Source organism: Paenibacillus sp. BR2-3 (genome assembly GCF_046529485.1).
GTDB lineage: Bacteria > Bacillota > Bacilli > Paenibacillales > Paenibacillaceae > Paenibacillus_AQ.
On the sequence record NZ_CP126311.1, the window covers coordinates 4267691 to 4325361 of the forward strand.

Below are 57671 nucleotides of genomic sequence, written 5' to 3' on the forward strand. Positions count from 1 at the left end.
GTACCTTCTTTTCCGCAGGGTTAGAAGCAACCATAGCTGCCCGGTACAACCCCGCACCCATCTGGGCACGCCAAGATATTAGGCAGAGAACAAGGGATGAACAACAGACCGCAGCGGCGGCGATAGTCTTTGTACGGGTATGGATTGACATACGATCCGAACTTTTTAAGGTGGAATTTGCCGGAATGGCTTGTGTGAAAAGCGTACCCCGGGCATCAGCAAAAGCAAGCGCAGGCAACCAGAATACCAGCAGCCATACCAGCCCATAGCTAAAGTCAAAATCGACTGCACTATGCAGGACGATTACTAAAAAGGGAGGAAGCAGCCGCGCAGAGTGAACAGCCAGCAGCCAGCACATTGCAGCCAGCATGAGTGCGACGGCTGCCAGACCTGCTATTCCGAGATTCAGCAGAATATCGAGATAACCGCTATGCACCTGGCTGCCCACATAAGGGCGGGACTGGGCGGCGAGGTACAGGCTCCGCCAGGTCTCTCCTCCCCTGCCCAGCCAGGGTGCCTCTGCCGCCAGCCTCCAGGCGTCGCGGTAGAGGAGGACACGCGCGGCGACAGTCGATGACGGTCCGGTGATCCGCGCGTGCACGTGCAGCAGGACGGCGGCGGCCCCCGCCGTCCACCCCAGCGCCGCCAGCACCAGCACGGCGGCGCGGCCCCCGCCCGCCAAGCTGCGCTGGCGGCGGCACAGCCACAGGCCGGCGAGCACCGCGCCGGCCCAGAGCCCGGCCAGCGCCAGCAGGCCGGGCAAGGGCTCTACCGCCAACCGCGCAGCGGCCAGTTGGCGGTAGAGCAGCGCCGCGGCGGCCACGGGCGCGGCGCCGGCGGCAAGAAGCGGCGCGAGCAGGCGCCGCTTCCAGGGCAGTGCGGCGGCGCAGGCGCAAGCCGCCGCCAGCCACGCGCCGCGCGACTCGCTGAGCAGCAGCGCGGCGGCGTACGGGAACAGCGGCAGCATGCGCAGCAGCGCCGCGACTCTCCGCGGCTCTCCCGCTCTTCCGGCATAATAATCGGAGACGGCAAACAAGCGTTCCAGCAGAAACACCGCCATTATTGCTCCGAAGGTGTTGGGATATTGGAGTAATCCACCCAGCCTGGCTCCTGTAACGCTGACACCCGGGGCGGAGCTGTAAGCTATGGAATAGGGTATCGGCAGACCTCCGCAGACAGCAAGCAGACTGCTTATACTTAGAGTCATCCCCACTGCGTGCCAGCCAGCTACGAGAAGACGCGTTGCCCCTTTATTTCCAGTACTTATATAGGCCAGAACGGCAAAGGTGCCATATAGACTCCAGCGCAGCAGTTCATTCATTGTTCCTTGGGCGGATAGGGGTCCCCGCAGCCAACTGAACGCATAGAGAACACCTATAAGGAAGGGACAGCTCAGCATAATAACAACAGCTATGCTTCCCTTCATTTCTGCTTTTCCCGGGAAATTATGGAATTCATCCTTTGTGTGTACGGCAATAATCCAATACCCAATAACCAGTGTCCACAGTGCAAACCACCCGGCTGCGAATGGATATACATCTTCGGCAAAGAAAAAACCGCGCTGCAAGATAGAGATCAAACCCGCTGTTAATAGGCCTGCGGCACATAAATAAGGTACTTTCGGGCTTAAAACACCTCTCTCTTTATCGCTTAACATTTCAATTACTCCTGTTGTTTTTATTTACCCTCCATTATTGCCAGATTAGTCCATACCCAACAGAACTACTCAGACCGTTAATTGCATTTCATACAATTATTCAAGCAATAATCGTTCAATTGCCGCTGATAGCTGTACTTGATACACTTATATATCGCCAAAAGGCTCGTTCACCTCTCTTTCCCCGGAAATAGCTGCACGGAGTACAATTAACAAGCAATTAGGTGTGTAGGCCTGATTTATAGTTGCATAATATGCAGTTATGAGGGTTCCTCCTTTCCCCGGCTCGTAAAAAAACAGGACAGCAAGCTTCCACCAAGGAAGACTGCTGTCCTGTTCTTATATTTGTATTTAATTATTTTTTCCTGGAAGCAGGTCTGCACACACCTTCTCCAAATACGGCTTTGCACCCAGAAAATCACGGAATGCGCTGTATTCACGCCACTTTGCGGCTTGGTCTCCGCTTGCGCTTTTGACCGCACGGATCAGAATGTTCTTCGGAGTATGCTCCATATCGATAAATTCTAGCAGCTGGCTGCGATAGCCCATCAGATCCAGCAGCTTCGCCCGGATGGCATCCGTAGCGAGCGCCGAGAAGCGCTCCTTCAAGATACCGTGAGACAATAACGGCCCCATGACCTCACTCTCAATTTGCGAGAAAAGCTCATGCTGGCAGCAAGGTACGGAGAGGATCACCGAGGCGCCCCAGCGCACAGCCTTTTCCAAAGCAGCGTCGGTCGCCGTATCACAGGCATGCAGAGTTACGACCATATCCACCCTCTCCAGCTCATCGTACTCCGCAATGTCACCCACCAGAAAGCGTAGATTGTTATACTGAAGCTTGCTCGCGAGCATGCTGCAATGTTCAATCACATCTGCTTTGAGATCCAGTCCGACGATGCTCAGTTCCCGTTTCTCACGTACGGCCAAATAATGATAAAGCGCAAACGTCAAATACGATTTGCCGCAGCCAAAATCCACAATCGTAAGCGGGCGGCCTGTCGGCAAATCATCCAGGACATCTTCGACCATCTCCAGAAAACGGTTGATCTGCCGGAACTTATCGTATTTTTTGGCAAGCACCTTACCCTCGTTATTCATAATTCCCAGTTCTACCAGAAAAGGAACCGGCTCTCCCTCATTCAGTACATAACGCTTTTGGCGGTTGTGGGCCAGATCGGGCAGCGCTTTTTTGGTCGGGGATTTGGTGAGGATGGATACCTTTTGTTTTTTGCTCAGCAGCACCTGATAATCGGCTTCCTCAGTACAGAGCAACCCCTGGCGGAACGTCTCGCTGAGCAAAAGAAACAGTTCCCCGGCAGCTGACTCGGCAGGCACGTTGCGGTGCTCCACTTTGGCTCCAATATAGTAAGCAAACTGATAATGCAGCTTGCCTTTTAATTCAACGGGTTTAATCTGCACTTTAGTATAGGCGGCACTTTCTTTTTTGCGTAACTGGCTTAAACTCGCAGTAATCAAGGTACGGTCGCTAATCACTTTTTCAATAAGAGCTTTCAAGGATTCCACAGGGCACATCTCACTTTCCAGTATAAAAATAGAGACCATCGGTCTCTTGCAAACTTTACAAGCCTACCACGGACAAAACTCCCAGACCCTCACGGGGCAGGATGGAACTGGCCGCTTACTACAGTAACCGCTGGACCGGATATCGTTACCAGGCCTTCATTTATCTCCAGCTGCAAAGTACCGCCACGTTTGGAGGCCTGGTAGGCGGTTAACCGTGAACGGTTTAATCTCCCGGCCCAGTATGGGGCCAGAGCGGTGTGAGCTGAGCCCGTAACCGGGTCTTCATTCACGCCAATGTTCTCTTCCCCGATTCCCAATGCGGCAGCCAGTCCAGGTATAGAAGAAGTTGGAACAAGCTCGTAAGGAGGGAAATACAGCGAGATCATATCCTCTGAACGTCTCGCCGTCAGCAGGCCGCTTCGGGTATAAAATCTGGCCTCCTCCTCCATTCCCAGCCGCCCCGATTCCCATAATACATGCGCACTAGCCAGCGTAGCATGTCCGCACAGGTTTACCTCTACAGCGGGCGTGAACCAGCGCAGTCTATAACCCTCTTGTTCCGGCCAGAGGAATGCAGTCTCCGAAAGGTTCATCTCCCCAGCCACCTTCGACATGAAGCTCTCTTCGACTGGCCCTTCCAGCAGGCACACTGCGGCAGGATTACCTTTGAAGCTGCTATCGGCAAAAGCATCTACGATAAAAATAGGAATACTCATTAGACCGTCCACTCCTTGACTCTGGCAGTTGCACGAAGCCATTCTTCCCGTCCCTGCTGAACCTCTGCAAGCGGCAGATTTCCACGTTCCAAATCGTCGGGATCGATAAGCAGCAACCGCTGATACAACTCGCAGCCCTTATGAGCAACATCCTCCCCCTGATCCAACAACCGATACAGGCAATCCTCCGCTTTACCATAATGTCCGGTTGACTCCAGGTACGGCAGCAGCAGATGCTCAGTCTTAAGCGGGAGCCGATAGGCTGCAACTTCTGCCATCACCTTGTCGATTTCCTGTTTGATTTGCAGCAGCTTCCTGTCTGCACCATGAAGATCTGCGTAAAGATACAAGTGCAGGGCTTTCATCCGCCCCGATACCGCAGCATACTCTTCCTTTTTTTCTCTATAAATAACCGCCTCTTCTTGCAGCATACGGGCTACACCTTGCAGCTTGTCTGCCTCCAGCCCTCCGCCCATACGGAACATATCTATAATATCCTCAACCGACAACGAGTTCAGAAGACGTGAATTCAACCGGAAATGCCGATTCAACAGCTCATCGATTTCCCATAAAGCTTCCGTGGTTTTCCGCTCTTGCCTCAGCGTGAGCACCTTGGCGATCATCTGTGTCATATCCTCCACCATCCGAAGGATGTAATCTCTGCGGAACATTCAGCACGCTCCCTTCCGTTACAGCAGTTCTGATTATTTTAAACCATTCCCTTCCTCATTGCCACCGGGGGCTTCCGCTGACTGGCGTTGACAAAAAAGCCAGGTATGGGATACACTCTAACAAAACCAATCTGGATTACAGATCAATCTACTAAACAGACCGAATATCAATGGGTTTCAGGAGGTATTTATGCCCAAAAAGAAACAGGAGCACACAGAGCTCACTAGCACGCGGCAGCATTCAGATGCACCTCTCCCCATTTCGGAGGAGCAGGGGAAGCTGCTGGAAAGCGCCCTGCGTATCAAAATCATGCACGCGTTTGCCCATGAGCCGCTCACGTCCAAACAGGTTGCCGAAAAACTGCAAAAGACGCCGGGTAATATCCATTACCATATCATGAAGCTGTTTGAGGGCGGGCTGCTGGAGCTTGTCCGGACCGAAGCCGCAGGCGGGATTCTCCAGAAATTTTACCGTTCCAAGGCAACCTGGTTCAAAATGCCGAATTTTAACGGCTTTAAGTTTCGCCCGGAGGATAAAGTTGAACACTTCTTAACAAGGCTTACATTAGCTGAGGATGAACTCGAGAGGTTTCGCTATGAATTAAAGCAATTCATTTCAAAATGGGAATCCGACGTGACCCACGGTGAAGAATACGGGATTGATTTTGTCATTGGGCGGCTGCAGCCGATTAACGACACCAATCCTGAGAATGGAGGTGTTCCTAAATGATGCCGGCAAGAACAACTGAACAAGCCAACAGCAATCCGCTGCGCAGTTTTGCAGCACCTTTTGCCAAGTCGCAAACGTTCCTCTTTCTATGGCTGGGTCACCTCATCTCTTTTCTTGGAAGCTCTGTAACGATGGTCATTCTGCCCGTACTCGTCTATTCCTTAACCGGTTCAACGACCACAATGGGTTTCGTGATGGCCGTTTACATGCTTCCTAATGTGCTCATGCTCCCCGTTGCCGGACATATCGTTGACCGGTACGACCGGATCAGGATTATGATGATCGCCGATATCGCCCGGTTTTTCATTATGGGTGCAACAGCGGCTCTTGCTCTGTCAGGTCTGCTGAGCATTCCGCTGCTGTTTCTGCTGGTCGGATTCTATGGTCTGTTGGATGGCCTATTCCAACCGGCTTACGCAGCGGTCCGTGCTACCGTATTCACCCCGGATATTCGTGTTGCCGCCAACTCCCTGACACAAATAACTACACAAGCCGTACGGCTGATCGGCCCGGCGCTTGGTGGTCTGCTGGTCACGCATTGGTCTGCGGGTTTCGGGTTCGGGATTGACGCTTTTACATATTTGCTATCGTTAATCTGTCTGATCTATCTGCGTAAAAGAATAACTGATCGGCTGCGAGTTAAGTCTCCCGCTAAAATTCAAGATAAATCCTTAACCGGGCAGAGAGTTGCCATAGAGTCTTTAAAAGCAGCACCATCTCAGCAGCATTGGAAGGAAGATTTCAAGGAGGGTATCGCCGTTCTGCGGGGGCATCCCTGGCTGTGGATCACCATATTGGCATTTTCATTCATTAACATTTGTTACGCGGGGATTATCAGTGTCCTTATTCCATGGTTATTCAAGGTTTATCACGGCTGGGACCCTTATGTGTACGGTCTGGCTGTAACCTTCTCGGGAGGTGGAGCGATTATCGGAGGGCTTTTGTTTGGTATGAGGCCCCATTGGAAGCATCGAGGAATTATGGCTTACGGAGGGGCGTTTATCAGCGGTATCGCACTGATGGCACTGGCATTTGTTCCCACAGCAGCAGGGGCGATCGCCCTGTTCGCCATTGAGGGGTTCGGCCTCATGATCTTCGGACTGATCTGGGAGATCAGCCTGCAGGAGCTTGTCCCGGAGGAAGCCTTCGGCCGTGTAGCCAGTCTGGATATGCTAGGTTCATTTGCGCTGCTGCCCATCGGGTATATCATTGTGGGTTGGCTGGCCGACCATATAGGCGGGGTGGCAACGATCGCCATCTGTGCCGGGGTCGGTATGGCTACCATCGCTTTCGTGCTGAGTATTCCGGCAATCCGCAAGTTTCAATGATGCCATTTCCACTTTTCAGCAGGATCACGGTAGACTATGTGCAGACGCTCCGCGAACGGAACGTTGCTCCCATCGTTGTTGTCTCCGGATTTATTGAATATACCTAAACGGTATAAATCCGGAGACAAAGACGACCGCTGCCGCTTGTCCGCAATCGTTCCGTCCTCTCCGCTGCTTCGGCGCTAGCCGTGAATCAAAAGCACAAAGCGGAAATTATCTAATAAGTTATAAAACCCAGCAAGTCTCTAAGTACTGGAGACTTGCTGGGTTTTGTTAACTCAATAGAATGTGATAAGGGAAAGTCGCCACATTTAGGGTTACTTCTTTAGAGCTTAAAATAGAAGGCACCTCGGGTTCCTTGATTTTGAATAATTAAAAAATGGGTCACGCCGAAGTCAGCGGAGAGAACGGACCGATTGTGGAAAAGCGTAAGCGTTCGCCTTTGTATCCGGATTTACACCGCTAAGGGTAATTCAATAAATTCGGATACAACAGCGATTGGAACAACGGACCGTTCGCGGAGCGTTCAACAGAACTCCCGCTTATACACTCTCCATGAAGTCCCTGATAATCTCAAACAGGCGCTCCGGAGCTTCGAACAGGCTCATATGGCCTGCGCCAGTGATCGTTGCCTGGGTTACCTTTGGTTTGTCAGAGGTGAACGTTCTCTCTGCGGGAATAAGCCCGTCCTCGGCTCCGGCCACAAGCAGCACCGGCAGCTCACTGGCGGAGATAACATCACGGCGATCGGGACGATCGCGCATCGCCAGTGCCGCCCCGACAGCACCTTGAGGCGGGGTTTTGTACCCGATCTCTTTGGCTCTTTCGAGCAGCTGCTGAGATTGTTCTCCATTGACCTTTGAGAATAGACCAGGCACAAGCTCGTCCACAAAGGCTGTAATCCCTTGATTCTGGATGGTGCCGACACTTTTCAGACGCTTCTCCTTCGCTTCTTCACTATCCGGATAGCCGGTGGAATGAATAAGCCCAAAGCCCTTCAGACGCGATCCATGCCGCTGAGCGAAAGAAAGCGTGATATAACCGCCCAGTGAATGACCCAGCAGTGTTACCTCGGAAAGTTCAAGAGCATCCAGCAGGGAGAGAACATCATCCGCCATTTGCTCAATCGTATAAGCGCCCTTTGGAGCATCGGAAGCACCGTGGCCGCGTAAATCAGGTGCAATGACACGGTAGCTGCCGCTTAATAACGGGATCACCTTCTCCCAATATTCAGCGCTTCCGCAGAAACCGTGGAGCAGCACAATCACTTCGCCTTTTCCCTGATCACTGTAGCAAATGCTGCTTCCTTCACAACGAATTGTTTCCATGACTGCTTCCTTCTTCCTATGTAGAAATAGTTTTTAACTATTATTAAGCAAAACGGCTTTTGTTGAAACGTTTTTAGAGCCCGCGCCCAAATCCTGCGGCTGCAGCTGCGGCAATTTCCCCGGCCATGACCATTACACGGTGCAACGGCGTGGTCTGCAGTGTCCGGTACGGTTTGGGACCGTTGACATCCACCACAGCCGCCAGGCTGTAATGACCCACGGCCGGAAGGCACAGACCGATAGACCGTGCCGGCTGCAGCGGCTCACCGGAGGCAAAGAAATAACCCAGTGCCGCAGGCGGCCCCAAGCAGGCATCAATAGCGATTATGATGTGCTCTGTCGGGATTTCAGTCATCCGCGCGGTGAGATTATCGGCATCGCATGGAGAAGGCAATGTACCGATTACATGCGGGAAACCAAGTTCCAGCAGCCTGCTGCCCGTGAGCGGACCGAGTGCGTCACCCGTTGAGCGGTCTGTACCTATACACAGAAACATTACACCTTCCGCAGGATGAAGATCCGCTATCGTCCGAAAAAAAGGAATCAGCCCTGCCGCGTCCATTTTGGTTCGTTTCACGCTTCCGTGCTCTCTGATTGCCATATGCCTCCCCTTTCTGTAATGATATTCCCTTTAATTTTACATAAATTATACTACACGGACAAAAAAATGGTGAACCAGTACTTAAACATGGTAAAATACATGAATCAATAAAACAGAGAGGATGTTACCCAATAATGGATTTAACGCAGCCTAGTCAGGAAAATGTTGAATATATGATCGAAGGCATCAAGAACAAGCTAAAGATGGCCAGTGCCGCAGCCATGCAAGCATCCGCTTTCTCGGTGGATAAATATGAGGATATTCTGGATATCTATGAAGTGACGATGGGCGGCGGCAATCTCAGTATCTCACAGGTGGAGGCTATCGTCTCTGAACTGGGACGTTTACGCCAAAAATAAAGCATGAGAACACAAGAAGAAACGGCTTCGCCGTCCTTATAGGGACGGCACCCGTTTCTCGTAGAAATATAAGGATAAAGTATAGAGTGAAACTTATACTTTCTTATATTTTAAAAAAGAGCCTCCTGCCTGTTCACGTCCATCCTTGTAGAGGGTGCCGTGAGGCAGCGGGCTCTTTTTAATACCTACCAATAAGATCCTGAATTCTAATTCAACTTCTGCTTCCGTTAAGGAAGATCAATCAGTACCAGCTCGGCTTCACCTTCGCTGCTAGTTCCCTTAATCTTCAGATCACAGCTTTTCCGGATACGCGCTGCATCACCGGGCTGCAGATCAAAAGCGCCATCCGCACAGGATATTTCCACATTGCCGAAAAGCAGGAACAAATGGGTGCGCCTATCCTCCTTCTGCGGGTACATGAGCTCCCGGCCAGTCTCCAGTACGGATAGATATACGGTAGCATTCTCATTGACGGCCATGGCACCTTCATCTCCTTTTCCTGAAGCTACAGGTAGAAGATGATTGGTTCTGAACTCACGGGGGTAGAACTTCGCATCCCATTTCGGAGGAAGCCCCGGTTCATTCGGGAGCAGCCATATTTGCAGAAAACGCACATGTTCGTTCTCGGATGGATTCGTCTCGGAATGATTGATTCCGGTTCCTGCACTCATCATCTGCACGGTTCCGGCTTGAAGATCCGCCTTGTTGCCCAGATCATCTTCATGCCTGAGCACTCCGGAGACTACATACGTAACAATCTCCAAATCATGATGTGGATGCTCATGCATGCCTTGCTTAGGCTCCAGTCTATTATCGTTATGCGCCAAAAGAGAACCAAAATGCGCATTGCTGGGGTCATCGTAATCGGCAAAAGAAAAACTGAATTCACTGTGTATCCATTCTCTATTGGAAGTATGACGCTCTGCTGACGTTACTACTTTTATCATAGCCTCTGCACCTCCAGGATGTTGGGGCCTCCTCCATTCTTGAACAGAGGAAGAATACTACTTGCCTTTAATAGTAAATAGGCGCTTTAATTAGTATTTCTTACCCGTATCCCTTCATCATCAATCATGATCAGCTTCTATATTATTTCCAGTTGGAACTCAGCTGCAGCAAGCCCCACCTTTGTTCCGCCGTCATTATAAATATTCCCCGAAAAAGCTGCGCTCAGCTTCTCCAGTGTATTTCCATTGCTGTATCCAATCTGCTTCAAAATACGATGAACAATGAGTCCCCATTCTTCTTCCGAACCATCCAGTATCTTGAAGGCTATGCCAAGCCGTTCACGGCGCAACCCGAAGCAATAGACGCCTTTGAAGCCGCCCTTGGCAATAATATTCTCATCCTCCAGCAGAATGGAATCCAGCCGTCCATAACCGGAGACCATTTCAGGATGGGCAGTCATAGCCGCTGTAATCGTTGTTACAGCTTTCCGTGTCGCGTGATCCCCGATTAGACCTGGACAGGCCAGCTTCAGATAGGCACCGGCAAGTGCAGTTAACGGCAGTGCAAATACCGGCAGTCCACATCCATCTGTTCCAAGCCGGATACTTTCCGGGATAACGTCAGCCATATAGGCAATGGTATCTATGATTTCACGTTGAACTGGATGTTCCGGACCGGCATACTCTTCCAGAGGTAAACCTTTCAACTTACTATAAGACAGCATTCCCAGATGCTTGCCGGAGCAGTTATGATAGAGCTTCCTTTTGCCCAAGCCGCGTATCGCATGCACCCGGCTGTTTCTATCAAGCGGGTAGCTTGTGGCGCATATCATCGTTCCTTCTCCGATTCCAATCTTTGACGAAATACTCTCCAGCGCAGAAATATGATAGCTCTCCCCGCAGTGGGAAGCTGTCATCAGCGCAATCTCAGCCTGTGAAAGCTGGTAGTGCTCGGCAATTCCTCCCCGGATGCCGGGAATCGCCTGCAGCGGTTTGGCCGCTGAACGGGTAAAGGATACAAATCCGGGATCACCGGCATAACCTTTTAACTGACCTCCTTCCCCCACAATGGCAATATGCCCGCTATGGACACATTCGATGACTTCCGCCCGATATTCCCGCACCAGCACAGTTTCCATGATGTCACTCCTCTTTTCTCTATATCTCCACACATGATTGTATAATGATTAGAAATTATATCATCTTTCTTTCACGGAAGGCACTTAATAATGCAGCAAAACAGCTTGTTTACATCGGTAAAAGCCTTGATCCTTCGTATATGCTGCCGCTCGCTCCGGTAATCTTCCCCATCCTTCTCCAACTGTTTCAGCCTAAACGCCAACGTTTAAATACGAAGTAAGATAACTTCAGAATACAATATTCTAATAAGGAGTGATTGGTTATGAGTAACGTAGAACATCATCAAATGGAAACCGAAAGCAATTTTCTAAAGGGGATTTTCATCGGCAGCTTGATTGGTGCAGTTGCAGCCCTGCTGTTTGCCCCGAAGCCCGGCCGTGAAATGCGCAGCGACCTGTCCGACAAGCTCACGCTTGCAACAGATAAAACGAAAGAAGTTGCAGGAGTCGTAACCGACAAAACCAAGTCCCTTGCTTCAACCGTGGGCGAAAAGGCAACGGATCTGGCGAGCACAGTCTCTGCCAAAGCTTCTGATATTTTCACTACCGTTAACGACAGCAAGCAGCAAATTGCCGCAACTTTGCAGGAGACTGGCAAAAAGATTGGAGATACCGTGGGTGAGGCTTCCGCTGACGTAGCTTCAGATGTGGCGGATGCCTCCAAGGAAGTTGCTGATGAAGCCAAGGATACCAAAGAAGAAGTTACTTCTTCCTATAAATCTTCCTACTAATTTTCGTAATTTGCGGTAAATCCAGCTATGAATCCCTTAATAATAGCCAGCTGACCGCAGCTGGCTATTATCATGTAATACTGTAATTTTAATAAAGCCCCTTGAGGCTAAGAAAGCAGGGATAGCCAGTGGGAGAGTACTCCAATAAATCAAAATCCTATGAAGTGGAAGAGCATCCCTTCGAGCTTAGGCATGAAGTGAAGCGGTTAAACGCCAGGCTGGACAAAATAGCCGATTCACTGGAAAAATCCGAGTTCAAGGATATCCTGGAGAATTACACCGATCCGAAAAAAAGAATTATTACGAACCTCATGGCCGGAATCTCCCGGGGGCTCGGTTTATCGCTCGGCACCTTTGTAATTCTGGGTCTGCTCGGATACATCCTCAGCCTTTTTCTCAATGTTCCTGTAATAGGTGAATACTTGGGTGAGATCAAAAAATATATTGATGCCAACAGTTAACCCTTTTTTATCTACCTGCATATCAAATAAAGGACATGTCTTTCTCCATTGCGGAGGAAAGGCATGTCCTTATTTTTTGAAGTAATGTCCTTATAATGATAACAATTTCCAGGGGTTGTCCCATCAGAAGGTGGTATTAGACATAATCTGCTTCAGCTTTTCTGTAGCGCGTTTTTGAATCCGGGATACGCTCATTTGCGAGACACCCAGCTTCTGGGCAATGGCCCGTTGTGACTGGCCGTCCTGGAAAGCCAGCAGCAGTACCTGCTGTTCTTGTTCTTTAAGCTGACCTAGTGCTTGCTGTAAATCCATACGTTTCTCAACCGTCTCGTAATCATTGGCCTCCGAACTGATCAATTCCCCTAGCGTAGCGCCTGTTTCCTCTTGTGACAACGGAGAATCCAGGGATACGTAATGGTAGCATTCCCGTCCGGCAAGCACTTCAATAGTTTCTTCTACGGACAAATCAAGATATTTGGCAATTTCCTTGACGTCGGGTGAGCGTTCCAGCCTAATCGTTAGTTCATCGATGGCATGCTGGACTAAGGCGCCCTTCTCCTTAATACGTCTGGGAACCTGTATGTACCATGATTTATCCCGCAGGAAGTTCTTCATATGGCCGATCATACTCTTCATAGCGTAAGGCTCGAAAGGAATCCCCATGCTGATATCATATTGCTGCAATAATCGAATAAGTGCCATTTGCCCCACCTGATACAAATCTTCGTACAAATCAGGCCGGTTGCGGGCGATTTTACCGGCCGCCATCTTGACCATGGGCTCGTATTTCCGGATTAGCACGGTAGCGATGTCATTATCCTTGGTTTGCTGGTATTCCCAGATCAGGCTTACCGCCTCATTCATGGACTCGGGGGGAGTCACTTTTTCACTCATACTTTCTCCTCACTAAAATTAAGCCGCTTGGTCAAGGTCACTATTGTCCCTCTCCCAGCTTCGCTTACCACGCTAACATCATCCATCAAGGCCTGCATCAAGTAGAAGCCTAACCCGCCGACCTGGACATCACTCAGCTCCTTGTCATGGAGCGTTATGCGATCTCCCGGCGTATCCATGCTGTCAAAGCTCTCCCCCTCATCTTTGACAGTAATGGACAGGGCACTTGGTCCTACTTCAAAAATGACATCCACCACACCGTCTTCCTGTCCATAGGCATACAGAACAGAGTTATTACAGGCCTCCGATACGGCCACTTTCATATCTTCAATATCCTCATACGTAAAACCCATTTTCGAGGCGATTCCATATAAGTTCAATCTCACAATATCGACGTAATCTGCACTTGCAGGCAACTGAAGAATTACTTTCTGCACATCATCACTCATCCTTAGTTCGATCCTTTCCTAGTGGGAATTCTCTTGTGGGGCAAAAAACTTCGCGATGCCGGTCATATCAAAGAGCTTCTGTATTTGCGGCGGAACTTCCTCAACATTAAATTTAACATCCATTCCGTGTCTTGCTTTGAGAATCGACAGTAAAATCCCAATGCCTGTACTGTCGATGTATTTCAGCTCTTTAAGATTGATTACGAGGTCCAGCCCCGTATCACCCACCAGCGGCTCCATCACCAGCCGGAAATCGGGAGCAACAGATAAATCAAGCTCTCCGCTTAAGAAGACGGTGCATACATTGTCTTCAGTTTGGGTTTTTGCATGAAACTTTTCGCTTTTATGTGTGTTCATAGACAATCTCTCCTGATTAAATGTTTTCTTTACCAATAACCCTAAAGATGTACCCTTGAAACAAAAACAGACTGGTAAATGAAGGTTAGGCGTGATGTTTTGACGTATTGCGGTCGAATAAAAGAGGCTCATTGTTGGAATAACGCATTAAAATTTGCCTCAAACTGCTCAGCTTCAGCGGTTTGCTGATATAGTCATTCATACCTGAGGCTATACAGCGGTTCTGTATTCCCTCCATAACATTTGCAGTCATGGCTATTATAACCGCCTTGCCGGCAGAAGACCCGTTTCCTTCGCGGATATGAGCCGTTGCCTCCAATCCGTCCATAACCGGCATTTGAAGATCCATAAATATAAAATCATAGGAAAAACATGAAGCCATTTCCACGGCTTGTCTGCCGTCTTCTGCTACATCAGCCACGAATCCAAGCTTGTCCAGCATGCTGACCATCAGCTTTTGATTAATGGGGTGATCATCTACGACCAGCACCTTGCCTCTATCTTCCTTTTGGCGCATGCTCCCTCCATGCTCTTCCTCCCGGTTAGTCATGCGAAGCACATCTTCAGGCACTGCCGCTTGAATTGTAAATACAAACGTAGCCCCCTTTTCCTCCATGGATTCTACCCGGATATCACCACCCATCATCCCGACAAGGGATTTGCAGATTGCAAGTCCAAGTCCGGTCCCTCCATATTTTCGCGTCATGGAAGAATCTAGCTGGGAAAAAGGCTGAAAGAGCCGGTGGAGCTTTTCCTGGGATATTCCTATTCCAGTATCCTTTATCGTGAATTCTAGCATAATTCTATTATCTGTTGTTTGTATACCAGAAGCAACTAAGTATACGCCGCCTTGATTCGTAAACTTAACTGCATTAGAGACCAAATTAATAAGCACCTGGCGCAAACGGGCCATATCCCCGTATAAAACCGCCGGTAATTTTTGATCGATGAAATAAGCCAGCTCCAAATTCTTCTTGCCAGCCTCTATAGAAAAAAGAGTGAATACTTCCTGGATACAGGATTGAAGCTCGAATAGCTGCTGTTCCATTTCCATTTTGCCGGATTCCATCTTCGTAAAATCAAGAATATCGTTAATTACGGTAACGAGTGTATCCGCACTTCTGCGGATGATATCCGCGTATTCCTGCTGCTCAGGACCAAGCTCGGTCTCCATAAGCAAATCGATCATACCCACAACACCGTTCATGGGTGTACGAATTTCATGACTCATCATGGCCAGGAATTCAGTCTTTGCCTTGGCTGCGATTTCAGCCTCTTCCTTCGCCTTGATGAGCTCCGCATTGATTCTTTCCAGCTCCTGTGTTTTGTGCTGCAGCAGCATGGATTGAGTCTGATGCTTTTTACTCGTCAAATACATATCGATGAAGCCTTCAATCTTGGATTTAAGAATTTGCGGAATAAACGGCTTGACCATGTAATCAATTGCACCTGCAGAATAACCGGCGAACAGGTGCTCCGCCTCTTTGCTGTTGGCCGAAATAAAGATAATCGGTATATTCCTTGTCTTTTCTCTGGCCTTAATTAATCTTGCGGTCTCGATCCCGTCCATTCCCGGCATTTGCACATCCAGCACAATAACTGCAAACTCATATTTCAATAAACACCGCAGTGCTTCCTCACCGGAGTTCGCCTTCACAAGCTTATATTGCTGACTCTCAAGCACTGCTTCCAGTGCCAGCAAATTTTCAGGACGGTCGTCAACAAGCAGTATATGAATCGGTTCGCGAAACCCCATAGGACCCTCCTACTCACACTATTTGATCTTTCGATAAATTTTCTCTACTCTGTCCAGGGGTACGTAGCTGTCGCTGTACCTGGTGAAATGAATAGACTCCTTGGAACCAAGAACCAAGACCCCAAAGCGGCTCAGACTTTCATGGAATAAGCCGTGGACATGGTCCCGGAGCTCATCATTGAAATAAATCATCACATTGCGGCAAAGAATGACGTTAAATTCATTAAATGAAGTATCTGTAGCCAAATTATGCTCGGCGAAGATAATGTTTTTCCGCAAAAAAGGCTGGAAGATAACCGAGTTATACTTGGCGGCATAATATTCCGAAAAAGCGCGGGTGCCTCCCGCATCGAGGTAATTTTTGGTATACTGTTTCATCCTGCTGATTTCATACACGCCTTCCTTTGCCTGCTGCAGAGAACGGTTGTTTATGTCTGTGGCATAAATCCGCGCTTTGTCATACAGACCCTCTTCATGCAGCAGAATGGCCATGGAGTAAACCTCTTCCCCCGTTGAACAGCCTGCATGCCATATCCGTATATAGGGATAGGTCCGCAATAACGGGACGACTTTCTGCCTGAAGGTCAGGAATAATCCCGGGTCTCTGAACATTTCTGTAACAGGAATGGATAAGCTGTGTATAAATCGTTCAAAACAAGCCCGGTCATGCAGCACTTTCTCTTGAAGAGCCGAGATGCTGGGTACATTCTCCGCATGGACATGGTGCCAAATCCGCCGTTTCAGGGAAGGCAGCGCATAATTCCGGAAGTCATATCCGTAAAGGCGGTGTACCCCGTCCAGAAGCAGTTCAATTTCAATATGCTCCAGTTCGTTTTTGCCCGCTGACAAAGTGGACTGATCATCAAATTCATGTTTCGTTACTGTCATGTTAACCCGGCTCCCTCGCCATTGCAGTATTTCAGGACTGAATGAAAGTTTATCTGTAGAAGTATTACCCCAAAACAAGGCTTACGAATACAGCCACACGCGCATTAGTGAAAGAAGCTGATCGGTCTCGATCGGTTTCTTCATATAATCTGAAACTCCCGCCTCAATACACTTTGCCCGGTCCTCTTTCATTGCTTTGGCAGTAAGCGCAATAATAGGCAGTTTTGCATACTGAGGCATCTGGCGGATTCGCCGTGTGGCCTCGAAACCGTCCATTTCCGGCATCATCATATCCATCAGGATAAGATCAAAACCATCCTGTTCGATAAGGATATCCAGTGCCTCACGCCCGTTCTCGGCAAACTTGACTTCCATATTGTAGCCCTCAAGCACACTGGAAAGGGCAAATACATTTCGGATATCATCATCTACGAGCAATATTTTTTTTCCATGGAACAGTTCCTCTTTATTATGGAGCTTTTGCAGAATCTTACGCTTGTCCTCCGGAAGATTGGCCTCCACACGGTGCAGGAACAGCGTTGTCTCATCAAGCAGTCTTTCCGGTGACCGCACATCCTTAATGATGATCGATTCGGCATACTTGCGCAGCTTCGTCTCTTCCTTGCTGTCCAGATCCTTGCCGGTATAAATAATGATCGGCAGATCGTTCAGCTCTTCATCATCACGGATCTGATCCAGTAAATCAAAGCCGTTCATGTCTCCCAGCATCAGATCAAGAACCATACAATCATATTTTTGCTTGCGGAGCTCAATCAGTGCCTCTTCGCCGGTCGGGACTGCGGTAATTTCCACATCATCATGACCGATCAATTCCGTAATAGAACGGCGCTGAATTTCATCATCCTCTACAATCAAAAGATGCTTCAAAGTACTTGATGTATAAGTTTCTATGGATGAAAATGCCCGATCCAGCGCTTCCCTTGAGGTTGGCTTTCTTAAATAAGCCATGGCTCCCATCATAAGCCCATGCTTCATCTCATCATTCACCGAGATCACATGGACAGGAATATGCCGGGTCTGGGACGATCCCTTCAGCTCTCTAAGAATCGACCAGCCATCCATTACCGGCAGTTGAATGTCCAGAATAATGGCATCCGGTAAATAAGTCTTCGCGAGCTGCAGCCCGCGATCCCCTTGAAGAGCTACGAGCCCCTTAAAGCCGCGCCCGTGGGCCATACCCAGCAAAATCTTCGCAAAGCTGGCATCATCCTCGATAATCAGCAATACTTTGTCATTTGAAGTCAATTGGTCACGGTCATCTTCGATTTCAGCCTGTTCCTGTTCTAAAGGAACGGCGGCCGGAGTCTGAATATGAGTCTGCAGCAGCTCCTTCAAGGCCTCTGCCTCAACGGCTGCTGCAGACTCCATAGAATTTGGCAGCAGGCTGTAATTACCCTGTACCGGTAAGTACAAGGTAAAGCTGCTGCCCTGGCCTTCACGTGACTCCAGCACAATAGCCCCTCCCATAAGCCGGGCCAATTCCCGACTTATGGACAACCCAAGTCCTGTACCGCCATATTTCCTGCTGGTCGTACCGTCCACCTGCTGAAAAGCTTCGAACACAAGATCCTTCTTGTCCGCAGGAATGCCGATCCCGCTGTCTTTTACCGCGATAGCCACATACTCCAGCTCATGCGGAAGATAGTCCGGGAGTGAATCCTTATCGGCACGGCTGACCGAGAATTCTACAAAGCCTTCGCTGGTAAATTTGAATGCATTGGACAGCAGATTACGCAGCACCTGCTTCAGGCGGTGGGTGTCCGTGACAATGCTGTCCGGCAGCGGCTCATGGATGGAAATTTGCAGGGACAAGCCTTTCTTGGCTGCCTGTGGACCAAAATTCTGCTCCACAAAGCTCCCCAGTTCGTCCAGCATTACCGATTCTTGGTTAAGCTCCATTTTGCCCGCATCCACCTTGGACAGATCAAGGATCTCGTCAATCATTTTGAGCAGGTCTGCTCCAGACATATAGATCGTGTGGGCGAATTCCACCTGCTTCTCCGTCAGATTCCCATCCTTGTTCTCTGTAAGCAGCTGGGACAGAATTAGCAAGCTGTTCAGCGGAGTCCGTAGCTCATGGGACATATTCGCCAAGAATTCGGATTTGTACTTACTTGTAATGGAGAGCTTCATAGCCTGCTTCTCCAACTGGCTGCGGGCTTCTTCAATCTCATCTCTCTTCTCTTTAACCTCTTGAACCTGATCTTCCAAAGCCCGGGTCTTGGAGATGAGCTCACTGTTGAAGTGCTCCAGCTCTTCCTGCTGCCGCTGCAGCAGGTCTTCGGAGCGTCTAAGCGCGTTGGTCTGTTCCTCCAGATTCTCATTGGAACGGCGCAGTTCTTCCTGCTGGGTCAGCAATTCTTCGGACTGGCATTGCAGCTCTTCCGTCAGGGATTGGGAATCCCGCAGCAATTCCTCTACCACCAGCCGGCGGTTTATATTATTCAGAATGACTGCCAAGTTAGCGGCAAGCTGTTTCAGAAGTTCGGTTTGCAGTCCCGTAAATGGACTAAAGGAGGCAAATTCGAGGACTCCCAGTAATTCGTCATCAAATAAAAGCGGATGGATAGCAATATTGCCCGGCTGCGCCTCACCCAGGCCGGAGGAGACGGTTATATAGTTATCGGGTGTTGATTCCAGCTTAATCGGCTGCTTGTCGAGTGCACTTTGTCCGACAAGCCCCTGGCCCAGGGCAAAGCTCTCTCCGGGCTTGATAATGACACCATCCCTGGCATAGGAACCGCTGATTCTGAGCATATCCGGTTGTTTGGAGTCTTTTAAATATAATGCCCCAAAGTGGGCTTCCAGTACCGGAGTAAATTCACTGATAAAGGTCTGGGCAATTTGATCCAGCGAGTTCACGCCGCGCAGCAGCTCCGTTACCCGGGCCACGTTAGCATTCAGCCAGGATTGGTCACTCTGCGCCTGTGCAAATGCCTTCTCCAGCTGCTGCTTCTGTTCAATATCGCCAGCCACTTCCTTGAAAACACGGGCTATATCACCGATCTCATCCTTGGAGGTTACTTTAATGCGTCGAATCGCCCGCAGCTTCCCGTTGCCGAAGCTTCCGATCATCATGGATACTACATTCAGACCGCGGGTAATACTGGGAATGACCCATAGAATAACGCCGAGACCCAGCAGCAGTCCTATAATCATTATCAGGGAAACCATTTGAATCGAACCAATATAGGCGGATTTGGCGTTGGCAATTTCTTCATTAATCTTAAAGTTCTCGAAGTCGGATAAGCCATTCAGGCTTTCCATCATCTCGTTGAGGATTCCCTGTCCGCGGCTGTTGTGATATAGATTCGCTTGAGCAGATTTCCCCTGGTCTAACAATTCCAGAACTCGATCTTGATAGGCCAGATAATCAGCGCCGGCTGTCTCAATGCGCTTGATCATCTGAAGCTCTTCAGTGCTATCCGTACTTTCCTGCATCAGCTTATAATAGTCCGTCGCTCTCTTCTTAGTGCCTTCAATCTTATTCCTTTGATCGTTCACGGAAGCTGTATCAGGACTCAGCATCATGGACGTTAGCATCCGGGCCATATTATTAACTTCCCCGCGCATTCCCGAGGAGGCGCGAATCTTCTGATACCGGTCGTTGTAAATCGTATTCAGCTGTCCATTCATATAGTTCAGACGGTCAAATCCGATTATCGTCAGTGTCAGCATAATAGCCAGCATGGCACTAAAGCCGATCAACAGTTTGGCTCTTATCTTCATTCTTTATCGTTTCCCTTCATCAGCGAGATCCACACCAGACATTTATCATCCTCACGCTCTTTTTTGGCGTCTTCCTTGAAAAAGGCCTCCAGCATAGATTGTTCCTGCCAATGATGCTCACCGTTCAAATGACCGATCAGGAAATCAAGCTGTTCCTCTTGCTCTCCCCCCACCAGTTCAAGCAGCCCGTCGGTGTATAACGCTAAGTGCCCCTCTTCCTCATAGGTAAGGCTTTGAGGCTGAACATCCATACGGTCAAATAAACCGACTGGATGGCAATTGCTCTCCAGCAGCACAGGTTTTTTGGCGGTTCCCTCAAAGAACAGCCCTGGCGGATGTCCCGCATTTACATAATCGATACGTTTCAAACGGGTGTCAATCACGAGGTAAATGGCCGTGAAGTAATACTGAACAAGCTGTTTCTCAATATGCAGCTGGTTAAATCGCCTGTTCAGCTCTTGTACGACCTTCTCCGGTTCTACATAGGTTGTAACAGTATCCTTAAGGACTGACGCTATAAACATGCAGAAAAGTGACGAAGATATTCCATGCCCCATCATATCAAGCAGGACAACGCCGTAGCGTCCGTCTCCAAGACTGTACCAGGCATATAAATCACCGGCCAGTTCAAAGGAAGGCTGATAAATGGCGTGTACTTTAAAATCCTCCTCCTCCAGAGGGAGGCTAAGCACTGCATTCTGCACAAGGGCCGCCAGCTTCAGCTCGTCCTGAATATGCTGATCGCGCTCCTTATGCCAATCCTTTTCCTGTTTGAGACGCAGCGCCAGCCGTATTCTCGCCATAAGCTCCACTTTATTTATAGGCTTCGTTACATAGTCCACAGCACCCGCATCCAGCGCCTCCGCCAATTTCTTGGAGTCGCCTACAGCGGTGACCATAATAATCGGGATGTCCTTCAGATGCTCATATTGCTGTACAACACGGCAAGCTTCTATTCCGTCCATTTCAGGCATCATCATATCCAGTAAAATCAAATCTATTCCCGATGAACGGGTCCGCATTTCCCCGCTTTTGGCAGTGATGCCAAGCAAATCAAGCATCTCTTTGGCAGATGAAGCGGTGATAAAGTTTCTGTATTCTTCCTTCTTCAGGATTTCCCGGATAATGATAACGTTAGTTGGATTGTCGTCTACGATTAATATTCTCATCACTTTCACCTCGCACAAATAGTGTTTCGACCGGAAATCCCCTGGAACATGCAACTTTTTATGATCAACATTGTATGGGTAGTTTAAAGTAATCATAACAGGATTTGTTCAACAAATTAACCTCCAGTCCCACTACGTATAGTGGGACTGGAGGTTGCACTCTTAGACTATGGACCCTTCCCGCTCAATACCAACGCTTAAGGCGATGTTTTTTTGGCAATCACGAGCACCTTTCCTAAGTCAAGTTCTTTCTCGTAAAAATCCGCCTCCGCTGCACTGAATCCAAGGGAAGCAATATGGGAACGAAGTTCATGAGTTCACTCTCCCCAGAAGTAAAATTCAAGATCGTCTCAACAAAAAACATAACTGTTCTTTCATTAACCCATATCTCTCCCGTTGAAACGGTTTATGATGAATTTTCATCAAATAAGTCTATTCCCAGCCATTTGCCGGTGTCCGTATCACGGTATATTTTAAGTGCGGTGTTTCCTCTCATATAGACATCCCCATCCTCGGCCTTGAAATCCGGCGCTCCCAATAGCTCCTGAAGATTATTCTTTGCGGGATCCAGTTCAACCTCGTTCAAAAAAAGTCCATACCGCTGAGCTTGGGAGGGAGAGACATGAACGTACAGCACTTCACTGCCCAGGACACCGGCTGACATATTTTCATATTGATATTCCAGACATCCCTGCCATGGGTCTTCCACAATTTGGAGTGGTGTTCCTTTCTTCTGAAGCAGTTCATCCTCTGTAGCAAAGAGCCGTACTCCTGCCAAAGAATCAAAACGGCTTATGTACGGAGTTGCAACCGGTGTATTTTGAAAGGCCAGCCGGGCAGAAGCCGGGCGGGAAAAAGAATCAATAGAAATAGACTCCTGCTGCGCAGGCGCACTATAGTAAGGGGAAAGAAGACTGAGCAAAAGGATGAATATATTCATATTGAAGTCCCACCTTTCTTATCTGCACCAACCGCCAAATGTCTGTGCGGAAACTAACGACGGAATTTTTGCCAGACAGAAGCGGCTACGTCCACTCCCTTTAGGATGGACTTTATTTTTCCTGATGCATTCTTCGAATTTACAGCTTCATAAGAGCTTACCGTACGTTCTTCAGCCGGAGTCATTGAGGTGCTTTCGATGGATACTGCCTTGGCCTTATCCTTCAGTTCACGTGATTTGCGAAACTTCTCCAGTGCAGTTACGGATACCTGCTTGACACCCAGTGTCAATTCGCTCACTATATCGCCCAAATTCTTCACGGAATCCATAAGAGGGTCAATCTTTTGAATTTTGCCCTGTACATCCAAAGTAATATCATTCGCATGCCGGACCGTTGTCTTCACTTCATAGGTAAGTTCATCTATTGTCTTCTGCACCTCCTGCAGAGTCTGACTTACTTTATCGAGGGATTCCTTCGCTGATTTCAAGGTTTTAATTAAAAAGAAGACCAGAATAGCAAAAGCAACAGCAACAAGAGCAACGCTTAGTTCAATAATCATATCCATACCCCTTTTCCTACAGTCAGATGTGGCGGCCTTATGAGCCTTATTACTGCATAGTTACCCCTTCTCTAAAAGGCCGAAACAAGGATTACGGAGCCCTACGTCTCCATCGGAAAATCATGTTTCAGATTCCGAAGCCCCGTTTAAACTATGAATACATTCGACAAAGAAAGGGTGAACACAACATGCTGAAATGGTCAGTAATTTTACTCGTGATTGCCTTGATTGCCGGGATCTTTGGCTTCTTTAATCTTGTTGCTGCGGCGGCGGGAATCGCTAAAATTTTGTTCTATATCTTCCTGGTCTTGTTCGTCATCTCTCTCTTCACCGGACGCAGGGGCAGATCCATGTAGGAGTTCACACCTATAGAGATATAAATTAGAGATATAAATTAGAGATATAAAAAAGGTTAAATAACATAAGTCCGTGAGTCTCCTTCTAAAGGAGCTTACGGACTTATTTCATGTTCACCTCCCTTTGTATACCGGTTGTTATGGTTTTCCAAAAAATTTTGGCAGTCACTGGTTCATATGACTCCTTATATGTTTACTACTTTATTAGCAATCGGAGAACAAAGAAAATACAGCAGAAAAAAACCACTAGGAGGAATTTCAAATGAGGAAAATCACCAGTTTTGCAGTTGCTTTGGGACTCATGGCATCTATCGCAGCTTCAGCTTCAGCAGCAGAAGTAACAGGTACCGCAACCGTTACTGGAAGCACTTACAGCGATATGATATCGACGCCGATTATTTCTCAGGAGGACATTAAGCCTGCAACACCACAGATCATACTTACCAAAGTCACTGCATTCTACTTCCTCCCAGGCGGTTTTCGTGTAGCTTGGCTTGAGCCTCAAACATTAGATACGACGGGTCAAGTTTTTGTCGACAGCAAGGGTAATGAGTGGAGAGAGATTTATACATGGCTTGGAAAAGCATGGCTTAAAGTTCCCGCTTCCGCACTTGTCAAAACACCTTAAGACAAATCGCATAAAGTAGACAAAGGGGTTAGTCCAGCCAGGTTGTCAGCCTGCGGACTGGCCCTTTTATTCCTTTAAAAAAGCAGGAAGGGTTATCCCCCTGCAGAACATTCTGCCTGAAGGATAACCCCTTGGTATCACCCGTTATTGTTCACCCGTCACAAACGGGTACTACCCACTTCCAACCTGTATAATTAGCGGATGACTGAGCCTCCATAGAGGAATCGGTTCATCCAGGAAGCGCTCAATTTGTCCACCTTTACGCCGCCTGATGCAGCAGAGTAAGTATGCAGTATTTGTCCGTCACCCAGATAAATAGCAACATGTGTAATTCTTTGAGCGGATTTATTGATACCTGCATAAGCAGAGGCCGAGCTTCCTTTGTAGCTCATAAAGAACATCAGATCTCCACGTTTCAGGCCCGAAATATCCGTAACAGCTTTGCTGTTCTGCTTCACCCAATCCCCTTGCTGACGGGAATCTGCAGGCAGCTTCAAGTCTGCCGCATCCAGAAATATTTGCCTGATGAAATCGGAGCAGTCGAAGGTACTGGTATTGCTGCGGCTGGATCCGAACTCATAAGGAGTTCCAAGGTAGCCCATGCCGGCGGCAATCGCACTCTCAATCACATTCGATTGGGGTGGAGCTGCCGGAACTGGTGTTGGAACTGGAGCCGGTGCCGGAGTTCCGACGTTGTTGACTGTCGAAAGCAATATGTACTGGTCTGCAGAGCTGGTATAGCCAATAGCTCCATCTGCATTCTTGACCTTGTACCAGTAGCTGTTTGTTTTCTCCAGAATTACAACTTGTTCTCCCTTAGTTAAATAACTCAGCACTTTCCCATTTATAGATGGGGTGTCACGAAGACGAACGCTGGACTGAATGAGAGCGGTTTGTACGGCGGAAGCCGTAACCTGCGAACTGGAAGAGACAGATGCAGCGGCAACCGGCTGTGGGCTAATTCCGCCCAAAGATACGGCAAGTGCGGCCGAAATCAACAATGAGGCTGTAAGCTGCTTATGCAATTGGATCATACTGTTCCCCCGAATAGTATTATTGAAATCCAACAAAGGTGCGCGCTACGCTTGTTGCTTTCTGCCCTCATTATAGGCTTAGCGGGGAATGGGAACATGCTCCAAATTTCACAATTAAGTATTCCAATTCATGGTAACTGTACAGGTCTATAGTCTCGATTCCTCCTTTGAATTGTCAACACTTACATTTAAATGGGAATATCCAGTATTTCGCTTTATGTTTTGGGCTCCACATGAACGTGAACATTCATAATATTATGGAGCTCTTGCATCCGCTCTTCGATTGAATCGCTAATCATATGCCCCTCCATAATGGTGAGCTCTGCATCCACTTCAATCACAACATCCACCAGCACATGGTTTCCATGAACACGCGCCTTCAAATCCTTGATGCCTTCTACGCCGGCTGTCCGGGCGATGGTACTTCGCAAATCCATCAGCCTGTCCTCATCAAACCCATCCGTAAGACGATAGGTGGAATCACGGAATATATCCCAAGCCGTCTTGGAAATCAACAGCCCGACTGCAACAGCCGCTACGGAGTCAATCCACGGCAGTCCGAACTGCGCACCTGCAATACCTACTGCTGCTCCTATGCTGACCATGGCATCTGAGAAGTTATCTTTGGCGGCGGCCATAAGCGCACCGTTATTAATCTGTTTTGCAAGCCTCTTATTATATACATATACCCCAAGCATAGCCACGGCACACACCAGTGCCACACCCGCCGACCATAGCTGCGGCATGGATTTTTCTCCTTCAAAGAGAGACCGTACGGCCTCCACAATGACTTGAATCCCTACCACCGCCATGATAAAAGACGCCATTAACGCAGCCACGGTCTCTGCCCGAAAATGCCCGTATGCATGATCAGAGTCAGGCGGCTTCCGGGAAATTCGCAGGCCAATCAACACGGCTAAGGAAGCGACAATATCGGTAAGGTTATTAAAGCCGTCTGCCAGCAGGGCACTGGATGAAAACAGATAACCGCTGACGAGCTTGAAGCTGGAAAGGATCAAATAAGCCGCAATACTTACCCAGGCTCCCCGTTCACCCTTACGTATGTCTTCATAAATATCACCCAATTCCGGCCCCTCCTTTATTTCAATTATTCTTGCCCTTGTAGCCGCATTTAAAAACCATTAATATAATCTTATGGACTTGCTTCGAAGGAGGTTAACACAATGAGCGAAAGCAATGAAAAAAGCAAAATTAATTTGGCAGATGCCATCCGGCAAAAGCTGGAGCAGAAGAAACAGCAGTCTTCCTCCAAGCCCGGTTCATCCTTTCAGGCCGGTTCTGCAAAACCGCTAAAAAGCCAAAATAACAAAAAACCGAACAATCAGCGCCGCCGGACGGGCGGATCCTAATGAACCCTGCGTAAATGCAGCGTTATTAGAGCATAAACGGCTGCGTATTCCCTTCGGGAGGACGCAGCCGTTTTCTACAAGAAGAAACGGCTGCGCCGTCCTTATAGGGACGGCACCCGTTTCTCGGAGAAATATAAGGATAAAGTATAGAGTGAAACTTATACTTTATCCTTATATTTTTAAAAAAGCAGCAGCCTTTTCCCTGGGGATTTGGACTGCTGCTTCATTATATCCTCCCGGTAAAGGGGGAATTATACTTCTACAGGATACATGCTCTGGCGTATTTCCTTAATTTCAGGACTCTCCAGATACTCATCATAAGCCATGGAACGGTCGATTACACCCGTTGGCGTGATCTCGATAATACGGTTCGCAATCGTCTGGATAAACTGATGGTCATGGGAAGTGAACAGGATGGTGCCGTCGAAATCGATCAGCCCGTTATTAAGAGCGGTGATGGATTCCAGATCCAGGTGGTTCGTAGGCTCATCGAATACAAGTACGTTCGCGCCGTTCAGCATCATTTTGGCCAGCATACAGCGGACCTTCTCGCCACCGGACAGCACGCTTGCTTTCTTGAGCGCTTCTTCCCCGGCGAATAACATACGACCCAGGAAACCCCGCAGGAACGTTTCATCCTGATCCTTGGAGTACTGGCGCAGCCATTCCACAAGGTTCAAATCCACACCATCGAAATAGCTGGAGTTGTCTTTCGGGAAATAAGCTTGCGTCGTCGTTACGCCCCAGGCATATTCGCCGCCATCTGCTTCCTTCTCGCCCATAATTACATCAAACAATAACGATTTCGGCAGGGAGTTCGGGCCGACAAAGGCAATCTTGTCACCTTTATTGACCACAAAACTGATTTCATCCAGCACTTTCTCGCCTTCAACCGATTTGGAAAGTCCGCTGATGGTCAGCAGCTGCTTGCCGGCTTCCCGCTCTGGCTTAAAGTTCAGGAACGGGTATTTCCGGTTGGATGGACGAATGTCGTCCAAAGTAATTTTCTCCAGCTGTTTCTTACGTGAAGTTGCCTGTTTGGACTTGGAAGCATTGGCCGAGAAGCGCTGGATAAATGCCTGCAGCTCCTTGATCTTGTCTTCCTTCTTCTTGTTCGAGTCCCGCTGCAGGGCTTGCGCAAGCTGACTGGATTCATACCAAAAGTCATAGTTGCCGACGTACATCTGGATTTTGCCGAAATCAATATCTGCAATATGCGTACAGACCTTGTTCAGGAAGTGACGGTCATGGGATACGACGATAACGGTGCCTTCGTAATCCATGAGGAAGTTCTCCAGCCAGCCGATGGACTCCAAATCCAAATGGTTGGTAGGCTCATCCAGCAGCAGGTTATTCGGACGGCCGAACAACGCCTGTGCAAGCAATACCCGTACTTTCTCGTTGCCGCTGAGTTCGGCCATTTTTTTGTCATGCAGATCCCGAACAATCCCCAGACCGATTAGCATGGCTCCAGCATCCGGCTCAGCATCCCAGCCGTTCAGCTCGGCGAATTCACCTTCCAGCTCGCCCGCACGAAGCCCATCAGCTTCTGTGAAGTCGGCCTTGGCATACAGTGAATCCTTTTCTTTCATAATTTCATAGAGGCGCGCATGCCCCATAATAACAGTCTCAAGCACCGGGTACTCATCGTACTCGAAGTGATTCTGCTTCAAAACGGCAAGGCGTTCGCCGGGCGTGATATGAACATCACCGGTGTTCGCTTCAATCTCTCCGGATAAAATTTTCAAAAAGGTTGATTTCCCGGCGCCATTGGCACCGATCAGACCATAGCAGTTACCAGGTGTGAATTTTATATTTACATCCTCAAAAAGTGCGCGTTTTCCGTAGCGGAGTGTTACGCCGCTTGTGCTAATCATTAAGCATTACCATCCTTTTCACATAGGGTTTCGGCTCATTATAGCACAGAATCCTGCTAAATTGCCTGCTTAGTACGGCTTTTGTACCCTCTTTTTCATTCCAGCCGTCTTACTGCTCCGGCTTCCGGCTTTCGGGATGGACCACAAGAGTCTCTCCATATCTCAGAATCTTGATCCTTTCCGTTGCAATTCCATGCTGCTCCCTTGAGATTTCCAGCCTGTCCAGCGCTTCCCGGGCGGTATCATCGGCCAGCCTGAAGGTTCCGTAATGCATCGGAATCATCGTCTCCGCGCCCACATCAAGAAATGCCTGCACAGCCTCCTCAGGATTTACATGCTGTGAGGTCATGAACCACTCCGGCTCATAGGCTCCGATCGGCATAATGGCCACATGAAGCTTAAAACGCTCCCCAATTTCCTTAAATCCGGGAAAATAACCGCTGTCCCCCGCAAAATACAGGTTGGGAGGCAGCTTGCGCTTCTCTCCCCCTTCTCCCTGTCCCTCAGGATGCTGCTCCGGGTGCGCCGGCTCCAACACAAACCCTCCCCAATGCGAGGTGTTGGTATCAAACGGGGTACGCCGGGACCAGTGCTGGGTGGGGACGAAGGAGAGCTTGATTTTGCCTAAGGTAATCGACTCCCACCACTGCATTTCCACGCAGTTGCTGAATCCCTTGCGGAGCATTTTTCTCTTAAGGCCCACCGGCACAACGATCGTCGTTCCTAAGCGGTATAACTTCCGGATCGAGGGAATATGCAAATGGTCATAATGAGAATGGGATATCAGAATAAGATCCACTGCCGGAACCTCGCCAATTGGAATGCCCGGCATGCCCAATCTCCTCTCAAAGCCCAGTCTCTTCGCCCAAATGGGGTCGGTGATGATATTCATCCCTTCATATTGAAGAAAGAACGTGGAGTGCCCAATCTAGGTCACTGTCGTATCCAGCCGGTTCTGGGATAAGAAGGACAACTCCGGCTGGACGTTGGGCACGACGTAGGAATAGTCCTTCTTCTTTCTGCGGCGTTCGTCCCGCCACTGGCGGAATTCCTTGAGCGTTTTATCCGTGCTGACATTGTCGATGTTATTGTAACGTATTTTAGCCATATGGATTCTCTCCTTAAAAGGTTCGCCGGACAAACCCCGCTGCAAGCGAATATACTCTAACTATATTTATCGGCAGATCATTTTGCAAAATATCAGGGACTCAATACAAATTTTACCCATTCCTATCCGGGTTTAAGCGAAAAGGCTTGCTGTCCTCTTTTGTGTTCGGCACGGGATTTGATGTAAAATGCGGGTAATAACAGCGGTGCATCAACCGCTCAAGGGGGAGTTAATCGCGTATGAAGATTACTTTTATTGAACCGACTCCAAGCCCCAATACCATGAAGCTTCATCTGGACGAAAGCCTGGAGCCGAGAGTCCGTAGAACCTATACACCGGAAACTCAGCGGTCGGCCCCTTCCTGGGCCCAGGACATGCTGACAATTCCGGGTGTTACAAGCATTTTTCATGCGGCCGACTTCGCGGCGCTGGAACGGAAAGGAAACGCTGACTGGGCGGCTATCCTTAGAGAGGTTCAGTCCCGGTTCGGCGGCGAAACCGGCTTAACTGCCGATTGGAGCCTCACGGACGAGAATGCGGGAGCGCATTTCGGGGAAGCTGCGGTGTTCGTGCAGATGTTCCGCGGGATTCCGATCCAGATCCGCGTCAAGACAGGGGGGCATGAGGAGCGGATCGCCCTCTCCCCGCGCTTCACGCAGGCCGTGACGGATGTGGCCAGCGCCGTGATGATCAAAGAGCGCAAGCTCACCGATTACGGCGTGCGCTATGGCGAGCCCGCCGATATTGCGCGTGAGGTGGAGCAGGAGCTGGAGGCGGCGTATCCGCAGGAACGGCTCGACTCGCTGGTGCAGCAAGCCATCGCGCATGGAGCGAAGGGCGAGTTCGTGGAGCAGCGGCGGAAGCGGGAGCGAAGCGAGCTGCTGCTCGCCCTGCAGGATGCCGACTGGCGCGTGCGCTATGCCGCGCTGGAGGATCTGGCGCCAACGCCGGAGCTGCTTCCGCAGCTTCGCACGGCGCTGCACGACCCCAAGCTGCATATCCGCAGGCTTGCGGTCGTGTACCTTGGCGATCTGCGCACGTCTGAGGCGCTGGAGCTGCTATTCGAGGCGATGTCGGACAGCGCCCCCGCCGTACGGCGGACTGCGGGGGATACGTTATCCGACATCGGTGATCCAGCCGCAACGGCGGTAATGACCGCTGCGCTTGCCGACAGCAGCAAGCTTGTTCGCTGGCGGGCCGCACGCTTCCTGTATGAAGTCGGCACCGCGGAGGCACAGGACGCGCTGCGTGTTGCTGCAGAGGACCCCGAGTTCGAGGTCGGGCTGCAGGCGAAGATGGCACTGGAGCGCATAGCCTCCGGCGAAGAGGCAGCCGGAACCGTCTGGCAGCAAATGTCAGAACGCCGCCACAATTAACACCAACCTTCCATCAATTGTTATTGCTTGGCGGGACCACTTGATTTATACTATCTTCTATTGTGTTTATAAACGATGAAGTAAAGATAGCCTCATCATACCTACGATGAGGTAAGCTTCCTGATCAAAATAGGGGTGCCCCGTCAGCCATAGAAATGGCAGATGGGGCACCCTTCTTCTTTTTTAGCTGGACTTATCTGGCTGTTCTATTCCCAGGTTACATATACCTTGAGGTCCCCCGTATTGTCAAAAGCGGAGCTGCTATAGGATAAACGTTCGATTCCCAGTCCATAAAGCTTCTTCAGATCATTCTCCAGCAGCGTTTTGTTTCCCCGGTAACGGAAAAGGATCGAACGCTTCCCGGAGTCCGCTGCCTGTGCTGCCAATTTCGTTATTCCGGCTGCAGAGTTGATAACCTTGGCTTCATCATACAATTCGTAATTAAGCTGCTGCTGCAGCTTTTGATAGAAAGCAGTTTTGCCCCCGCCGCCCTTCACAAGCCCAGCCAGCGTCTCGTGATAGACCACCGATGCCGCCGGGTATGACTTGGTCCAGGTATGATTCGTGCGCATCTGATTATCTGTCCGTAAGTAGTATACCGTACTGACTGAACCGGCCCGATCTGGCGTCGGGTCATCCCAGGTTGTATCCAGATGATACCAGCGTCCATCCAGCTGAACCAGATTCCAGGCATGCGACTGGCTGCCTCCCCCTTCCGGTCTGGCCGTGCCTTCCACGATTTTATTGCTGATCCCGGCTTCCTTCAGCATTTTATAAGTCAAAAGCGAATACCCCTGGCATACGGCGCTGCCGCTCTGAAGCCCTTCATAAGCCGTGTATTTGCGGTACGAGGTATCGTATTTCAAATGAAGAACCACCCAGTCGTGAATAACCTTGACCTTCTCATGGCTGTTCATTCCCGGTTTAATAATCTCTTTCAGCGCAGCCTTTACTTCCCGGGAGACATAAGCCGTCTGCTGCAGGCTTTCGAGGTATTTAATCTCCACAGTTACTTTCGCTGATCGGCTGCTGCCCCGGTAAGAGAAGGCATAGCTGTCGACGATATAGCGCAGATAAGGGTCACTTTCCATTCCCCGGTCTATGGCTGCCTGTACTTGAGACTTCAAATTGGAAGTTGTGCCTTCAAAGGTAAACGATATAGTCTCCATACGTTTGTTCATCGCGCCGGTCAGCTTGCCGGCCATCTCATTCACAGTGTGCAACGCTGCCGGAGCTGCGGAAGCATAAGCATGATCCCAGCCCCAATACATCGTTGGAGGGATTGCAGCAGCGACCAGCACCCCGCCTAATATGGCTTTAACCAGCGTGAAGCGTTTTTTTATCATAAATGCCCCTTATCCTCCTGATGACTACAAAATAATACCCGGTGGGTCCCGGGCCACGAAGTCCTACTCTATATTAGATGCTTATATATACATTCCCAAAACCTCAATGTTAAAAATATTGCGATCATCACAGATTTGTTTCTAATAATAATATCGGCTCTTTCTGACTCTATATCAATAGATTTATTCCTTTAAATTTTTTTATTACTAAAAAAGACTGCCCCGCCAGTAAATTCACTCTACTGATAAGGCAGCCCTCTATACTATTTTAATATTACCTGTTCGCACTATTTACGGAAAGCTGCCAGCTTGCTATTCAACTCGCGTGTTGCCCCGTAAACTCCCTGATACAGGCTGAACAGCTCGTTATAGACCGCCGCCTGCTCCGGATTCGGTTGATAAAGTCCTGCAGATCGTATAAAGGCTTCCGCGCACTCTCCAAGGGAGGAGAACCAGCCGCTGCCAAAGGCGGCAAGCATTGCCGCTCCCATAGCCGGGCCTTGTTCACTCTCCAGCTTCACAATAGTTGCATTAAAAATGTCCGCCTGCATTTGCAGCCAGGTCTCATTCTTGGCACCGCCGCCGATCGCCACAATCTCGGTAATTTCCTTGCCGGACCCGCGTACGATATCAATGGACTCGCGCAGCGAGAAGGTAATTCCCTCCAGAACAGCACGGGCAAAATGGGACAGGGTATGCCCAGAATCCATACCGATGAAGCTGCCCCGGATGTCCGCATCAGGATGCGGCGTACGCTCGCCGACGATATACGGTGTAAAGAGCAATCCGCCGCTTCCGGCCGGGATGGCATCCATATCACCCAGCAATTCATCATAGCTTCTCTCGGCGGCAAAGGTTTCCTTAAACCAGGCCAGACTGTGTCCAGCCGCAAGGGTGACGCCCATAATGTAATAGGCATCCTTCTCGCCATGATTGAAGAAATGGACTTTACCCTCCAGATTCAAATCCTTATTGGTCTCATAGGAGAGAACAACACCGGATGTGCCAATGCTGCACATCGTGCGGCCTTCACCCAGTATGCCTGCACCAAGTGCGCCGCAAGCGTTATCCGCACCGCCTGCGAAAACTTTGGTTGTCGGCAGCAGGCCCGTGATTTCCGAAATCTCAGGCAATAATGTCCCGGTCAGCTCAAAGGACTCGACAAGTCTAGGACAGAGTGACAGCGGCAGGCCGAAGGCTTCTGCTATTTCAGCACTCCACTCCTTGGAGCCCACATCGAGCAAAAGCGTTCCTGCAGCATCGGAGTAATCCATAGCATAATCACCCGTCAGGCGATAGCGTACATAATCCTTGGGCAGCAAGAATTGATAAGCCTGGGACAACAGCTCGGGTTCATTCTCCTGCACCCAGAGAATCTTAGGCAGGGTGAAGCCTTCCAATGCACGGTTTCTGGCGATCTCCAGCAGCTTCGAACCGAGTGTACTCTCGATTCTGCGGCACTGGGCTGTAGTACGGGTATCGTTCCACAACATAGCCGGACGCAGTACTTTTCCTTCATCATCGACCAGTACAAGGCCGTGCATTTGCCCCGAGAAGCTGATTCCCTCGATGAGGGAAACGTCTATTCCCGTTCCTTCCATCAGGCGGCGAAGACTGGCAAGGGTTCCCTTTACCCAGTCTTCCGGATTCTGCTCGCTCCAGCCCGGCTCCGGTCTGCTCAGCGAATAGGATTCCGAATGCTCGCCAACCACCTGCCCGCTCTGATCCACCAGGACCGATTTCACTGCACTTGTGCCAAGATCAATACCGATTACATATTTCATAATAATCCTCCCCTAACCTTTCCAGTCCAGCCACGATGAAAGCTACCAGCGATTTCTACTATTCAGCCAGAATATATTGGTTCAAGGTTGCTTTCAGGAACTCTTGACGGCCGGATGGGTTCGGACGCGGATTCTCGTTGTTCAATGCATACTCAGCCAAAGAAGCCAGGGTAGCTTTGCCGGATACAATCTCGGCTCCGACGCCTTCTTTGAAGCTGCTGTAGCGGTTGTCGATGAAGTCCTCGAATACGCGGTCTTCGATCAGCTTGGCGGCAACTTTCAAGCCCTTGGCATAAGTGTCCATGCCGGCGATGTGTCCCAGGAACAGATCCTCAGGCTCGAAGGAAGGACGGCGTACTTTGGCGTCGAAGTTAATACCGCCACGGCCCAGGCCGCCATTCATCAATACTTCGTACAAGGTAAGTGTGGAATCGTAAAGGTTAACCGGGAATTCATCCGTATCCCAGCCCAGCAATGAATCGCCCTGGTTCGCGTCAAGCGATCCCAGCATGCCGTTGATGCGCGCTACACGAAGTTCATGCTCAAAAGTATGGCCTGCAAGCGTTGCATGGTTAGCTTCAAGGTTCAGCTTGAAGTGCTTGTCTAGGTTGTATTTCTGCAGGAATGAAATCGTTGTAGCCGCGTCGTAATCATATTGGTGTTTCGTTGGCTCTTTAGGTTTAGGCTCAATCAGGAATTGACCGTCAAAGCCAATTTCCTTGGCATAATCAACAGCCAGCGTGAACAGACGGGCGATGTTATCCAGCTCCAGTCCCAAATCGGTGTTAAGCAATGTTTCGTAGCCTTCGCGTCCGCCCCAGAATACATAGTTCTCTGCGCCGAGCTGTTTACCAACCTCCAGCCCCTTCTTCACTTGTGCAGCAGCATGAGCAAATACATCAGCATTGCAAGTGGAGCCTGCACCGTGCATATAGCGCGGGTTAGTGAACATGTTGGCGGTATTCCACAGCAGCTTCTTACCGGAAGTCTTCATGCCTTGGCCGATAAGATCCACAATCGTATCAATGTTGCTGTAAAATTCACGCAAGCTGGCGCCTTCAGGTGCGATGTCCACATCGTGGAAGCAGAAGTAAGGCAGGTTCATTTTATCTAAAAATTCAAAAGCCGCCTCAACGCGGGCCTTCGCTTTATCCAGGCCAGTCAGGTGATTCCAGCCGCGAACCGCAGTTTCTGCGCCGAACGGATCCGAACCGCCGGCAGTCAATGTATGCCAGTAAGCCATAGCAAAGCGCAGGTGCTCCTCCATCGATTTGCCGGCTACGATTTCTACCGGGTTGTAAAATTTAAATGAATAGGGGTTTGTGGAGCGGCTTCCCTCATAAGAAATCTTGCCTACTGTATCAAAATAAGCCATTATAAATCCTCCTCATCATTGTGCTTCGCCCGCAAGCGTTTACAAGATCAGTTTAACACATCTATCTGACTTTGTATATTGGATAAACAAAGTTTTTTTGGGCTCTGATTTTAGAGTCAGCCTGAAGTGTTCACAGCTCACCCTGTTGCAATTTAAGGAACATGCCTCTAGACTAAGTGGCGTACCGTGATCAATGAGAACGCTATCAGAAGGAAGTGTTAATCGTGAAAGTAACCGGTGACCAGGCACTGGTCAAAAAAATAAATAAATCCATCGTCCTCCATACGATTCGGAAGCACTCCCCTCTCTCCCGCGCAAGAGTATCGGAAATGACCGGGCTTAATAAAGCTACCGTATCCAATCTTGTAGCAGAACTGTGCCAGCAAGAACTGGTTACGGAGGCCGGACCCGGAGAATCCAGCGGCGGCCGCAAGCCGCTTATCCTGCATTTTAATGCGATGGCGGGCACTGTGATTGGCATGGAGCTGCGAGTGAAACAGTTGACGGCTGTACTCTGCGATCTCGGCGGCAATATGCTGGGAGAGAAGGATGTCTCCCTGGAGCACCATGATCTGCCTTACGTTCTTGATGAAATACACAAGATCATAACCTCCCTGATGGCTATGGCTCCTGTCACTCCTAATGGAATTGTGGGCATTGGCGTCGGTGTACCGGGCATGGTCGATGAGAATGGCGTAGTGCTGTTCGCACCCAACCTGGGCTGGGAAATGGTCGATCTTCGGGGACTGCTTACGTCCTCCTTCTCCGTTCCCGTCACCATCGATAATGAGGCGAATGCCGGGGCTCAGGGCGAACTGAACTTTGGTGCAGCGCGCGATGTCCGCCACCTCCTGTACGTAAGTGCAGGGTCTGGTATTGGTTCCGGCATTATTATTGGCGGGGAATTGTACAAAGGAGCACGGGGGTATGCCGGGGAGACCGGGCATATGACCATAGAGGCGAATGGCAAACCCTGCAGCTGCGGCAGCCGCGGCTGTTGGGAATTATATGCCTCGGAGAAAACCTATGATAATCCGGGAATTGAACTCCCCGCGCGTACCACGCCAGAGCTTGTTCGCTATGCGGCGCTTGGGGAGGAAGACACGCTACGCCATTTTGGCAAAATGGGAGAATCTCTGGGCATCGGAGTCACGAACCTGATCAACAGCTTCAATCCGGAGGTTATTGTCATTGGCGGAGCGCTATCGGAGGCTGAGGAATGGCTTGGAGAACCCCTGCGGAGAGTAGTCGCCGAGCGTACGCTTCCCTACCACAAACAGCAGCTGGAGATCACGTTCTCCAAGCTGGGCAGCCGCGGAACCATGATTGGAGCGGGTTTTTCGGCGGTAATGAATTTTCTCGGCCATACCCGTGTAACTTTGTAATGATAACAATTGACGTAAATTCGCCCTATTTAAAGGCGCTTCAGGTGCAGAAATAGGGCTTTCAATACTCTATAATGAAGGTTATACCAGCGTGATATTTGTCACTATGAGTTTGTATTGAAATGGAGCGAGAGTCCATGACCTATGTTGATACGTCTGATATTTCCGCGCAAATGTTCATCACCGTCCTGCTATTCCTGCTCATTATCGCGCCTCTCATCAGCCTTGGCGTGCTGCGTCTGTTCCAGTCCAAAAAGAAATCAGGCTTTATGCTGATCGGTTCCGGCATCACCGTATACGTGATCTTTCAAATCAGTACGTTGTTTATACAATCCTAGGGTAGAACGCCAAACAGCAGGTTTCCTATATGACGGAAACCTGCTGTTTTTTTATTCCCTGTAATTTCAACTTATTAAGCAGTCGCCAAAGCCTTGTCGAACTGGGTCTTGTTCATGCCTACGATTTTGAACTCGCCGATTACGGTTACAGGCACCGCTCTCATCCCCATATCCCACACCTGCTGTGCAAAGTCATCATTCTGCTCGATGTTGCGTTCCTCGTAGGATACGCCCTTCTCACTCAGGAAGCTCTTCACCTGACGGCAATGCGGGCAATTGGTTGAAGTGTACACAATTACTTTCTCCATAGTTTGATTTCCTCCTAAATTTTATATGCGGAGTTTCCGCTCTAGTGTATCTATTATTGTAGCACCGGGGTGCTTTTAGTACAAAATTACAGAATGACTGCGCTGTGCTCCAGACTCTCGATATATTTCTCAGCATCCATAGCCGCCATGCATCCGCTGCCTGCTGCAGTAATAGCCTGTCTGTAACGGGTATCCTGCACGTCGCCGCAAGCGAATACGCCCGGAATATTCGTCTCCGAGGTGCCCGGATTGGTTACGATATAGCCATTGGCATCCGTAGTAATCTGGCCGCCGAGGAATGAAGTATTAGGATGGTGACCAATCGCCACGAACACGCCGCTGGCTTCAATCCACTCTTCCTGACCTGTCTCATTATTAAGCACCTTCAATCCGTTCACACCGCCATTGTCGCCTGAAGTCACTTCCAGCGGAGTACGGTTCAAACCCCAGGATACTTTAGCGATATCGCGGACGCGATCCTGCATGATTTTGGAGGCCCGCAGTTCGCCGCGTCTGTGAACGAGTGTAACCTTTGAAGCAAAACGGGTCAGGAAACCCGCTTCCTCAAGCGCCGAGTCACCGCCTCCGACAACCACGATCTCTTTACCGCGGAAGAAAAAGCCGTCACAAGTCGCGCAGGTGCTGACACCGCGTCCGACATTATCCTGCTCACCGGGAATACCCAGGTATTTCGCCGTAGCGCCCGTGGAAATAATCAGGGTATCTGTCGTAAGCACGCCCATTCCTTCAACATTCAGCTTGAACGGACGTCCCCCCATCTCCACACTGTTCACCCAGCCCGTACGGAATTCCGCACCGAACCGTTCCGCCTGCTTCCGCATATTGTCCATCAGGTCGGGACCCATAATTCCTTCAGGAAATCCCGGGAAATTCTCAACCTCCGTCGTAGTGGTCAACTGGCCTCCCGGCTGGGGTCCTTCGATAACCAAAGGGTTCAAATTGGCGCGGGCCAAATAGATAGCAGCAGTCAATCCGGCGGGACCGGTACCTATTATAATTGATTTATACATGACTGTATCCTCCTTGAGCTGGACGGCAGTAGCGTCAGTTCTTATTTAAAATGATTATAATGTAGTACTTATTATGATAAAAGAAATCGAATATGTCAATATGCCAGACTCACCGGTCCCGGACTATTTTGTGAACAATTCAATTTTTGTAAATTAAAATTTTAACGCAGCAGCCTCAATCCGTTCAGAATAACCAAAATCGTACTGCCTTCATGACCTACGACGCCAATAGGGAGCGGGATGCCCTGCAGGAAGTTGCTTAAAATCAGCACCGTGATGACACCTGCCGCAAAAATCATATTTTGCTTCACAATTTTTTGGGTACGGCGGGCAAGCGATATGGTGGCAGCGATCTCCTCGATGTTGTCGTTCATAAGCACTACATCAGCAATCTCCAGCGCAGCGCCGCTGCCCTTCATTCCCATCCCCATACCTACAGTAGCCGTTGCCAGGGCAGGCGCATCATTCACCCCGTCACCTACCATGACTACATGCCCATACTGCTCTCGCAGCGTTTTGATATGCATGACCTTATCCTCGGGCAGCAGGTCGGAATAGACAAGATCGACCCCTGTTTTACCGGCAATTACTGATGCAGTGGCAGCACGATCTCCAGTCAGCATGGCCACCTTAATCCCAAGCCTCTGCAGTTTCCGCACCGCCGCTTCTGCCTGTGGACGCACAGTATCCTGAAGCGCAATCATTCCCGCGATTCTTTCGCCCTCTAAAATTATAGATACCGTCTTGCCCTCACCTTCCAGCTGCTGACGCAGTGTCCTCCAATACTCCAAGCCAGCGTCCGGCGCTTGAATGGTTTGAGTATCGAGTATATTGGTTTTGCCGATCCGCCATTGCCGCCCGTCTATTTGGCCTTCAATCCCCCAGCCAGTCAATGATTTGGTCTCCTGTACGCCCCGCAGCACCAGATATTCATCTTCGGCCTTGCGCACAATAGCTTCCGCCAGCGGGTGACGCGACATATTCTCAATTGAGGCGCAAATCGCGAGCAGCTCATCCCGGTCGTATTCCCCGCCTGCAATGAAATCGGTGACCTGCGGTGACCCCTCGGTGAGCGTTCCGGTCTTATCGAAGGCGACAACAGAGGTCCGGGCCATATTCTCCAGATGCACGCCACCTTTGAATAAAATACCTCTGCGTGCGCTTTTGGATATCGCGGACAGCATCGCCGGCATGATGGATGAGCAAAGAGCGCATGGGGAGGCAACGACGAGAAACACCATCGCTTTGTAAAACGTTGTGCTCCAGCTCCAGTCGAGCAGAAGCGGAGGCAGCAGGATAAGCGCCAGCGTTGATGCCACTACAACCCGTGCATAAATCGCCTCAAGACGTTTGATAAAACGCTGCGATTCCGGGACTTCCTTTTCCGCCTCTTCAACCATTTTGATAATTTTGGCGAACAGTGTGTTCTCTGCCGATTTGGTGACTTCAATATAAAGAGGACCTTCACCATTTACAGTACCTGCAAATACCTCATGGCCTGCTGATTTATCAACTGGGACCGACTCACCCGTAATGGAGGCCTGGTCAACCGACGACTCGCCGCGGCATACTTTGCCGTCTGCCGGAATCAGTTCACCGGGACGCACAAGCAGCAAGTCTCCAATGGCCAATTGATCGATATCCACTTCATTCATAGTCCCCTTCTCTATACGCAGCGCCGTTGCCGGCTTAAGCGCCATGAGCGAGGATATATCCTTTTTGCTACGCTCCATTGTGTAGCTCTCCAGAGCCCCGCTCAAGGCAAATATAAAGATCAGCGTCGCGCCCTCATTCCAATAGCCAATGGATGCAGCTCCCAGAGCAGCGGCAATCATAAGCAGGTTCACATCGAGATCCCGTTCTTTGATCAGGGTATCTACGCCCTCCTTCGCCTTCATCCATCCTCCAAGGGCATAGGATAACACATAGAGCAGAACCGATAATATTTCCGACCAGCCTCCTACCGCCCAGGCTATAAGCATCAGGACCCCGCTGCCGAGAGCAGCTTGCATTTCGGAGTTGCTTAGCACAGCCTGCAGATCAAACTTGCGGCGGTTCGGGGACTGCGGCTGTTTCGCGCTCTTAGCGAACGTCTTGGGATTAGGCATGCTTTTGGATGTTGCTTGCATAATAAATCACCTTCCTGAAAAAGAGTTGTGGAGCACAGGCCCCCGATACTGCCTAAAGGTCAAACTGGACTCAGCGACAAGGGCTAATTGAGAATGAGAGCCATTATTATGGCCCTTAATATGACACATGCTGCCCCGGCTACGCCGGGACAGCATGATAGATGTAAATGTTTATCAGACGGTAAATAGTTAATCAGACGGTAAATAGTTAATCAGACGGTAAATAGTTAATCAGACGGTAAATGAGAATGAGAATCATTGTTGTGATTACGCAACTATATTTCCTTAGTGCAACTATGTTTATAATATACCACGCTCAACGGAAATGTAAACGGATGGATGAGCCTATTTTTATGAAAGCGCTATAATTTATCCCATTATCCAAAGCATCTCCTATTTCATTATTCGCCCCCTTCTTGAATAATGAAGAAAGGCACTGCCAGAGCATATCTTGCTTTTCCGATTTTAACCGGTTAACGGATATTAAAAAATAAAGGGCACTTCACACATGTCAAAAGGTGTGGAGTGCCCTTTATTGAAATTCGAGACACAAAACAGGAATCCGGCTACTGCTGCAAGTTTTTTGTATAAAAAGTTTAAATTAACAGGAAATATTCCATCTAATAAGCCCGTAGTGGGGGGTGTTACGTCTCCATTAAGGGGAGAAATTCCCCTTAATTCACATCGTGGGAGTGTTACGGCTCCATTAAGAGGAGAAATTCCCCTTAATTCACATCGTGAGAGTGTTACGGCTCCATTAAGAGGAGAAATTCCCCTTAATTCACATCGTGAGAGTGTTACGGCTCCATTAAGAGGAGAAATTCCCCTTAATTCACATCGTGAGAGTGTTACGGCTCCATTAAGAGGACAAATTCCCCTTAATTCACATCGTGAGAGTGTTACGGCTCCATTAAGAGGACAAATTCCACTAGCGTTGCATAAAAGCTGACATTAACCGAATCGTATAAACGAACTGGCGAGAAATAGAAAAATCCCCTATTGTAAAAGGGTAGGCACGTTGTCCATATCCCCTTACAAAGGAGACTCACATGGATAACGTTAGCGTAAATTCGGTCGTTCGTCAATTCTTATCTTTACTTCCGGTCAACGTTCTGGATCGGACCTTGTTCGATCACTACAGCAAAAAGCTCACCGTCATGAAAGCCGTCTTTATTTTTGTCGTCGCTCAGATGAACCGATGGTCTTCCTATAGCGAAATCGAAGCTCATATTCGTGCACAACCCGAGCTGCAGCGCCTGTTCCATCTCGACAGCATCAGTGGCTCCCAGTTGTCCCGTTCCTTGGATCGTCTGCCCACCGAGCTGCCCGAGTGGATCTTTCAGCAACTTGCCCAGCGCGCCAAACGACGGACGGCAACGCTGGGTGGGATCTCCAAAACCATCTGGAAACTGAGCATCGTGGATGCCTCCAGTATTTCGTTGCCATTTGGCCTTGGGGATTGGGCGCGGGTGTCCCGCAAAGCCAGCAGCGTGAAGATGCACCTGCGTCTCGTGGCCGCATCGCCAGATACCGTCTTTCCCGATGCCATGGTACCCACCTCCGGCAATGTCGGGGACCGGGCCTGTGCCCTTCATCTCGTCATCCCATCCGACACCACTTATGTAATGGACCGGGGCTACGATGACTACAAAAAGATGGAGGCATGGAGCACGGATGGGATTCGGTTTGTGATGCGTCTGAGAGATCGGGCATTCACTACTGTTTTGGAGGAATCTCCCGTGGAGGCCGAGGGCCGAATCCTCCGGGATACCAAGGTTCAAATGGGCAGTGCCTTTCGTGACGACAAGCAAACGCTACGGCTCATTGAATTCACGGATGAGCAGGGACGTCGCTACCGGCTCGTCACTTCGATCTGGGATTTGTCGGCTGAGGACATCGCACAGATCTACAAAAGCCGCTGGCTGGTGGAGTTGTTTTTCAAATGGATCAAGCAGCACTTGTCGACGGTGCATGTGCACAGCTATAAGCCGCAGGCGATCTGGAACCAGTTGTTTCTGGTCTTGATCACAGCACTTCTGGTTCAAGAGGTGCAAGCCTCTTTTGCCACCAGACATACGCCTAGGCAACTGCTCAAAGTGATGCGGGTCTATCTCTATCTGCCGTGGTCTTCCTTGGAACAAGAGGTGCTACGACCGCGCAGAGCCTCCAAAGGAAAACCGCCGGGAGCCAGGCAAAAGCCCAAGATCTTACGAACAACGGTGGGTGAACTTCGGCCGAGCAAAAAGTAATTCACACACAAAATATGGATTAAATTTACAACTGTTGACCTACATGTATATCCCCCTTACCTTTTAGCTTCTAAGACGAAAAACGAGATGTAAAAATATTCTTTTAAATCCAATAATATCGATATCTCAATCTTATGTCAGGGTTATTGCAACGCTAGTGGACAAATTCCCCTTAATTCACATCGTGAGAGTGTTACGGCTCCATTAAGAGGACAAATTCCCCTTAATTCATATAGTGAGAGTGTTTTTTTCTCTCATGAACAAGCTCAATTACAGGGAGAAATTCCATCTAAATATTAGGAAAGGCCTTCTACTTCTGGTAAACACAAAATTGTGGATTCAACGCCTTCTTTAGCCCACTTTCAGCTAAATAAGTGCTCTTCTGTCCGCCTAATACGAAATCGGGGGTATTTCACGGGTAGTGTCTCCTGGGTCCGCCAACAATCCCGTAATTTGAACTTATGAATTCCCTTTGCAAGATATTTAAAATTAAAACCGTTTTATTCAACTAAGATAGTATGATAACAGTTTTCACATGTCAATCAGCTGTAAGCAATCCCTGCCAGCCAACCTCTTGGGTTCAAATCATCTTGGTAAAAGTCTCCAATGAGGAAGAGCCCGATCCCTGTATAGGATCAGGCTTTTATAGGATAGGGCTGCTATTCATATTGTTTCTTATACGGAGTCAGGCACGATATCCCCGCACTTGTGTTACACCGCCGGCAGGCTCAACGGTTTCATGCCGGGCCATCCAGGTCAGGCAGGCCGCTCTCAGCAGCGCCTCGGTCCGCTGATCGGCGCTGCAGAAGATCCCGTTCAGGCCGATCAGGTACAGATCGGCCAATGCCGCCACCGCCGGTGCCCCGGCGGCGAGTACCACCGCCGCCGGCTTGACGCGCCGCACGGCGGCCAGGATCTGCCCCGCCGCCAGGGCAAAGCCCTCCGCGGCGGCATCGTGCTCCGGCGCGGGCCCGCCCGCCGCGCCGTCCAGCACCAGGAAATCGGCGATGCGCCCGATTTCCTCGGCGGCGTGAACGGCATCGGGCGCGATGAGCGCCCCGATGCGGCACGCCGCCGCGTAAGCGTGGCCGAGAGTCTGCTCGGCCACGGTCTCCACGAATTCGCGCATCGCCGCGAATTCGGCCCCGCTGGCGGGATACGGCGCCAGCAGGTCCACCCGGCTGTCGCTGCCCTGCAGATGCCGCTCCCCAAGGGCAGTGAACAGCGCTTCAAGCTGTACATCCTGAAGCGCTGCCAGCCTGGATGGCTGCCGGGAAAGCTCATCCGTGAAGGGAAGCGTGACGGCAACCCAGCTGCCGTCCGATGATTCCAGGAGGCCTGCAGCTGCGGAACGCAGCATATAGTAAATACGCTGCAGGCCCCGGTCAGCCTCCGATCCGTCTTCACTGTTGATCCAGGTATTATAAAGCGCAGCAAGCTCCGGTCTCAGCAGCCATTCCTCACTCCGTACAAGGCAAGGTCCCACCGCAGCCGATCCCCCTGCTGCAGCTGTGCGGCGGTCATCTCCCCCTTCACGCAGAACCAGGAATGCCGGCTGGTTATCGGTGCGGCTGAAATAGGTCCGGTTAAATCGTCCTGCCATTTCCCGGCTTATCCCATACCCGTCCTGCTCACCAGCGCTATACTTCAACGGGCGCTCTTCATTATTTCGAAAACCATCCTGCTGACGTTCACCCTTCATCTTCTGCACCCACCCTTTTCGGCTTTGGATTACTGCCGGCTTCATGTTTACTTCACTTATAAATACGGGGTATGCATTAGATTTATGCAAGCGGTATCGAAACAGCCCGAGGGTGTTTCATCCACTATAAAATATATATAGCCAAAAGACACCTGCACCTCGGGATCGTTCCCTGGGCAGGTGCCTTATATGACTGGGTTACCTATTGCTGACTTGCTGCTATGGCCTGCTCCAGATCATGCAAAATATCCTCGATAAACTCGGTACCAACCGACAAGCGCACCAATTCCGGGGTTACCCCCGCGGAAAGCTGCTCTTCATCCGAAAGCTGTTGATGCGTAGTGCTCGCCGGATGGATGATAAGCGACTTGGAATCACCTACATTCGCCAGATGGGAGAACAGCTTCACACTCTCAATCAGCTTTCGGCCTGCCCCGCTCCCGCCCTTGATCCCAAAGGTGAGAATGGCTCCCTGTCCTTTCGGCAGGTATTTCTGCGCCAGTTCATAGGAAGGATGGCTCTGGAGGCCTGAATAGCTTACCCATTCGATAGCATCATGGGCTTCCAGGTAATTTGCAACCTTCAGTGCATTCTGACTATGGCGTTCCAAACGCAGATGCAGGGTCTCCAGACCTTGAAGCAGCAGCCAGGAGTTAAACGGCGATATCGCAGCACCCAAATCACGCAGCAATTGCACACGGGCTTTAATGATATAAGCTATGGGTCCTACTGCCTCGGTATACACTACTCCATGATAGCTTGGGTCCGGCTCGGTCAGACCGGGGAACCTGCCGCTAGCCTTCCAGTCGAACTTCCCGCCGTCCACAATAATGCCGCCTATGGAGGTGCCGTGTCCGCCGATGAACTTGGTCGCGGAATGCACCACAATGTCTGCTCCGTGCTCAATCGGGCGAAGCAAGTAAGGGCTTGGAAATGTATTATCAACAATAAGCGGAATTCCGTGCTCATGGGCGATTGCAGCTACAGCTTCAATATCCAGCACATTGCCCTGGGGGTTGCCGATGGTTTCAGCATACAGCGCCTTGGTCTTATCGGTAATGGCCGTGCGGAAGTTCTCCGGGTTATCGGAATCCACAAAATGAACCTTAACCCCGAGCTTGGGCAGTGTTGTAGAAAACAGGTTATATGTACCGCCATAAAGACTTGCCGCCGAAACAATTTCATCACCCGCACCGGCGATATTCAGAATGGAAAAGGAAATCGCTGCCATCCCGGAAGCTGTCGCAAGTGCGCCCGCTCCACCTTCAAGGGCGGCAAGCCGCTGCTCGAATACATCCGTGGTCGGATTCATCAGACGTGTATAAATGTTGCCGAATTCCTTAAGTCCAAACAGATTCGCTGCATGCTCCGTGTCACGGAATCCATAAGAGGTTGTCTGATATAACGGGACAGCGCGTGCAAAGGTTGAAGAATCAATCTCCTGGCCCGCATGGACGGTCAAGGTATCAAACGACAGCTTGCGTTCTTCTGACATAGGTATTTCCTCCCTTATAATGAGAAATAGAAAACTTTAACAATCATGAATTTTCCCTATTCTCTCACAGATGATGGCATTTGGAAAGACTAAATTCTTATTATTCCGGTGAGAATTATTATATTTAATTAAATCTTGATATTAAAGCGCTTACATATAAGTGATGAAGACAGCGGCAAGGCAGAAGTTCTCTGCACATGCCGCTGCTAATTATCCTGCTAAACCCGGATTAATAACCGGATTCGTTCTGTTCACCCTTGGCAATAGCAACGCCACCGCTCGTTCCAATCCGGGTGGCTCCGGCTCCGACCATAACGAGCGCATCCTCTGCACTGCGTACGCCTCCTGAAGCTTTAACACCAATATCCGGACCGACCGTTGCCCGCATAAGTGTGATATCCTCCTTCGTGGCGCCGCCTGTAGAGAAGCCTGTCGATGTCTTTACAAAATCAGCCCCGGCCTCAACAGAAAGCTGGCAGGCACGAATTTTCTCTTCCTCCGTAAGCAGGCTGGTCTCAATGATCACCTTGGTCAGCGCTTTTCCGCGGGCCGCATCTACAACTGCGGCAATATCGCGACTAACCCACTCATTGTCGCCACCCTTTAGCGCCCCGATGTTGATCACCATATCCACCTCGCCCGCACCGTTTGCGATTGCATTGGTTGTCTCGAAGGCTTTGGTTTCCGGCGTGGAGGCGCCCAGCGGAAAACCGATAACTGTACATACCTTAACCTCAGGCGTGTCCTTCAGTACTTCATGAGCAACAGAAACCCATGCCGGATTGACGCAAACCGAGGCAAATTTATATTGTTTGGCCTCCTCCGCCAATTTAATAATATCTTCTTTGCGTGCATCCGCTTTAAGCAGCGTATGATCAATAATTCGGGATAACGTATTTTCACTCATTCGTATTCCTCCATGAAATTGGATAGTTTGATTCTTACACTTTGTAATCATACCAATAGAAGCCCTCTTTGCAAAGCCAGGGATGCGCAGCATCCCGAGTTAATCCATTTCTTATTCAGCAAATGATGGATAGGCCTCCCTAATCAATTAGTATTAAATTAAATTGGTTATATAAGCCAAATTACCCTTCTCAAACTAGAAAATATAGGTATAATGAATCTCGTATGTTTCGACATATTCTTTTTATTTCAAAATATTGGAGGAGATTATTAGCAAATGGGAAATTTTAGTTTTACACCAAACTCTGCGACATCCACACTTAAGGTTAGGGTAGAGGGTGCCATGTCACAAGAAGATGCCGGCCGTTTCATTCAGGAGTATAACGAACACGTAAGCAAGTTTGACCCTGCTAAATACGATATCATTCTGGATTGCACAGGGCTGAACGTTTCTTCCCCTGATGTGCTCCCGATGCTGGAGCAATGCTACATTATGTATAAAAATTCCGGCTTCAAAAAGGTCGTATTCACCATTGCCAAGAACCCTGTCCTAAAGATGCAGCTGGGTCGTGTTGCCCGTGCTACAAAGCTTGAAAATTACGAAATTGTAGAAGTTTAGGAGGCCTGCACTTGGACCATATTACGATTCGCCAAGCCGCTTATTACCATCCGGAACGTGTCGTGGATAATGATTATTACCTGAACCATTTTAAGAGCATGGGCAAGGACATTGAACGATTTTTGCAAGTAATGGGTCGGGAACGGAGATATATTGCGGACGGCGAAGAGGAGAATGCACTTACGATGGGTCTGAAGGCAGCTCAAAAGGTACTGCTGGAGGCCGGCTTAACTGGAGAAGATATGGATATGATCGTATTCGCTTCCCAGACACCGGAATATACTTATCCCACCAACGCTCTCCTGCTGCACCATAAGCTTCAAGGCAAACACCGTACCATTACGATGGATTCCAATGCCAATTGCGCCGGAATGGTTACAGCCGTGGAGCAAACAAGCCGTTATATGCAATCCAACCCCCATGTCCGGTACGCGCTCGTTGTCGGATGCGATCATAGCTCCATTCATTGCAATCCCGAGGACGAGATTACTTACCCTAACTTCGGAGATGCCGCAGCGGCGGTCATTCTGGAACGCACCACGGAAAATACGGGGTTTATTGATTCCTTATATTACATAGACTCGGAAGGCAGCGGAAATATTATGTTCCCGGCCTGCGGACTATCGAATATTTACAGTGAAGATATTACTCCAGAGCAAATCCGCATACGCTGGATACCTTTTGACGGTACGGTGTGCGTGGATGCAGCAGTCAATGATATTCAAGAGCTTCTGGCTCGCTACGGACTGACTGTTAATGATATTTCAGCTTTCTGCCTGTCACAATTTTCACTTAAAAATATTGAACTGATTCAGAACGGCCTTGCAGCATCACAAGACAAATTCATTTATGTTGGCGACGAATTCGGCTATACAGGTACAAGCAGTCCTTTTATCGCCTTTCAGCGCGGTATTGAGGATGGACGCATTAAAAGAGGTGACTATGTGTTTTTCTGGTCAGTAGGCGCGGGATGGCAGATTCCGACGATGCTTTTCAGATACTGATTATAGCATTAATCTATACCGAAAAGGCCTTGCTCAAGGGGAGCAGGGCCTTTTCGGCTGTTTATCAGAAACCTTTCATCACTTGGTTAGTGAGTCGATATCAATAAAGGGTGTTGCTCCTCCAGTTACGCTCGGCAGCTTGCCGTCCCATTTCTCCAGCGCTTTCTCTTGTACCTCGATTTGTTTCAGCTGGACCAGCTCTGGTGTAACCTCCAGCTTCTTCAGCCGCAAGGACTCTGCCTCCGCTTGGGCCTGCGCTATTTTCTGCTTGGCTTCGATCTCAATCCGTCTTAGGTCATTCTCGGCTTTCAGCGCCTGCTGCTGGGCGACCTGCTTCGCTTCAATCGACTGGTTGAAGGCGTCGGAGAATTTGAAGTTCACGATGTTAATATCGTTTACGATAAGATCATATTTCGCCAGCCGCGTGGTTAAATGCTCGCTGATCTCACTTGCGACCACATCCCGCCGTTTAATCAAGTCTTCTGCCGGATATCTCGCAGTCACTTCCTTGACGATTTCCTGTATGGCAGGATTAATAATAACAGTGTCGAAACTGCCTCCGACATTATTCATGATATTATATACCGAATCCTTGTTCACGGAATAGTTGACCGCCACATGCGTGGACACGGGCTGAAGATCCTTGGAAGAGGCCGATGTATCCGTCTCTGCTTTTGTTACTTGCGTGTTGACTTGAATTACCGTTTGGATGAACGGAATTTTAAAATGTATACCGGGTGATAACATATTGTCGTTTAGCTTGCCGAAGGTTTTATACAACCCTACATGCCCGTATTCTACAGATGCGAACGCATTCCCTCCAATCAGCAGCACAATCAACACCGCCGCCACCACACTTACAATTCTTCCCTGACGAAACTGCTTTAGCTTTGGATTAACCTCCAGATTCATCTGAACCCCTCCTGTGTTACGGTGAAGCCGAAAGCTCTATGCGAGAGCATCCGGTTCACTACCATATAATAACAGTGTATACGATATGGCGTTCAAAAGGATGCACTAAAAAAGTTCCTTCCCTATCCTTCCTCATTCAGCCAAAATTCAATATATTTAAATTAACGATATAAACCCGAAGCCTTTACATCATTAAAGAAGGTATTGAATTCCTCAATGTTCAACTGCTGTGCCGCATCGGACAGCGCAGTCGCCGGATCAGGATGAACCTCGACCATGATTCCGTCAGCTCCGGCAGCCAGTGCCGCCTTGGCACACGGGACCAGAATATCTTTACGGCCTGTGGAGTGGGTGACATCAACCAAGACCGGAAGATGGCTCTCCTGCTTCAGAATAGGTACCGCAGAAATGTCCAGGGTATTGCGGGTCCACTTCTCATACGTACGGATACCGCGTTCAATCAGCATAACCTGAGTATTGCCGCGCGACATGATATATTCCGCAGCGTGCAGGAATTCCTCCAGTGTAGCCGCCAGTCCGCGCTTCAGCAGCACAGGCTTATTCACTTCCCCTACAGCCTTCAAGAGCTCGAAGTTGTGCATATTGCGTGCACCGATCTGAATAATATCCACATAATCCAAAGCCGGCTCAATATGTCCCGGATCTACGATTTCACTGATGGTCAGCAGACCGTATTCGTTCGCCGCTTCCCGCAGTATTCTCAGGCCATCCATTCCGAGACCCTGGAAATCATAGGGCGAAGTCCGGGGCTTAAAGGCTCCTCCGCGCATTACCTTTACTCCAGCCTTCTGCAGCGCTGCGGCTACCGTTCGGGTCTGCAATTCACTTTCCACCGAACAAGGACCCGCAACCATCAGTGAAGACAACCCGCCTACTGTAACCTCTCCCGGCAGGACAATGACTGTATCCTCGATCTGACTTTTCCGGCTCACAAGCAGAGCCTTCTTATGCTCGTCACTTTGCAACTCCAGAGAAGCCTGAAATATTTGCTTGAAGAGGCTGCGGATCGTTGCGCTGGTGAAAGGTCCTTTATTGAGCGATACAAGCCGTTCCAGCATTTTCTTCTCCCGCTCAGGATCGAACTTAGGTACGCCCTGCTTCTCCTTTACCACTCCGATTTCCTGAACGATCTTTGCCCGTTCGGACATCAGCTCCAGCAGCTGTTCGTTAATTCCATCCAATCGACTTCTAAGCCCATCCAATTCTACATTGCTCATTACCTTCCACTCCCTCTTCCTCATTAGTGATTTAGTGAACGCAAAAAGGCCCCCCGCCGCAAGGGACGAGGAGCCGTGGTACCACCCTTATTTAGAATTAACCCCGAATACCGGCATATTAAGAAATTCCATCTGAATTTCTTCTACCGAAAGATTAACTCTGTCTTTCACCCGGTAACGCGGGGCGCGAGCCTTCCTACACATGCCTGCACTTCAGCTTGGCACTTCAGGGACTGACTCGGAAGTGAACTTCGGCGCTAATCGTCTCTTGAGGGTGCTCTCAGTCTCCGGCACACCTTCCCTGTTAAGATCCGTTCTAACGCTTACTCTCTTCGTCATCGTCATTTGTTTATATCAGCTCCCACTGGAGCTGGTTTCTGCTATCTTAATGGAATTATTAACGTCCTGCAAGACTTTGATTTACCGCTTCACAGCTTTAGTGTATTTGCCATTTGAAATCTTCAAAATCTTGTCGTACAAGCAGACATGCCCGAATAGGCTAATTACATGACAACCTTAATAGACCTAGGAGGAGGAGAGAGGTTGAACACCATATTCAGTTATATCTTCCTTGGTCTATCGCTCTCGGCGCCGATTGGACCGATTAACGCTGCACAGCTGGACAAGGGTATCCGCGGAGGCTTTTGGCCTGCCTGGTTTGTCGGACTTGGAGCTATAAGCGCAGATATCATCTATATGCTGCTTGTCTATTTTGGTGTGATTCATTTGCTTGAAGCACCCTATGTCAAAGCTTTTTTGTGGCTGTTCGGCTTTTTTGTACTCGTGTATACAGGTGTGGAGAGCATGAAAGATGCAGGAAAGCTCACCTCAGCCGATACACGGTCAAGCGATGTTTCATTAGCCAAGTCGCTGTTCTCCGGATTCCTGATGTCATTATCCAATCCGTTATCCATCCTGTTCTGGCTAGGCATTTACGGATCCATACTGGCTAAAGCAGCCAGTGAGTATCCCATGAAGCAGCTTTTGCTGTACAGCGGAGCTATTGTGCTCGGTATTCTGATCTGGGATATTACGATGGCGTCTGCTTCCAGTATCTTCCGCAGATTTTTGACAGCCGGAGTCTTGAAAGCTATCTCGATGCTATCGGGTCTCTCATTGGTCGGTTTCGGCTTATATTTTGGTGTGCAGGCCTGCCGGCTGTTGTTTTTCCACTAGAGCTTGCTTTTTCTCATACGGATGCCTTTGATTCGGATTCCCGGACCTCCCGTTGAACGGTTGCGTTCCGGCGATGAGTCCACCCGATGGAAATCCTTATGATTTCCCTTGTGGGCTGAGGTTCCGTGCTTTTTACGGATGTAATGTACAAGCAGGTCACATGCCGAGATTAATGCCACAAGCAGCAGACTGATAAAAAATCCTGGACGGCTGAGCTTATGAAAAAAAGTTCCGGTGACCGCTGCTCCGATCAGAACCAGCCCGGTCCAACGTTTCACTCCACTTAACTTTTCGGGCTTCAGAAGCTTTCCTGAAGAGAGCAAGATAAAGGTCCAGTTGTACAGCAGCATTAATCCGGCGGCAGTGGTGATATATTCATATACTTTTCCCGGCATCAGCAGCGCCATCACTATTGCCGCTATCAACCCGCCAGAAATCAGACCGAGTGCGGACACCGGGTATTTATCCTTCCACTTCCGGGAGAACAATTCCGGCGCATCCCCTTCCTTGGCAAGGGTGAGCAGCATAGAAGTTACAGCATACAGCGATGCAGTCATGGTAGAAAATCCGGCAATAATCAGCACTCCATTAAATACGTGAGGCACAAAAGCCAGATGATCACTGCTGAGCGCAAGTACAAAGGGACTTTCCTTAGGGTTAAAAGCATGCAGCGGTACCATAGTTACCGCCAAGCCGATAGACAATGCGTAAACCACCGCCAGAAGGACAAGCATCACTTTCCCGGCTTTGGGAGCTTCTTCAGGCTTTTGGAGCCTGTAAGACATAATTCCGAGCACCTCAATGCCCCCGTAAGCATAGTAAGCAAAAATAAAAGACGACCACAATCCCAGACCTCCTGTTGGAAACAGGGCATTATAGGATAGCGGAAGCTTGGGTGTATACTTGCCTCCTCCAATCCAGCCGGCCAGGAGAGCAGCCGCTATAATCAGAAACATGAGGATAGCAGCAACCTTAATAATAGCCAGCACATTTTCAACCCGGTCAAATCCCTTATTTCCGAAAAAGACGATCAGAAGACCGAGTATCCCGAAGCCTGTAGCAAATATCCACATAGGCACAGCCGGAAACCAGAAGCGTGAAAAAATAGAGAGCGCCGTCAGTTGGCTTCCCATTATTAGCAGCTCCGAGAACCAGTATAACCACCCGCTGCCGAAGCCTGCCCAGCTTCCAAACGCTTTTTTGGCATAGGAACGAAATGAGCCCTCCTCCGGATGATCGGCTGTCATGCGCGACAATGCATCAAACACCATATAGGTTCCTGCAGCCGCCAAAATATAGGAGATCAGTACCGCAGGACCCCCGATTTCAATCGCCAGGCTGGAGCCGAGAAAATACCCGGTGCCAATCGTACCCGCCACTCCCAGCAAAGAGAGCTGCCACCATTTCAGTTTTTGATCGCCTTTTGTATCACCGGATTTTTTACCCATAAACGTTCCTTCCCCTTAATTGTTTATTGACGCGTCCTTTTAGACTACACCAATATCTTGTTTTTAATTCTTATGGAACCAAAGGCTGAATCTGCATAACAAAAGAGGGATTCCTAAGCCAGTAACACGCGGCTTTTGGAATCCCTCTTGTTTAGTCCTAGAAATACTTTCCAATCACTCTGGCAATCATATCATTTTTAACCGGTTTGCTGATATAGTCGTCCATGCCCGCCTCCAGGCAGTGTTCACGATCCCCTTTCAGGGCATTTGCCGTAACGGCAACTATGACCGGAAGCTTCTCCGGGGGAAGACTTTCTTTAATTACCTTTGTGGCTTCAAGACCATTCATACGGGGCATTTGCACATCCATAAAAATAAGATCGTACGTATCGTAAGCCAGTGCCTGTACAACTTCTGTACCGTCAGAGACGATATTCACAGTATGGCCGCGCTTCTCCAGAATCTTCCGCAGCACGATTTGATTGATCTCATTATCCTCCGCAACGAGAATCCTCAGCTGGCGTTCAGCCTTCTCCGGTCCGGAAGGGGAATAGACTTTCTCATTGGAACTCCCAACGCCGGGTCCCTCTTCACCGAGAACTACTGTGAACACAAATGTAGCCCCTGAACCCTCTCCCTCTTCCAATTCAATTTGGCCGTCCATCAGTTCCACCAGCTTCTTGGTAATCGCCAAACCCAGCCCCGTCCCCTCATGCTGACGGTTCATGAAATGATCCAATTGATAAAACGGCTCAAACAAACGTTCCCGCCGGTCTGCGGGAATACCTAAGCCGGTATCGGCAATGGAAAACTGAAGGGTTACCCTGTCCTGCTGAGCTGCCGCTACCCCCGCTTTTAATGTTACTCCGCCTTTATAGGTAAATTTGATGGCATTGCCGACCAGATTGAGCAAAATCTGCTTCATCCGTTCTCCGTCTCCAATCAAAAACTCCGGCACTTCCGGACTGACCGTCACATCGATATAAAGTCCCTTCATTTCGGCTTTATGGGACAGTACGTCCACCGCAGAGGCAATGCAGTTTCTAACATCAAAGCGCTCCTTGTTCAATTCCGTCCGCCCCGCCTCAATTTTGCTGAAATCCAGAATATCGTTAATGATCGCAAGCAGCGTATCCCCGCTTTTGCGAATAATATCCAGGTACTCCCACTGGGGCGAATCTGGATCGGTCATATCCAGCAGCAGATCGGTCATCCCGATGACACCATTCATAGGTGTACGGATTTCATGGCTCATCATGGCAAGAAATTCACTTTTGGCGCGGTTTGTATTCTCTGCGGTTTCCTTCTCGATGAGCAGCTTTTTCTGCTCTGTAATGTCCTTGACGATAATATAATAGCCTTCTTTGATCTTATTGATAAAGATAGGAGCAATGGTAGTAAGCACTTCTACGGTATGACCGTCTTTGTGCCAAACCGTATTGATATTGCGCTCAGTACAGGTAATCTCGGAGGAGTAAGTAAGAATATCCTTCAGATGGTCATTCCCGACAAGTCTCGCCACACTCATTCCGGTCAATTCCCTAATACTGTAACCTGTCAGTAGACAGGCCTTCTCATTGCCATTAATAATTTTACCTTGAAGATCAAGGGAAATAACTGCATCGTGATTGTACTTCTTCAAGGATGTGTACCGTTCGACCGATTCCTGTAGCCTCTTCTCAACAGCCTTACGCTCTGTAATATCACGTCCCACCGCAAGGATATTCTGACCTATTGCATCCTCCACGAGACGAAGCGTGAACTCAATCCAGATATAGGTTCCGTCCACCTTTCGAACACGCAGCCGAATACTGTCATTAATGGATGACTCCGGCAAATCATACACTCCAATATCCTCAGGATGAATCAAGTTTCGGTTATCCAGTCCGATCAAGTCCTCGGGCATATAGCCCAGGATTTCATGAACAGAAGGAGAGCAGTAACGGCATTTACTGTCCGGCCCCACAAAAAACACAATATCTCTAATATTAGCAGTTATCATTCTAAACAACTCATCACTTGGCCCTTGCTCTGATTCCAACCGCTTCGGCTCGAGCACATCCATCAAATTAACAATGTAATAAAGCGGAGATTCCAAAATAGGATTACTTATAAGAGTCAGGCGTAGCAGCAATGGAACTGGAGTACCATCCTGATGATTCAGCCGGATCTCATGATCCAAAAAATAGAGTTCGCTTTCATTCAACGTCCTGATCATTCCACTGTATATTTCCATGTCTTCCTTGTATACAAGTTTGCTGAAGCTGTGTCCCAGCAGCTGTTCTTCCGAATAGCCGAGCAAAGCAGTAACGGCAGGATTAATCCTTGTCCATTTCTCGTCAGTGGAAAGAAACGCTGCTCCAATGACCGCAGTGCTGTCCGCGTCTTTGAAGCTGGAATGATCCTCCATATGATGTCTTAGCATTATTTATTTTCCACCCGCCCGTCTGTGGAGTTATTAGTAGAGGTTCACTTATTTAAAATATTCAATACTAATATCTTGCATATTCGGGCTAAAGTCAAATGGAAAATATGAAAAAACATTGAAGTTCTGGAGTCTCTTATTTTCCTCAATATTGCTCGGTGATCCAGCTGATCTACATGAGATATCTTAAATATAGATACACACTAGATATGACAATGGACAGAATCATTAAGGGAAACCCATATTTCAAGTACTTCATGAACGTAATCGGATACCCTTCTTTACCGGCCAGTCCGGCGACAACCAGATTGGCACTCGCACCGATAAGGGTACCGTTCCCGCCCAGACAGGCTCCCAAGGCCAAGCTCCACCATAGAGGCTCTAGATTCGATACTCCCATGGTGCCCATCTCTTGAATCAAGGGAATCATCGTAGCTACAAAAGGAATATTATCAAGAAACGCCGATGCAATGGCACTCAACCACAAAATCAGCATGGAGCTTAACAATACGTCGCCTCCGGTAAGTTCAATGGCTTTGGCAGCCAGCTCCGCTATTACGCCGGTCTCCACAAGTCCTGATACCAGAACGAACAAGCCTACGAAGAAAAATATCGTTATCCATTCCACACTATGAAATGCTTTTTCCAGCATGGGCTCCCCTGTCAGAAGAAGCAGCAAAAATGCCCCTGCCAAGGCCACCGTAGCAGATTCCATATGTACCGACTGATGGAGGAAAAAACCTAATATAGTAACTCCCAGAACGATCAGGCACTTCCGCAGCAGCTTATGATCGGTGATCATCGAATGCTCATCCAACTCCATGATGCTCTGCTGCAGCTCAGGGGTGGATTTCATTCCCTTGCCGAACATAATAAGAAGCAGCGGAATATAGGCAAGAACGATAATGATGATTACCGGTGCCAGATTATTGATAAAGGCCATAAAAGTCAGCTCTTTCACCGCGCTCCCGATCATAATGTTGGGCGGGTCACCGATTAGTGTGGCGGTCCCCCCTACGTTAGAGGCAATAATCTGCGAAATTAAAAACGGGAGCGGATTAATTCGCAGCTGCTTTGTAATACTGAAGGTAACCGGAACCATAAGCAGTACTGTGGTGACATTATCCAAAAACGCAGATGCGACCGCTGTGATAATGAATAAGAACACCAGAATCCTTTTCGGCTGGCCTTTCGCGATTTTGGCTGCTTTCAAAGCTACATATTTGAATAACCCGGTCTCTGCAGTAATTCCTACAATCATCATCATGCCTGTAAGCAGGCCCAGTGTATTGAAATCAATATGATGAATGGCTGTTTCCTGGTTTACGATTCCAAAAGCTATCATGATTACTGCACCCGACATAGCCAGGATGGTACGATGTATTTTTTCCGAAATAATAAGTCCATAAATAAGCAAAAATATACCAATGGCCCAAATCGCTTGCTGTTCCATAAATCCTCCTCATGTTGTAGACAATGCTTCTTTCCTAAAAGCAAAGCTAATTTTACCCCTCAGGGGTCCCTGTGAAAATATGAACTTATCTTATATGTTCTCTCCATCTGAATCAATGTAAATGATATAATATTCTCCTTACAATATAAATAACAAGGAGTATTCACGAATGAGCCACGAATCCAATGAACGACCTGACAGAGGCTTTGAATTTGGTATTTATACACTTGGTGACATTGTTCCTGATCCATTCACAGGGGTAACCCTCTCCCCCAAGCAGCGCCTTGATGAGATCGTAGCGGCAGCCAAGCTTGCTGATGAAGCCGGACTGGATGTCTTTGGGGTTGGTGAGCATCACCGGCTTGATTTTGTAGTTTCATCGGTTCCGGTTGTACTGGCTGCTATTTCGCAGGTAACTTCCCGGATCAAGCTGACCAGCGCCACCACAGTTCTCAGCACTATTGATCCGGTAAGAGTATTCGAAGATTTCGCCACTTTGGATCTGCTCTCAGGAGGCCGTGCGGAGATCATTGCCGGACGCGGCGCTTTTACGGAGTCTTTTCCATTGTTTGGATATGACCTTGATGACCATCATCGACTGTTTGCTGAGAATCTAAACCTGCTGCAGCAATTAAACCGGG

The 57671-nt window shown here is 49.2% G+C and carries 50 protein-coding genes and 2 pseudogenes (2 of these 52 running past the window's edge); 16 read left to right on the forward strand and 36 right to left on the reverse strand.

The annotated features are described in order from the left end of the window. The 4 genes from PaeBR_RS20590 to PaeBR_RS20605 form a co-directional block, all read right to left on the reverse strand. Positions 1 to 1657: the 5' portion of an O-antigen ligase family protein gene (locus PaeBR_RS20590; RefSeq protein WP_410512347.1), read on the reverse strand. Its footprint begins 473 nt before the window's first position; 1657 of the gene's 2130 nt are visible here — the first part of the coding sequence; the start codon lies at positions 1655 to 1657; the stop codon falls past the left edge of the window. 351 nt (positions 1658 to 2008) lie between these two features. Next, entirely contained in the window at positions 2009 to 3193 is a 1185-nt protein-coding gene (locus PaeBR_RS20595) for a class I SAM-dependent methyltransferase (RefSeq protein ID WP_410512348.1), read from the reverse strand. Positions 3194 to 3273: 80 nt separating this feature from the next. Further along, on the reverse strand, positions 3274 to 3900 hold the full coding sequence (locus PaeBR_RS20600; RefSeq protein WP_410512349.1) for a PhzF family phenazine biosynthesis protein: 627 nt from the start codon (positions 3898 to 3900) through the stop codon (positions 3274 to 3276). Then, entirely contained in the window at positions 3900 to 4571 is a 672-nt protein-coding gene (locus tag PaeBR_RS20605) for a DUF6483 family protein (RefSeq protein ID WP_410512350.1), read from the reverse strand. Before PaeBR_RS20605 ends, PaeBR_RS20600 begins: the two co-directional genes overlap by 1 nt. A gap of 190 nt (positions 4572 to 4761) precedes the next feature. Here PaeBR_RS20605 and PaeBR_RS20610 point away from each other — a divergent pair, with 190 nt between their 5' ends. Next, positions 4762 to 5301, forward strand: coding sequence for a helix-turn-helix domain-containing protein (locus tag PaeBR_RS20610; RefSeq protein WP_410512351.1), 540 nt, complete (start codon positions 4762 to 4764; stop codon positions 5299 to 5301). Next, positions 5301 to 6629, forward strand: coding sequence for an MFS transporter (locus tag PaeBR_RS20615; protein ID WP_410515260.1), 1329 nt, complete (start codon positions 5301 to 5303; stop codon positions 6627 to 6629). Before PaeBR_RS20610 ends, PaeBR_RS20615 begins: the two co-directional genes overlap by 1 nt. 542 nt (positions 6630 to 7171) lie before the next feature. On the opposite strand, the gene PaeBR_RS20620 is transcribed toward PaeBR_RS20615, so the two are convergent. Beyond that, entirely contained in the window at positions 7172 to 7957 is a 786-nt protein-coding gene (locus PaeBR_RS20620; protein WP_410512352.1) for an alpha/beta fold hydrolase, read from the reverse strand. Positions 7958 to 8030: 73 nt separating this feature from the next. Beyond that, positions 8031 to 8558, reverse strand: coding sequence for a spore protease YyaC (gene yyaC / locus PaeBR_RS20625; RefSeq protein ID WP_410512353.1), 528 nt, complete (start codon positions 8556 to 8558; stop codon positions 8031 to 8033). A 134-nt stretch (positions 8559 to 8692) separates the two neighbouring features. Here yyaC and PaeBR_RS20630 point away from each other — a divergent pair, with 134 nt between their 5' ends. After that, positions 8693 to 8917, forward strand: a complete 225-nt coding sequence (locus PaeBR_RS20630) for a DUF1128 domain-containing protein (protein WP_410512354.1) — start codon at positions 8693 to 8695, stop codon at positions 8915 to 8917. A 227-nt stretch (positions 8918 to 9144) separates the two neighbouring features. Here the strand turns inward: PaeBR_RS20630 and PaeBR_RS20635 are convergent, their stop codons facing one another. Both PaeBR_RS20635 and PaeBR_RS20640 read right to left on the reverse strand, forming a co-directional pair. Next, complete coding sequence (locus PaeBR_RS20635; RefSeq protein ID WP_410512355.1) at positions 9145 to 9864, reverse strand: pirin family protein; 720 nt, start codon at positions 9862 to 9864, stop codon at positions 9145 to 9147. Between the two features lie 137 nt (positions 9865 to 10001). Next, positions 10002 to 11003, reverse strand: coding sequence for an asparaginase (locus PaeBR_RS20640; protein WP_410512356.1), 1002 nt, complete (start codon positions 11001 to 11003; stop codon positions 10002 to 10004). A gap of 263 nt (positions 11004 to 11266) precedes the next feature. Between PaeBR_RS20640 and PaeBR_RS20645 the strand changes: the two genes are divergently transcribed. Together PaeBR_RS20645 and PaeBR_RS20650 are read left to right on the forward strand one after the other, a co-directional pair. Then, positions 11267 to 11734, forward strand: a complete 468-nt coding sequence (locus PaeBR_RS20645; protein ID WP_410512357.1) for a YtxH domain-containing protein — start codon at positions 11267 to 11269, stop codon at positions 11732 to 11734. 128 nt (positions 11735 to 11862) lie between these two features. Then, the gene (locus tag PaeBR_RS20650; protein ID WP_410512358.1) at positions 11863 to 12195 is read left to right on the forward strand and encodes a DUF5665 domain-containing protein; all 333 of its coding nucleotides are present in this window, start codon (positions 11863 to 11865) and stop codon (positions 12193 to 12195) included. Between the two features lie 123 nt (positions 12196 to 12318). On the opposite strand, the gene PaeBR_RS20655 is transcribed toward PaeBR_RS20650, so the two are convergent. From PaeBR_RS20655 to PaeBR_RS20700, 10 genes and pseudogenes are all read right to left on the reverse strand, one after another. After that, positions 12319 to 13089, reverse strand: a complete 771-nt coding sequence (locus tag PaeBR_RS20655) for a sigma-70 family RNA polymerase sigma factor (protein WP_410512359.1) — start codon at positions 13087 to 13089, stop codon at positions 12319 to 12321. Next, entirely contained in the window at positions 13086 to 13538 is a 453-nt protein-coding gene (rsbW, locus tag PaeBR_RS20660) for an anti-sigma B factor RsbW (protein WP_410512360.1), read from the reverse strand. The genes PaeBR_RS20655 and rsbW overlap by 4 nt, the downstream gene beginning before the upstream one ends. 18 nt (positions 13539 to 13556) lie before the next feature. Further along, positions 13557 to 13895: an STAS domain-containing protein gene (locus tag PaeBR_RS20665; protein ID WP_410512361.1), complete on the reverse strand. Its 339-nt coding sequence runs from the start codon at positions 13893 to 13895 to the stop codon at positions 13557 to 13559. Between the two features lie 85 nt (positions 13896 to 13980). Beyond that, a complete protein-coding gene (locus PaeBR_RS20670; RefSeq protein WP_410512362.1) occupies positions 13981 to 15651 on the reverse strand; it encodes a response regulator in 1671 nt (556 codons plus the stop codon). Positions 15652 to 15669: 18 nt separating this feature from the next. Next, positions 15670 to 16539, reverse strand: a complete 870-nt coding sequence (locus tag PaeBR_RS20675) for a CheR family methyltransferase (protein ID WP_410512363.1) — start codon at positions 16537 to 16539, stop codon at positions 15670 to 15672. Positions 16540 to 16620: 81 nt separating this feature from the next. Further along, positions 16621 to 20289, reverse strand: coding sequence for a response regulator (locus tag PaeBR_RS20680; RefSeq protein WP_410512364.1), 3669 nt, complete (start codon positions 20287 to 20289; stop codon positions 16621 to 16623). Continuing rightward, positions 20286 to 21458 (reverse strand): SpoIIE family protein phosphatase, encoded by a 1173-nt coding sequence (locus PaeBR_RS20685; RefSeq protein ID WP_410512365.1) that lies wholly within the window; start codon positions 21456 to 21458, stop codon positions 20286 to 20288. The genes PaeBR_RS20680 and PaeBR_RS20685 overlap by 4 nt, the downstream gene beginning before the upstream one ends. A gap of 197 nt (positions 21459 to 21655) precedes the next feature. Continuing rightward, positions 21656 to 21769, reverse strand: a pseudogene (locus PaeBR_RS20690) (general stress protein); the annotation flags it as partial. Between the two features lie 95 nt (positions 21770 to 21864). Further along, the gene (locus PaeBR_RS20695) at positions 21865 to 22398 is read right to left on the reverse strand and encodes a hypothetical protein (RefSeq protein WP_410512366.1); all 534 of its coding nucleotides are present in this window, start codon (positions 22396 to 22398) and stop codon (positions 21865 to 21867) included. A gap of 53 nt (positions 22399 to 22451) precedes the next feature. Further along, positions 22452 to 22958 carry a DUF948 domain-containing protein gene (locus PaeBR_RS20700; RefSeq protein ID WP_410512367.1) on the reverse strand — a complete coding sequence of 169 codons (507 nt, stop codon included), beginning with the start codon at positions 22956 to 22958 and terminating at the stop codon, positions 22452 to 22454. A gap of 188 nt (positions 22959 to 23146) precedes the next feature. Between PaeBR_RS20700 and PaeBR_RS20705 the strand changes: the two genes are divergently transcribed. Together PaeBR_RS20705 and PaeBR_RS20710 are read left to right on the forward strand one after the other, a co-directional pair. Continuing rightward, the gene (locus PaeBR_RS20705) at positions 23147 to 23314 is read left to right on the forward strand and encodes a DUF1328 domain-containing protein (RefSeq protein WP_036648256.1); all 168 of its coding nucleotides are present in this window, start codon (positions 23147 to 23149) and stop codon (positions 23312 to 23314) included. A gap of 262 nt (positions 23315 to 23576) precedes the next feature. Then, positions 23577 to 23942, forward strand: a complete 366-nt coding sequence (locus PaeBR_RS20710; protein ID WP_410512368.1) for a hypothetical protein — start codon at positions 23577 to 23579, stop codon at positions 23940 to 23942. A 194-nt stretch (positions 23943 to 24136) separates the two neighbouring features. On the opposite strand, the gene PaeBR_RS20715 is transcribed toward PaeBR_RS20710, so the two are convergent. Beyond that, positions 24137 to 24976, reverse strand: coding sequence for a C40 family peptidase (locus tag PaeBR_RS20715; RefSeq protein ID WP_410512369.1), 840 nt, complete (start codon positions 24974 to 24976; stop codon positions 24137 to 24139). A gap of 215 nt (positions 24977 to 25191) precedes the next feature. Then, positions 25192 to 26061 (reverse strand): cation diffusion facilitator family transporter, encoded by an 870-nt coding sequence (locus PaeBR_RS20720; protein WP_410512370.1) that lies wholly within the window; start codon positions 26059 to 26061, stop codon positions 25192 to 25194. A 99-nt stretch (positions 26062 to 26160) separates the two neighbouring features. Here PaeBR_RS20720 and PaeBR_RS20725 point away from each other — a divergent pair, with 99 nt between their 5' ends. Further along, the gene (locus PaeBR_RS20725; protein ID WP_410512371.1) at positions 26161 to 26346 is read left to right on the forward strand and encodes a hypothetical protein; all 186 of its coding nucleotides are present in this window, start codon (positions 26161 to 26163) and stop codon (positions 26344 to 26346) included. A gap of 251 nt (positions 26347 to 26597) precedes the next feature. Here the strand turns inward: PaeBR_RS20725 and PaeBR_RS20730 are convergent, their stop codons facing one another. Together PaeBR_RS20730 and PaeBR_RS20735 are read right to left on the reverse strand one after the other, a co-directional pair. Beyond that, the gene (locus tag PaeBR_RS20730) at positions 26598 to 28223 is read right to left on the reverse strand and encodes an ABC-F family ATP-binding cassette domain-containing protein (RefSeq protein WP_410512372.1); all 1626 of its coding nucleotides are present in this window, start codon (positions 28221 to 28223) and stop codon (positions 26598 to 26600) included. Positions 28224 to 28332: 109 nt separating this feature from the next. Beyond that, positions 28333 to 29331: pseudogene (locus PaeBR_RS20735) on the reverse strand (MBL fold metallo-hydrolase). A gap of 239 nt (positions 29332 to 29570) precedes the next feature. On the opposite strand from PaeBR_RS20735, the gene PaeBR_RS20740 reads away from it, so the two are divergent. Then, positions 29571 to 30707, forward strand: a complete 1137-nt coding sequence (locus PaeBR_RS20740) for a conserved virulence factor C family protein (RefSeq protein ID WP_410512373.1) — start codon at positions 29571 to 29573, stop codon at positions 30705 to 30707. A gap of 206 nt (positions 30708 to 30913) precedes the next feature. On the opposite strand, the gene PaeBR_RS20745 is transcribed toward PaeBR_RS20740, so the two are convergent. The 3 genes from PaeBR_RS20745 to xylA form a co-directional block, all read right to left on the reverse strand. Continuing rightward, positions 30914 to 32053: a transglutaminase domain-containing protein gene (locus PaeBR_RS20745; RefSeq protein WP_410512374.1), complete on the reverse strand. Its 1140-nt coding sequence runs from the start codon at positions 32051 to 32053 to the stop codon at positions 30914 to 30916. A gap of 287 nt (positions 32054 to 32340) precedes the next feature. Then, complete coding sequence (xylB, locus tag PaeBR_RS20750; protein ID WP_410512375.1) at positions 32341 to 33837, reverse strand: xylulokinase; 1497 nt, start codon at positions 33835 to 33837, stop codon at positions 32341 to 32343. Between the two features lie 58 nt (positions 33838 to 33895). Then, positions 33896 to 35212 (reverse strand): xylose isomerase, encoded by a 1317-nt coding sequence (xylA, locus tag PaeBR_RS20755; RefSeq protein ID WP_410512376.1) that lies wholly within the window; start codon positions 35210 to 35212, stop codon positions 33896 to 33898. Positions 35213 to 35436: 224 nt separating this feature from the next. Here xylA and PaeBR_RS20760 point away from each other — a divergent pair, with 224 nt between their 5' ends. Next, positions 35437 to 36597, forward strand: coding sequence for an ROK family protein (locus PaeBR_RS20760; RefSeq protein WP_410512377.1), 1161 nt, complete (start codon positions 35437 to 35439; stop codon positions 36595 to 36597). Positions 36598 to 36734: 137 nt separating this feature from the next. Further along, positions 36735 to 36935: a hypothetical protein gene (locus tag PaeBR_RS20765; protein WP_410512378.1), complete on the forward strand. Its 201-nt coding sequence runs from the start codon at positions 36735 to 36737 to the stop codon at positions 36933 to 36935. A 74-nt stretch (positions 36936 to 37009) separates the two neighbouring features. On the opposite strand, the gene PaeBR_RS20770 is transcribed toward PaeBR_RS20765, so the two are convergent. The 3 genes from PaeBR_RS20770 to PaeBR_RS20780 all read right to left on the reverse strand — a co-directional run bounded on the left by PaeBR_RS20770 (position 37010) and on the right by PaeBR_RS20780 (position 40403). Then, positions 37010 to 37243, reverse strand: a complete 234-nt coding sequence (locus tag PaeBR_RS20770; RefSeq protein WP_410512379.1) for a glutaredoxin family protein — start codon at positions 37241 to 37243, stop codon at positions 37010 to 37012. 86 nt (positions 37244 to 37329) lie between these two features. Continuing rightward, entirely contained in the window at positions 37330 to 38274 is a 945-nt protein-coding gene (trxB, locus tag PaeBR_RS20775; RefSeq protein WP_410512380.1) for a thioredoxin-disulfide reductase, read from the reverse strand. A gap of 161 nt (positions 38275 to 38435) precedes the next feature. Beyond that, on the reverse strand, positions 38436 to 40403 hold the full coding sequence (locus PaeBR_RS20780) for a heavy metal translocating P-type ATPase (protein ID WP_410512381.1): 1968 nt from the start codon (positions 40401 to 40403) through the stop codon (positions 38436 to 38438). A gap of 1049 nt (positions 40404 to 41452) precedes the next feature. Between PaeBR_RS20780 and PaeBR_RS20785 the strand changes: the two genes are divergently transcribed. Continuing rightward, positions 41453 to 42652, forward strand: a complete 1200-nt coding sequence (locus PaeBR_RS20785; RefSeq protein ID WP_410512382.1) for an IS4 family transposase — start codon at positions 41453 to 41455, stop codon at positions 42650 to 42652. Between the two features lie 685 nt (positions 42653 to 43337). Here PaeBR_RS20785 and PaeBR_RS20790 read toward each other — a convergent pair. The 3 genes from PaeBR_RS20790 to deoC form a co-directional block, all read right to left on the reverse strand. Beyond that, positions 43338 to 44354, reverse strand: a complete 1017-nt coding sequence (locus PaeBR_RS20790) for a hypothetical protein (protein WP_410512383.1) — start codon at positions 44352 to 44354, stop codon at positions 43338 to 43340. Positions 44355 to 44556: 202 nt separating this feature from the next. Continuing rightward, a complete protein-coding gene (locus PaeBR_RS20795) occupies positions 44557 to 45849 on the reverse strand; it encodes a homocysteine synthase (RefSeq protein WP_410512384.1) in 1293 nt (430 codons plus the stop codon). Between the two features lie 229 nt (positions 45850 to 46078). Then, positions 46079 to 46756, reverse strand: coding sequence for a deoxyribose-phosphate aldolase (deoC, locus tag PaeBR_RS20800; RefSeq protein ID WP_410512385.1), 678 nt, complete (start codon positions 46754 to 46756; stop codon positions 46079 to 46081). Positions 46757 to 47032: 276 nt separating this feature from the next. On the opposite strand from deoC, the gene PaeBR_RS20805 reads away from it, so the two are divergent. Together PaeBR_RS20805 and PaeBR_RS20810 are read left to right on the forward strand one after the other, a co-directional pair. Beyond that, positions 47033 to 47374, forward strand: coding sequence for a hypothetical protein (locus PaeBR_RS20805; protein ID WP_410512386.1), 342 nt, complete (start codon positions 47033 to 47035; stop codon positions 47372 to 47374). Between the two features lie 11 nt (positions 47375 to 47385). Continuing rightward, positions 47386 to 48378: a ketoacyl-ACP synthase III gene (locus PaeBR_RS20810; RefSeq protein WP_410512387.1), complete on the forward strand. Its 993-nt coding sequence runs from the start codon at positions 47386 to 47388 to the stop codon at positions 48376 to 48378. A 78-nt stretch (positions 48379 to 48456) separates the two neighbouring features. On the opposite strand, the gene PaeBR_RS20815 is transcribed toward PaeBR_RS20810, so the two are convergent. Both PaeBR_RS20815 and PaeBR_RS20820 read right to left on the reverse strand, forming a co-directional pair. Continuing rightward, entirely contained in the window at positions 48457 to 49290 is an 834-nt protein-coding gene (locus tag PaeBR_RS20815; protein ID WP_410512388.1) for a prohibitin family protein, read from the reverse strand. A gap of 161 nt (positions 49291 to 49451) precedes the next feature. Next, positions 49452 to 50528, reverse strand: coding sequence for a bifunctional 3-deoxy-7-phosphoheptulonate synthase/chorismate mutase (locus tag PaeBR_RS20820; RefSeq protein ID WP_410512389.1), 1077 nt, complete (start codon positions 50526 to 50528; stop codon positions 49452 to 49454). A gap of 543 nt (positions 50529 to 51071) precedes the next feature. Here PaeBR_RS20820 and PaeBR_RS20825 point away from each other — a divergent pair. Next, on the forward strand, positions 51072 to 51704 hold the full coding sequence (locus PaeBR_RS20825) for a LysE family transporter (RefSeq protein WP_410512390.1): 633 nt from the start codon (positions 51072 to 51074) through the stop codon (positions 51702 to 51704). On the opposite strand, the gene PaeBR_RS20830 is transcribed toward PaeBR_RS20825, so the two are convergent. The 3 genes from PaeBR_RS20830 to PaeBR_RS20840 form a co-directional block, all read right to left on the reverse strand. Beyond that, the gene (locus PaeBR_RS20830) at positions 51701 to 53152 is read right to left on the reverse strand and encodes an amino acid permease (RefSeq protein WP_410512391.1); all 1452 of its coding nucleotides are present in this window, start codon (positions 53150 to 53152) and stop codon (positions 51701 to 51703) included. The genes PaeBR_RS20825 and PaeBR_RS20830 overlap by 4 nt on opposite strands. Before the next feature lie 157 nt (positions 53153 to 53309). After that, on the reverse strand, positions 53310 to 55577 hold the full coding sequence (locus PaeBR_RS20835; protein WP_410512392.1) for a PAS domain S-box protein: 2268 nt from the start codon (positions 55575 to 55577) through the stop codon (positions 53310 to 53312). A 172-nt stretch (positions 55578 to 55749) separates the two neighbouring features. Next, positions 55750 to 57030 (reverse strand): ArsB/NhaD family transporter, encoded by a 1281-nt coding sequence (locus tag PaeBR_RS20840; protein ID WP_410512393.1) that lies wholly within the window; start codon positions 57028 to 57030, stop codon positions 55750 to 55752. A gap of 169 nt (positions 57031 to 57199) precedes the next feature. On the opposite strand from PaeBR_RS20840, the gene PaeBR_RS20845 reads away from it, so the two are divergent. After that, positions 57200 to 57671, forward strand: the 5' portion of a protein-coding gene (locus PaeBR_RS20845; protein ID WP_410512394.1) for an LLM class flavin-dependent oxidoreductase. Its footprint extends 629 nt past the window's final position; the window shows 472 of its 1101 coding nt (coding positions 1-472); the start codon lies at positions 57200 to 57202; its stop codon lies off the right edge, out of view.

Excerpts from the sequence above, each read along its gene's own strand:
- PaeBR_RS20645 (WP_410512357.1), top strand. The coding sequence starts at position 11,267 with ATGAGTAACGTAGAACATCATCAAATGGAAACCGAAAGCAATTTTCTA.
- xylB (WP_410512375.1), bottom strand. The coding sequence starts at position 33,837 with ATGAAATATGTAATCGGTATTGATCTTGGCACAAGTGCAGTGAAATCG.
- xylA (WP_410512376.1), bottom strand. The coding sequence starts at position 35,212 with ATGGCTTATTTTGATACAGTAGGCAAGATTTCTTATGAGGGAAGCCGC.
- PaeBR_RS20615 (WP_410515260.1), top strand. The coding sequence starts at position 5,301 with ATGCCGGCAAGAACAACTGAACAAGCCAACAGCAATCCGCTGCGCAGT.
- PaeBR_RS20840 (WP_410512393.1), bottom strand. The coding sequence starts at position 57,030 with ATGGAACAGCAAGCGATTTGGGCCATTGGTATATTTTTGCTTATTTAT.
- PaeBR_RS20835 (WP_410512392.1), bottom strand. The coding sequence starts at position 55,577 with ATGCTAAGACATCATATGGAGGATCATTCCAGCTTCAAAGACGCGGAC.
- PaeBR_RS20780 (WP_410512381.1), bottom strand. The coding sequence starts at position 40,403 with ATGCAAGCAACATCCAAAAGCATGCCTAATCCCAAGACGTTCGCTAAG.
- PaeBR_RS20595 (WP_410512348.1), bottom strand. The coding sequence starts at position 3,193 with ATGTGCCCTGTGGAATCCTTGAAAGCTCTTATTGAAAAAGTGATTAGC.
- deoC (WP_410512385.1), bottom strand. The coding sequence starts at position 46,756 with ATGAGTGAAAATACGTTATCCCGAATTATTGATCATACGCTGCTTAAA.
- PaeBR_RS20805 (WP_410512386.1), top strand. The coding sequence starts at position 47,033 with ATGGGAAATTTTAGTTTTACACCAAACTCTGCGACATCCACACTTAAG.
- PaeBR_RS20770 (WP_410512379.1), bottom strand. The coding sequence starts at position 37,243 with ATGGAGAAAGTAATTGTGTACACTTCAACCAATTGCCCGCATTGCCGT.
- PaeBR_RS20685 (WP_410512365.1), bottom strand. The coding sequence starts at position 21,458 with ATGAGAATATTAATCGTAGACGACAATCCAACTAACGTTATCATTATC.
- PaeBR_RS20640 (WP_410512356.1), bottom strand. The coding sequence starts at position 11,003 with ATGGAAACTGTGCTGGTGCGGGAATATCGGGCGGAAGTCATCGAATGT.
- PaeBR_RS20665 (WP_410512361.1), bottom strand. The coding sequence starts at position 13,895 with ATGAACACACATAAAAGCGAAAAGTTTCATGCAAAAACCCAAACTGAA.
- PaeBR_RS20815 (WP_410512388.1), bottom strand. The coding sequence starts at position 49,290 with ATGAATCTGGAGGTTAATCCAAAGCTAAAGCAGTTTCGTCAGGGAAGA.
- PaeBR_RS20680 (WP_410512364.1), bottom strand. The coding sequence starts at position 20,289 with ATGAAGATAAGAGCCAAACTGTTGATCGGCTTTAGTGCCATGCTGGCT.
- rsbW (WP_410512360.1), bottom strand. The coding sequence starts at position 13,538 with ATGAGTGATGATGTGCAGAAAGTAATTCTTCAGTTGCCTGCAAGTGCA.
- PaeBR_RS20675 (WP_410512363.1), bottom strand. The coding sequence starts at position 16,539 with ATGACAGTAACGAAACATGAATTTGATGATCAGTCCACTTTGTCAGCG.
- PaeBR_RS20670 (WP_410512362.1), bottom strand. The coding sequence starts at position 15,651 with ATGGGGTTTCGCGAACCGATTCATATACTGCTTGTTGACGACCGTCCT.
- yyaC (WP_410512353.1), bottom strand. The coding sequence starts at position 8,558 with ATGGCAATCAGAGAGCACGGAAGCGTGAAACGAACCAAAATGGACGCG.
- PaeBR_RS20705 (WP_036648256.1), top strand. The coding sequence starts at position 23,147 with ATGCTGAAATGGTCAGTAATTTTACTCGTGATTGCCTTGATTGCCGGG.
- PaeBR_RS20830 (WP_410512391.1), bottom strand. The coding sequence starts at position 53,152 with ATGGGTAAAAAATCCGGTGATACAAAAGGCGATCAAAAACTGAAATGG.
- PaeBR_RS20610 (WP_410512351.1), top strand. The coding sequence starts at position 4,762 with ATGCCCAAAAAGAAACAGGAGCACACAGAGCTCACTAGCACGCGGCAG.
- trxB (WP_410512380.1), bottom strand. The coding sequence starts at position 38,274 with ATGTATAAATCAATTATAATAGGTACCGGTCCCGCCGGATTGACTGCT.
- PaeBR_RS20655 (WP_410512359.1), bottom strand. The coding sequence starts at position 13,089 with ATGAGTGAAAAAGTGACTCCCCCCGAGTCCATGAATGAGGCGGTAAGC.
- PaeBR_RS20635 (WP_410512355.1), bottom strand. The coding sequence starts at position 9,864 with ATGATAAAAGTAGTAACGTCAGCAGAGCGTCATACTTCCAATAGAGAA.
- PaeBR_RS20600 (WP_410512349.1), bottom strand. The coding sequence starts at position 3,900 with ATGAGTATTCCTATTTTTATCGTAGATGCTTTTGCCGATAGCAGCTTC.
- PaeBR_RS20740 (WP_410512373.1), top strand. The coding sequence starts at position 29,571 with ATGAAGATTACTTTTATTGAACCGACTCCAAGCCCCAATACCATGAAG.
- PaeBR_RS20725 (WP_410512371.1), top strand. The coding sequence starts at position 26,161 with ATGAGCGAAAGCAATGAAAAAAGCAAAATTAATTTGGCAGATGCCATC.
- PaeBR_RS20695 (WP_410512366.1), bottom strand. The coding sequence starts at position 22,398 with ATGAATATATTCATCCTTTTGCTCAGTCTTCTTTCCCCTTACTATAGT.
- PaeBR_RS20730 (WP_410512372.1), bottom strand. The coding sequence starts at position 28,223 with ATGATTAGCACAAGCGGCGTAACACTCCGCTACGGAAAACGCGCACTT.
- PaeBR_RS20765 (WP_410512378.1), top strand. The coding sequence starts at position 36,735 with ATGACCTATGTTGATACGTCTGATATTTCCGCGCAAATGTTCATCACC.
- PaeBR_RS20820 (WP_410512389.1), bottom strand. The coding sequence starts at position 50,528 with ATGAGCAATGTAGAATTGGATGGGCTTAGAAGTCGATTGGATGGAATT.
- PaeBR_RS20790 (WP_410512383.1), bottom strand. The coding sequence starts at position 44,354 with ATGAAGGGTGAACGTCAGCAGGATGGTTTTCGAAATAATGAAGAGCGC.
- PaeBR_RS20605 (WP_410512350.1), bottom strand. The coding sequence starts at position 4,571 with ATGTTCCGCAGAGATTACATCCTTCGGATGGTGGAGGATATGACACAG.
- PaeBR_RS20620 (WP_410512352.1), bottom strand. The coding sequence starts at position 7,957 with ATGGAAACAATTCGTTGTGAAGGAAGCAGCATTTGCTACAGTGATCAG.
- PaeBR_RS20745 (WP_410512374.1), bottom strand. The coding sequence starts at position 32,053 with ATGATAAAAAAACGCTTCACGCTGGTTAAAGCCATATTAGGCGGGGTG.
- PaeBR_RS20715 (WP_410512369.1), bottom strand. The coding sequence starts at position 24,976 with ATGATCCAATTGCATAAGCAGCTTACAGCCTCATTGTTGATTTCGGCC.
- PaeBR_RS20785 (WP_410512382.1), top strand. The coding sequence starts at position 41,453 with ATGGATAACGTTAGCGTAAATTCGGTCGTTCGTCAATTCTTATCTTTA.
- PaeBR_RS20630 (WP_410512354.1), top strand. The coding sequence starts at position 8,693 with ATGGATTTAACGCAGCCTAGTCAGGAAAATGTTGAATATATGATCGAA.
- PaeBR_RS20710 (WP_410512368.1), top strand. The coding sequence starts at position 23,577 with ATGAGGAAAATCACCAGTTTTGCAGTTGCTTTGGGACTCATGGCATCT.
- PaeBR_RS20795 (WP_410512384.1), bottom strand. The coding sequence starts at position 45,849 with ATGTCAGAAGAACGCAAGCTGTCGTTTGATACCTTGACCGTCCATGCG.
- PaeBR_RS20700 (WP_410512367.1), bottom strand. The coding sequence starts at position 22,958 with ATGATTATTGAACTAAGCGTTGCTCTTGTTGCTGTTGCTTTTGCTATT.